Annotated in this window: 48 protein-coding genes and 1 tRNA gene (2 of these 49 cut by a window edge); 20 read left to right on the forward strand and 29 right to left on the reverse strand. The window is 33.5% G+C overall.

Features of this window, described 5'->3' with window-relative positions:
* Positions 1-60, forward strand: partial view of a 1-acyl-sn-glycerol-3-phosphate acyltransferase gene (locus OLM54_RS17815; protein ID WP_264535907.1) — the 3' portion only. It extends 1,077 nt beyond the left edge of the window; the window shows 60 of its 1,137 coding nt (coding positions 1,078-1,137); its start codon lies beyond the left edge, outside the window; it ends in the stop codon at positions 58-60.
* The gene (locus tag OLM54_RS17820; RefSeq protein ID WP_264535908.1) at positions 50-1,081 is read left to right on the forward strand and encodes an asparaginase; all 1,032 of its coding nucleotides are present in this window, start codon (positions 50-52) and stop codon (positions 1,079-1,081) included. Before OLM54_RS17815 ends, OLM54_RS17820 begins: the two co-directional genes overlap by 11 nt.
* Before the next feature lie 171 nt (positions 1,082-1,252).
* On the opposite strand, the gene OLM54_RS17825 is transcribed toward OLM54_RS17820, so the two are convergent.
* Positions 1,253-2,488 carry an MFS transporter gene (locus OLM54_RS17825; protein ID WP_264535909.1) on the reverse strand — a complete coding sequence of 412 codons (1,236 nt, stop codon included), beginning with the start codon at positions 2,486-2,488 and terminating at the stop codon, positions 1,253-1,255.
* Between the two features lie 90 nt (positions 2,489-2,578).
* Here OLM54_RS17825 and OLM54_RS17830 point away from each other — a divergent pair, with 90 nt between their 5' ends.
* Both OLM54_RS17830 and OLM54_RS17835 read left to right on the forward strand, forming a co-directional pair.
* Positions 2,579-3,454 (forward strand): LysR substrate-binding domain-containing protein, encoded by an 876-nt coding sequence (locus OLM54_RS17830; RefSeq protein ID WP_264535910.1) that lies wholly within the window; start codon positions 2,579-2,581, stop codon positions 3,452-3,454.
* A 72-nt stretch (positions 3,455-3,526) separates the two neighbouring features.
* Positions 3,527-3,613 (forward strand) — tRNA-Ser (locus OLM54_RS17835).
* Between the two features lie 59 nt (positions 3,614-3,672).
* Here OLM54_RS17835 and OLM54_RS17840 read toward each other — a convergent pair.
* The 5 genes from OLM54_RS17840 to OLM54_RS17860 all read right to left on the reverse strand — a co-directional run bounded on the left by OLM54_RS17840 (position 3,673) and on the right by OLM54_RS17860 (position 8,390).
* Complete coding sequence (locus OLM54_RS17840) at positions 3,673-4,632, reverse strand: nitrilase family protein (RefSeq protein WP_264535911.1); 960 nt, start codon at positions 4,630-4,632, stop codon at positions 3,673-3,675.
* Positions 4,633-4,702: 70 nt separating this feature from the next.
* Entirely contained in the window at positions 4,703-5,527 is an 825-nt protein-coding gene (locus OLM54_RS17845; protein ID WP_264535912.1) for a helix-turn-helix domain-containing protein, read from the reverse strand.
* Between the two features lie 14 nt (positions 5,528-5,541).
* On the reverse strand, positions 5,542-6,279 hold the full coding sequence (locus tag OLM54_RS17850) for an SGNH/GDSL hydrolase family protein (RefSeq protein ID WP_264535913.1): 738 nt from the start codon (positions 6,277-6,279) through the stop codon (positions 5,542-5,544).
* Between the two features lie 63 nt (positions 6,280-6,342).
* Positions 6,343-7,125, reverse strand: coding sequence for a DUF3050 domain-containing protein (locus OLM54_RS17855; RefSeq protein ID WP_264535914.1), 783 nt, complete (start codon positions 7,123-7,125; stop codon positions 6,343-6,345).
* 86 nt (positions 7,126-7,211) lie between these two features.
* Positions 7,212-8,390 (reverse strand): acyl-CoA dehydrogenase family protein, encoded by a 1,179-nt coding sequence (locus OLM54_RS17860; RefSeq protein WP_115844164.1) that lies wholly within the window; start codon positions 8,388-8,390, stop codon positions 7,212-7,214.
* A 166-nt stretch (positions 8,391-8,556) separates the two neighbouring features.
* On the opposite strand from OLM54_RS17860, the gene OLM54_RS17865 reads away from it, so the two are divergent.
* Positions 8,557-10,308 carry a helix-turn-helix domain-containing protein gene (locus OLM54_RS17865; protein WP_264535915.1) on the forward strand — a complete coding sequence of 584 codons (1,752 nt, stop codon included), beginning with the start codon at positions 8,557-8,559 and terminating at the stop codon, positions 10,306-10,308.
* A gap of 15 nt (positions 10,309-10,323) precedes the next feature.
* Here OLM54_RS17865 and OLM54_RS17870 read toward each other — a convergent pair whose 3' ends face one another.
* Positions 10,324-10,506: an rSAM-modified peptide gene (locus OLM54_RS17870; protein ID WP_264535916.1), complete on the reverse strand. Its 183-nt coding sequence runs from the start codon at positions 10,504-10,506 to the stop codon at positions 10,324-10,326.
* 61 nt (positions 10,507-10,567) lie between these two features.
* On the reverse strand, positions 10,568-10,708 hold the full coding sequence (locus OLM54_RS17875) for an rSAM-modified peptide (RefSeq protein WP_264535917.1): 141 nt from the start codon (positions 10,706-10,708) through the stop codon (positions 10,568-10,570).
* Between the two features lie 260 nt (positions 10,709-10,968).
* Here OLM54_RS17875 and OLM54_RS17880 point away from each other — a divergent pair, with 260 nt between their 5' ends.
* The 5 genes from OLM54_RS17880 (at position 10,969) to OLM54_RS17900 (ending at position 17,346) form a co-directional block, all read left to right on the forward strand.
* Positions 10,969-12,522, forward strand: coding sequence for a vitamin K epoxide reductase family protein (locus OLM54_RS17880; RefSeq protein WP_264535918.1), 1,554 nt, complete (start codon positions 10,969-10,971; stop codon positions 12,520-12,522).
* Positions 12,523-12,823: 301 nt separating this feature from the next.
* Complete coding sequence (locus OLM54_RS17885; protein ID WP_264535919.1) at positions 12,824-13,015, forward strand: hypothetical protein; 192 nt, start codon at positions 12,824-12,826, stop codon at positions 13,013-13,015.
* 378 nt (positions 13,016-13,393) lie between these two features.
* Positions 13,394-13,573, forward strand: coding sequence for a hypothetical protein (locus OLM54_RS17890; RefSeq protein ID WP_264535920.1), 180 nt, complete (start codon positions 13,394-13,396; stop codon positions 13,571-13,573).
* A 288-nt stretch (positions 13,574-13,861) separates the two neighbouring features.
* The gene (locus OLM54_RS17895; RefSeq protein ID WP_264535921.1) at positions 13,862-16,054 is read left to right on the forward strand and encodes a peptidase domain-containing ABC transporter; all 2,193 of its coding nucleotides are present in this window, start codon (positions 13,862-13,864) and stop codon (positions 16,052-16,054) included.
* A gap of 2 nt (positions 16,055-16,056) precedes the next feature.
* Complete coding sequence (locus OLM54_RS17900; RefSeq protein ID WP_264535922.1) at positions 16,057-17,346, forward strand: HlyD family secretion protein; 1,290 nt, start codon at positions 16,057-16,059, stop codon at positions 17,344-17,346.
* 21 nt (positions 17,347-17,367) lie between these two features.
* Here the strand turns inward: OLM54_RS17900 and OLM54_RS17905 are convergent, their stop codons facing one another.
* The 3 genes from OLM54_RS17905 to OLM54_RS17915 all read right to left on the reverse strand — a co-directional run bounded on the left by OLM54_RS17905 (position 17,368) and on the right by OLM54_RS17915 (position 19,291).
* On the reverse strand, positions 17,368-18,075 hold the full coding sequence (locus OLM54_RS17905) for a tRNA1(Val) (adenine(37)-N6)-methyltransferase (protein ID WP_264535923.1): 708 nt from the start codon (positions 18,073-18,075) through the stop codon (positions 17,368-17,370).
* 103 nt (positions 18,076-18,178) lie between these two features.
* A complete protein-coding gene (rimM, locus tag OLM54_RS17910) occupies positions 18,179-18,703 on the reverse strand; it encodes a ribosome maturation factor RimM (RefSeq protein ID WP_264535924.1) in 525 nt (174 codons plus the stop codon).
* 15 nt (positions 18,704-18,718) lie between these two features.
* The gene (locus OLM54_RS17915; RefSeq protein WP_264535925.1) at positions 18,719-19,291 is read right to left on the reverse strand and encodes a 30S ribosomal protein S16; all 573 of its coding nucleotides are present in this window, start codon (positions 19,289-19,291) and stop codon (positions 18,719-18,721) included.
* A 209-nt stretch (positions 19,292-19,500) separates the two neighbouring features.
* Here OLM54_RS17915 and OLM54_RS17920 point away from each other — a divergent pair, with 209 nt between their 5' ends.
* Positions 19,501-19,992 (forward strand): DUF6252 family protein, encoded by a 492-nt coding sequence (locus tag OLM54_RS17920; protein ID WP_264535926.1) that lies wholly within the window; start codon positions 19,501-19,503, stop codon positions 19,990-19,992.
* Positions 19,993-20,124: 132 nt separating this feature from the next.
* Positions 20,125-20,484 (forward strand): RNA recognition motif domain-containing protein, encoded by a 360-nt coding sequence (locus tag OLM54_RS17925; protein WP_026982652.1) that lies wholly within the window; start codon positions 20,125-20,127, stop codon positions 20,482-20,484.
* 152 nt (positions 20,485-20,636) lie between these two features.
* Here the strand turns inward: OLM54_RS17925 and leuB are convergent, their stop codons facing one another.
* The 6 genes from leuB to OLM54_RS17955 form a co-directional block, all read right to left on the reverse strand.
* Positions 20,637-21,698 (reverse strand): 3-isopropylmalate dehydrogenase, encoded by a 1,062-nt coding sequence (gene leuB, locus OLM54_RS17930; RefSeq protein WP_264535927.1) that lies wholly within the window; start codon positions 21,696-21,698, stop codon positions 20,637-20,639.
* Positions 21,699-21,866: 168 nt separating this feature from the next.
* Positions 21,867-23,390 carry an alpha-isopropylmalate synthase regulatory domain-containing protein gene (locus tag OLM54_RS17935; protein WP_264535928.1) on the reverse strand — a complete coding sequence of 508 codons (1,524 nt, stop codon included), beginning with the start codon at positions 23,388-23,390 and terminating at the stop codon, positions 21,867-21,869.
* Between the two features lie 261 nt (positions 23,391-23,651).
* Positions 23,652-24,248, reverse strand: a complete 597-nt coding sequence (gene leuD / locus OLM54_RS17940) for a 3-isopropylmalate dehydratase small subunit (RefSeq protein WP_264535929.1) — start codon at positions 24,246-24,248, stop codon at positions 23,652-23,654.
* A gap of 167 nt (positions 24,249-24,415) precedes the next feature.
* The gene (leuC, locus tag OLM54_RS17945) at positions 24,416-25,810 is read right to left on the reverse strand and encodes a 3-isopropylmalate dehydratase large subunit (protein ID WP_264535930.1); all 1,395 of its coding nucleotides are present in this window, start codon (positions 25,808-25,810) and stop codon (positions 24,416-24,418) included.
* Positions 25,811-26,319: 509 nt separating this feature from the next.
* Entirely contained in the window at positions 26,320-27,240 is a 921-nt protein-coding gene (locus OLM54_RS17950; protein WP_264535931.1) for a helix-turn-helix domain-containing protein, read from the reverse strand.
* Between the two features lie 71 nt (positions 27,241-27,311).
* On the reverse strand, positions 27,312-28,115 hold the full coding sequence (locus OLM54_RS17955) for an SDR family oxidoreductase (protein WP_264535932.1): 804 nt from the start codon (positions 28,113-28,115) through the stop codon (positions 27,312-27,314).
* 473 nt (positions 28,116-28,588) lie between these two features.
* Between OLM54_RS17955 and dnaE the strand changes: the two genes are divergently transcribed.
* Complete coding sequence (gene dnaE / locus OLM54_RS17960; protein ID WP_264535933.1) at positions 28,589-33,133, forward strand: DNA polymerase III subunit alpha; 4,545 nt, start codon at positions 28,589-28,591, stop codon at positions 33,131-33,133.
* Positions 33,134-33,312: 179 nt separating this feature from the next.
* Positions 33,313-34,245 carry a porin family protein gene (locus OLM54_RS17965; RefSeq protein ID WP_264535934.1) on the forward strand — a complete coding sequence of 311 codons (933 nt, stop codon included), beginning with the start codon at positions 33,313-33,315 and terminating at the stop codon, positions 34,243-34,245.
* 338 nt (positions 34,246-34,583) lie between these two features.
* On the opposite strand, the gene OLM54_RS17970 is transcribed toward OLM54_RS17965, so the two are convergent.
* The 4 genes from OLM54_RS17970 to OLM54_RS17985 all read right to left on the reverse strand — a co-directional run bounded on the left by OLM54_RS17970 (position 34,584) and on the right by OLM54_RS17985 (position 40,835).
* The gene (locus OLM54_RS17970) at positions 34,584-35,579 is read right to left on the reverse strand and encodes a Gfo/Idh/MocA family protein (RefSeq protein WP_264535935.1); all 996 of its coding nucleotides are present in this window, start codon (positions 35,577-35,579) and stop codon (positions 34,584-34,586) included.
* 357 nt (positions 35,580-35,936) lie between these two features.
* Complete coding sequence (locus OLM54_RS17975) at positions 35,937-38,042, reverse strand: prolyl oligopeptidase family serine peptidase (protein ID WP_264535936.1); 2,106 nt, start codon at positions 38,040-38,042, stop codon at positions 35,937-35,939.
* 131 nt (positions 38,043-38,173) lie between these two features.
* A complete protein-coding gene (locus OLM54_RS17980) occupies positions 38,174-40,381 on the reverse strand; it encodes a TonB-dependent receptor (RefSeq protein ID WP_264535937.1) in 2,208 nt (735 codons plus the stop codon).
* A gap of 160 nt (positions 40,382-40,541) precedes the next feature.
* Complete coding sequence (locus OLM54_RS17985) at positions 40,542-40,835, reverse strand: hypothetical protein (protein WP_264535938.1); 294 nt, start codon at positions 40,833-40,835, stop codon at positions 40,542-40,544.
* A gap of 251 nt (positions 40,836-41,086) precedes the next feature.
* Between OLM54_RS17985 and OLM54_RS17990 the strand changes: the two genes are divergently transcribed.
* The gene (locus tag OLM54_RS17990) at positions 41,087-41,818 is read left to right on the forward strand and encodes a porin family protein (RefSeq protein WP_319802290.1); all 732 of its coding nucleotides are present in this window, start codon (positions 41,087-41,089) and stop codon (positions 41,816-41,818) included.
* Here OLM54_RS17990 and OLM54_RS17995 read toward each other — a convergent pair.
* Positions 41,813-42,418 carry a hypothetical protein gene (locus tag OLM54_RS17995; protein ID WP_264535939.1) on the reverse strand — a complete coding sequence of 202 codons (606 nt, stop codon included), beginning with the start codon at positions 42,416-42,418 and terminating at the stop codon, positions 41,813-41,815. The two genes, OLM54_RS17990 and OLM54_RS17995, sit on opposite strands and share 6 nt — an antisense overlap.
* A 452-nt stretch (positions 42,419-42,870) precedes the next feature.
* Here OLM54_RS17995 and OLM54_RS18000 point away from each other — a divergent pair, with 452 nt between their 5' ends.
* From OLM54_RS18000 to OLM54_RS18010, 3 genes are all read left to right on the forward strand, one after another.
* Complete coding sequence (locus tag OLM54_RS18000) at positions 42,871-45,339, forward strand: bifunctional UDP-N-acetylmuramoyl-tripeptide:D-alanyl-D-alanine ligase/alanine racemase (RefSeq protein WP_264535940.1); 2,469 nt, start codon at positions 42,871-42,873, stop codon at positions 45,337-45,339.
* 67 nt (positions 45,340-45,406) lie between these two features.
* Positions 45,407-45,784: a large conductance mechanosensitive channel protein MscL gene (mscL, locus tag OLM54_RS18005; RefSeq protein ID WP_264535941.1), complete on the forward strand. Its 378-nt coding sequence runs from the start codon at positions 45,407-45,409 to the stop codon at positions 45,782-45,784.
* Positions 45,785-45,952: 168 nt separating this feature from the next.
* Positions 45,953-46,942 carry an aspartate-semialdehyde dehydrogenase gene (locus OLM54_RS18010; protein WP_264535942.1) on the forward strand — a complete coding sequence of 330 codons (990 nt, stop codon included), beginning with the start codon at positions 45,953-45,955 and terminating at the stop codon, positions 46,940-46,942.
* A gap of 174 nt (positions 46,943-47,116) precedes the next feature.
* Here OLM54_RS18010 and OLM54_RS18015 read toward each other — a convergent pair whose 3' ends face one another.
* The 4 genes from OLM54_RS18015 to OLM54_RS18030 form a co-directional block, all read right to left on the reverse strand.
* Positions 47,117-47,434 carry a 2Fe-2S iron-sulfur cluster-binding protein gene (locus OLM54_RS18015; RefSeq protein WP_095929730.1) on the reverse strand — a complete coding sequence of 106 codons (318 nt, stop codon included), beginning with the start codon at positions 47,432-47,434 and terminating at the stop codon, positions 47,117-47,119.
* A 63-nt stretch (positions 47,435-47,497) separates the two neighbouring features.
* Positions 47,498-47,983: a hypothetical protein gene (locus tag OLM54_RS18020; RefSeq protein WP_264535943.1), complete on the reverse strand. Its 486-nt coding sequence runs from the start codon at positions 47,981-47,983 to the stop codon at positions 47,498-47,500.
* A gap of 215 nt (positions 47,984-48,198) precedes the next feature.
* A complete protein-coding gene (locus tag OLM54_RS18025; protein WP_026982674.1) occupies positions 48,199-48,438 on the reverse strand; it encodes a NifU family protein in 240 nt (79 codons plus the stop codon).
* A gap of 164 nt (positions 48,439-48,602) precedes the next feature.
* Entirely contained in the window at positions 48,603-49,733 is a 1,131-nt protein-coding gene (locus OLM54_RS18030) for an Mrp/NBP35 family ATP-binding protein (protein ID WP_264535944.1), read from the reverse strand.
* A 426-nt stretch (positions 49,734-50,159) separates the two neighbouring features.
* Between OLM54_RS18030 and OLM54_RS18035 the strand changes: the two genes are divergently transcribed.
* Positions 50,160-51,785 (forward strand): L,D-transpeptidase family protein, encoded by a 1,626-nt coding sequence (locus tag OLM54_RS18035; RefSeq protein ID WP_264535945.1) that lies wholly within the window; start codon positions 50,160-50,162, stop codon positions 51,783-51,785.
* An 86-nt stretch (positions 51,786-51,871) separates the two neighbouring features.
* Here OLM54_RS18035 and OLM54_RS18040 read toward each other — a convergent pair whose 3' ends face one another.
* From OLM54_RS18040 to OLM54_RS18050, 3 genes are all read right to left on the reverse strand, one after another.
* The gene (locus OLM54_RS18040; protein ID WP_264535946.1) at positions 51,872-54,301 is read right to left on the reverse strand and encodes an ABC transporter permease; all 2,430 of its coding nucleotides are present in this window, start codon (positions 54,299-54,301) and stop codon (positions 51,872-51,874) included.
* Positions 54,302-54,405: 104 nt separating this feature from the next.
* On the reverse strand, positions 54,406-55,113 hold the full coding sequence (locus OLM54_RS18045; protein ID WP_264535947.1) for an ABC transporter ATP-binding protein: 708 nt from the start codon (positions 55,111-55,113) through the stop codon (positions 54,406-54,408).
* A gap of 149 nt (positions 55,114-55,262) precedes the next feature.
* Complete coding sequence (locus tag OLM54_RS18050; RefSeq protein ID WP_264535948.1) at positions 55,263-56,507, reverse strand: efflux RND transporter periplasmic adaptor subunit; 1,245 nt, start codon at positions 56,505-56,507, stop codon at positions 55,263-55,265.
* Positions 56,508-56,666: 159 nt separating this feature from the next.
* Here OLM54_RS18050 and OLM54_RS18055 point away from each other — a divergent pair, with 159 nt between their 5' ends.
* Positions 56,667-57,671: the 5' portion of a sigma-54-dependent transcriptional regulator gene (locus OLM54_RS18055; protein WP_264535949.1), read on the forward strand. The gene runs 342 nt beyond the window's last position; only the first 1,005 of its 1,347 coding nucleotides appear in the window; the start codon lies at positions 56,667-56,669; its stop codon lies off the right edge, out of view.

The raw sequence follows: 57,671 nt of genomic DNA on the forward strand, positions 1-57,671 counted from the left end.
TTTTTATCAATGTATGCAAATCCTGTAGTCAATAAATTAAAATATCAGGATGTCATCTAAAGCTAAAATACTTTTAGTTTATACCGGAGGAACTATCGGTATGAGCAAAGATTTTGCGACGGGCGCTCTCAAAGCGTTCAACTTTGGAAAACTATTGCAGAATATTCCTGAAATCAAACAATTAGATTGCGAAATCGAAACGGTTTCATTCGAAAATCCAATAGATTCATCCAACATGAATCCTGAAATGTGGACAAAAATTGCTGAAATTATCGAAAAAAATTACCTTGCTTATGACGGTTTTGTGGTATTGCATGGTTCAGATACTATGTCGTATTCAGCATCTGCATTGAGTTTTATGTTAGAGAATTTAGCAAAACCAGTGATATTTACAGGTTCGCAATTGCCAATTGGTGATCTTCGTACCGATGCTAAAGAAAACCTGATAACGGCGATTCAAATTGCTTCTCTACAAGAAAACGGAGCGCCTGTTATTAAAGAAGTTTGTTTGTATTTTGAGTATAAATTGTACCGTGGAAATCGAACTTCAAAAGTAAATGCAGAACACTTTAAAGCTTTTACAGCACCAAATTATCCTGAATTGGTAGAATCAGGAGTTCATCTTAAATTAAACTCACATTTATTTCTTCCTGTAAAGAAAAATGCAAAATTAATTGTCCATAAAAAATTAGACAATCATGTTGCAATTATAAAAATGTTTCCCGGAATGAGCGAAATTGTTTTGTCTTCGATTCTGGAAATTAAGGATTTAAAAGGAATTGTTCTGGAAACCTACGGCTCAGGAAATGCCCCAACCGAAGATTGGTTTTTAAACTTAATTCAAAAAGCCATTCAGTCCGGACTTCATATCGTAAATGTTACACAATGTTCAGGAGGAAGTGTGAATATGGGACAATATGAAACGAGTACAAAACTAAAATCTCTTGGCGTTATTTCCGGAAAAGATATCACTACAGAAGCCGCAATTACAAAATTAATGTATTTGCTGGGTCATAATATTGCAAAAGAAGATTTTAAAGATATTTTTGAAACTGCTTTACGCGGAGAAATTTCGCTTTAAAGCTTTTCATCACAGTTTTGTCATTTCGACGTAAGGAGAAATCACACACGTAATTCGACAAAGATTGGTTGCTTTTAGGAACGGAATTTCTTGTGTGATTTCTCCTCCGTCGAAATGACAAAAAACTTCCCTTTCCAAGATTGGATTTGAAAATTAAAATATTAAAATTTATCAATTTTTGTAACGAACCGGACAAGTTTCCAAATCTTCTTCTTCGGCACTACGGTTTTTATAATACACATATACAATTACCGAAATAATACAGATTATTCCCTGAATGGCAACGGTATTTCGTGTTCCGATTATATGTGAAACGTATCCAATTATCAAACTTCCCACAGGAATCATTCCCTGATATGCCATTAAATAATAACTAATACTTCGTGAACGCATATTGACTGCACTTTGCGTTTGAATGTAAATATTTATCGATGAGGTTTGCGCCATCATTCCTACGCCGCTCAGCGCCATGCAAATAAGCGCCACGGTTAAACTATTTGAGTACGCAAGTATAATAATGCTAAAGCCTAATAATAAGCTTGCAGCGATCATTATTTTGTTCATATTATCAGATTTTTTAAGATTCGCCAGATAAATAGCTGATAAAATAGAACCAATACCCGCTGCGCTTTCAAACCAACTGAAAGTTTGCGCGTTTCCGCTAAAAATATCTTTTGCAAAAACCGGCATCAAAGTGTTAAAAGAAATCACAAACAAACTGCTGCACATTAACATTAAAAGCATTTTTGCCATTTCGGTTTCTTTTTTAACATAATCTAAACCTTCAATAAAATCTTCCAGCATTTTAAATTTATCGGTTGCTTTAATATGTGGCGTTATTTTCATCATTAATAAAGAAACCAAAACCGGAATATAACTCAGGAAATTTCCAATAAAACAAATGTCTTCGCCATATTGATTCAAAATAATTCCGGCTAAAGCAGGACCCGCAATTCGAGCAAAATTATTCAGAGTTGAGTTTAAGGCAACTGCATTTGATAAATCTTCTTTATCATCGACAATATCAATCATCATCGTTTGTCGGCATGTCATATCAAACGAGTTTATAATTCCCTGAAAAAGACTTAAAGCCAGAATAAAATTGATATTGTAAATTTTTAAATAGATAAGCAAAGCCAATGCTCCAGCCTGAAGCATTGCCAGAGACTGTAATAAAATCATGGCTTTGTGCCTGTCGTAACGCCCAATGATGCTTCCGGCCAAAGGGGCTAGAAACAAAGACGGAATCATACTTAAAAAAGTGGCTAACCCTAATAAAAAAACAGATCCGGTAACACTGTAAACCATCCAGCTTACAGCCGTTTTTTGAAGCCACGTTCCAATTACCGAAACAGATTGTCCGTAAAAGAATAACTTGAAGTTTTTTGATTTTAGCGCTTTAAACATGATCCTTATTATTTTTTACAAAGTTCGGGATTATGATTTCATTAGAAAAATTAATAATTTTACTGATAATAAGTAGTTAAACTTATCGATATGGAGATTTATCAATTAGAATATTTTATTAAAACAGCTGAAGTTCTTCATTTTACAAAAGCTGCAGAATTGTGTTTTGTGACGCAATCCGGTTTATCTCAGCAAATAAAAAAACTGGAAGAAGAACTGGGAATGCCTTTGTTTGTGCGAATTGGAAAGAAAGTACAGCTTACAGAAGCAGGTTCTGTTTTCCTGATTCATGCCAAGCAAATTATAGAAAATGTTCAAAGCGGTAAACAGGCAATCGACGATTTAAACCAAATGATTGGCGGCGAATTGCGAATTGGCGTAACCTATATTTTTGGACTTTTGGTTTTACCGGTTGTGAATTTGTTTGCCAAAACGTATCCAAATTTAAAAATTGTCGTAGAATATGGCACGACTGAACCTTTGGAACAAAAACTATTAAACAATGAATTAGATTTGGTTTTGGTGATTTCTTCTAACGAAATTGAACTTCCTTTTCAAAAAGTACCATTGTTTAGGTCAAAGCTGGTTTTGGCGGTTTCAAAAGAGCATCCGTTGGCAGCTTTGGATAAAATTTCTTTTAAAAAAATAGAAAGTCTTCCACTTATTTTACCCGTAAAAGGATTTAATTCAAGAGAGTTTCTGGATGAATTGTTTTTGAAAAATAACATGAAACCAAAAGTTTCAATTGAATTAAACGCGGTTCATGCTTTATTGCGATTAGTTGGCGACAGCGATTATTGGGCTACAATTGTAACAGAGAAGGCTTTACAAGGCTGGAATAATATAAAAGCGATCAACATTACAGGAGTTGTTACCCAAAGAGATTCATTTATGTTAACGATAGATGGTGCGTATCAAAAAAAAGCAGTAAAGCTGTTTATGGAAGAATTTAGAAAAAGCATGTAAAAAAGTCTTCTAAACTAATGTTCATTTTGTTTTTGTAACTCAGTTTTTTTTGTGTTCTTTGCAAACCGAAATAGAGAGGTGTCCGAGTGGTTGAAGGAGCTAGCCTGGAAAGCTAGTATATGGGTAACTGTATCGTGGGTTCGAATCCCATCCTCTCTGCAAAAAAATTAAAAACCCTTGTGAATATGTTTCACAAGGGTTTTCCGTTTGTATTAGTTTTAACTTTTTTCATCAGTATTTAACCAAACCACATTTTGTTCCGGTTCGTGATTTTGCCCAATAATATCGCGATATAATTCTGGTCTTCTTGCTTTTATGTAACGATTTCCTCCAGCCTGAATACATTTTTGGGCAGTAATTATTGCTGTTGCAAAAGAGTTATCAAAAGTTCGGCATTCGGCAAGTATATCTCCAAACGGATCAATAATCATCGAGCAGCCATTTTTTAATTGGTCATCATCCATACCAATCGGGTTTGAAAAAACGGCATAAATAGCATTATCGTAAGCTCTCGCCGGAAGCCACTTCATTAACCAGTCTCTTCCTTTCATTCCGTCAAATTCTAATCGTAAAGAAGTTGGGTCGGCTTCGCGGTTTTCCCAAAGTTGAGGTGCAACAAAACCAGCGCCGGGACGGGTCGAAGGCGTACACATTGTAACGTGCGGCATAAAAATAATATCAGCGCCCAGAAGTTTTGTTGCGCGAACATTTTCGATAATGTTGTTGTCGTAACAAATAAGAATTCCGCATTTCCATCCCTCAATTTCAAAAATACAATATTGATCTCCGGGCGTTAAATATGGATTTATAAACGGATGAAGTTTTCTATATTTTGCAACCAATCCATTTTTGTCAACACAAACATAAGCTTTGAAAAGATTGTCATTTTCATCCTTTTCAAAAAGTCCTGCAAGAATTACAATATCATTCTTTTTGGCAATAGCTATAAGTTTTAAAATACTTTCTCCGCTTGGAATAATTTCTGCAAAATCCAGCATTTGCTCTTTCGATAAATGCCTTGCAAAAGTATATCCGGTGATAGAACATTCATGAAACGAAATCACGTCGCAGCCTTCACTGGCCGCTTTTACAGAGAGTTTTTCAATTACAGATAAATTATAGTTTTTATCGCCGCTTTTATTTTCAAACTGAGCGGTAGCTATTTTTAGATTTTTCATGTTTCAGACTATTAATTTAGAGTCAAAAATAGTTGTCATGAAATTCTATAAATTGTATAAAACCGACATTTTAAGTTGTTGCCGGAATAAGTGTTTTTAGAAGATTATTAGTTAGTTTTCCGGTATTGTACAAATATTCTTTTGGAGAAATTCCCGTATGTTTTCTAAATTCTTTTATAAGATGTGATTGATCTGAAAATCCGGCATCGTAACAAATCGTGGTTAAATTGGTATCAACATCTTTGTCTTTTAATAGTTTTAGAAAATGATGTAGCCTTACAACGTTGGCAAATTTTTTCGGGTTTAACCCAATAGATTCTTTAAATTTTCTTTCAAGATGCCTTTCGGTATAACCGGTATATTTAACCAATTGTGCGACAGAAAAATGTCCTTTATTTGACATTATGAAATCTATCGAACTGTTGATAATCAATTGGTTTGATGGCGTTTTTTCAGCAATTAAATTCCTGAAGAAATGGTTTAAAAGCTCCATCTTCCCCTCATTATTTTGTTCGGACAATTTTTCTTCAAATGCCAAACCATTTTGACCAAATATAGCATCAATAGGAATGATAGAATCCTTAAATTCATTAGCAGGAATTCCTAATAACTGATATATTCCATTCGGATGAAAAACGACAATTATTAAAGAAATTTCACTTTCATAATAAATATCTCTAAAACTATCAAGCTGCCCGTATAAAAAGGAATTGGGAAGATAATTTTTTGCTTTATTGTTATTAATTTCAGCAATAAGTTTACTTTTTAAAGAAAATACAATACCGGTATTACCATCAGAAAACAAGCGAAGTTTTTGAATAGCTGTTTCCTTATTATCCAGAAACAGATAATGTTTGATATAAGGCGATAATTCTTTTGAAGGTGAAACTTGCATGATTTAATGGTTGATTAATCCTGTAAAGCCACTTTTACCTGAGGTAAAATACGTTCGACAAATAAACCATAAGCTTCGTTTGAAGGATGTAAACCATCGCCTGCAACTAAAGACGGAGATTGTATGCCTCTTTTTGTGATGTCTGTTATAGAAACGAAAACTACGCCGTTTGTTTTGCAATAATTTTCGGCAAAAGCATTGTATTGTGCAATTTCAGTCGAAATTTTTGTTGTTCCGCCAAATATAGTTCCAAAAGGAGTAAAAGCATAATCAGGAATTGAAAGTACAATTACATTTTTTTTATCGCCTTTTGCCAAAGCAATTGCCTTAGTAACTAACTCAGGAAATTCTTGTTCATAAATAGAAAAACTTCTGCCTTGATATTGATTATTTACTCCAATTAATAAAGTAACCAAATCATAATCTGAGCTTGGATTTTCGTCATTTATTGCCGAAATCAAATTGGTAGTTGTCCATCCTGTTTTTGCAATTATCTTTAATGAAAAGCTTGTTTGCGGATAAATTGCTCTTAAACTCGAACTAAGCTGTTCCGGAAAACGACAGGTTTCGCAAACGCTTTGACCAATGGTGTAACTATCGCCCAATGCTAAATATTTGATTTTAGGCGCAATAGTTATTGATGTTGGAGGTTGAGAAGGCGCAGAATTATCTGATGTTGTTTCATCAGAACTGCAGCTTAAAAGAAAAATTGAAATTATAACGGTAACTATTTGCTTGAATTGTGGCTTCATAATTTGTATAAATTAGAGGATTCATTCTAAACAAATAGTTACGTTAAATATGTTGTTTTGGTTTTATGCCATTTCTGTTTTCAACAGAATCTGTTCTTCAATAGCATTCCAAAGGCCTATTCGTTTTTCGAGAGCAAGAATCGAAACTTCTTCAACTTCTTTCCATTTTTGAGCGTCTTCTTCACATAAGTCAGAAATCATTCGCATCGCCATTGGTCCGTGTTCATCAGCATCAAGTTCAATATGTCTTTCAAAATAGTAAAGCAATTTGCTTAAATCAGTTTCAGGAAGATTTTTTTGAAAGTTTTTCAGGATTTCGGTAAACATACTCGGAATTAAATCTTCTCTTCCAAAGGTAAAAGCAGCAGCAATTTCATGCGGTTTTCCTTGTTCGATAACTCTAAAAGTAAAATCCAGAAAAGCCTTTACATCAGCATGCAATGGACTTTGTTTAATGGCAACAAAAATATTATGCAGCGAATGTACTTCAGATAAAAAATTATTGATTCCGTTTGTATCAGCACCGCAATCTACCATTGCTTCAAGATACATTTCGTAATGACTTTGTCTTCTTCCGTCGATTGATAAATCAGTTTCTTCGGCAAGAACAATTTCGTTAATTAAATATCTGGTTTCAGGGTTTTTTGTAGCAAACCAAGGCGTTGTTGTACAGGTAAGTTTGGTTTGCAGGGCTTTCAATAGTGACATAAAATCCCAAACGGCAAAAACGTGAGTTTCAAGAAAACTATGCAAATCGTCAATGCTTTGAATCTTATTGTATAAAGAATGTTGTAATAATTGATCTTTTTGAGGTTGAATGCTATTGTGTATAGTTTCAATATTCATTTGTGGAATTTTTTGCAAAGATAAAAAGCTTCTTCGTAAGAAGAAGCTTTTCGCATTGTTTTTGTATATATTTTAATAATTTTATACTATTTAAATGCCGAAATTCCAGTTACATCCATTCCTGTAATCAATAAATGAATGTCGTGAGTTCCTTCATAAGTAATCACACTTTCCAGGTTCATCATATGGCGCATGATCGAATATTCGCCTGTAATCCCCATTCCGCCCAACATTTGTCTGGCTTCACGTGCAATATGAATTGCCATATCGACATTATTACGTTTTGCCATTGAGATTTGAGAAGTGGTTGCTTTTCCTTCGTTTCTTAAAACGCCTAAACGCCAGGTTAATAATTGCGCTTTTGTGATTTCGGTAATCATTTCTGCAAGTTTTTTCTGTTGTAGCTGCGTTCCTCCAATTGGTTTTCCAAACTGAATTCTTTCTTTAGCATAACGTAAAGCTGTATCGTAACAATCCATTGCTGCTCCAATTGCTCCCCAGGCAATTCCGTATCTGGCAGAATCTAAGCAGCCAAGCGGTGCTCCCAATCCTGATTTATTTGGTAAAAGATTTTCTTTTGGAACTTTTACGTTATCAAAAATTAATTCGCCGGTTGATGATGCACGAAGCGACCATTTATTATGAGTTTCAGGAGTTGTAAAACCTTCCATTCCGCGTTCTACAATTAAACCGTGAATTCTTCCTTCTTCATTTTTTGCCCAAACTACAGCAATATCTGCAAATGGCGCATTCGAAATCCACATTTTGGCACCATTTAAAAGGTAATGATCTCCCATATCTTTAAAATTGGTAATCATACTTCCTGGATCTGAGCCATGATCCGGTTCTGTTAAACCAAAGCAGCCCATAAATTCACCGGTTGCCAGTTTTGGTAAATATTTCATTCGCTGTTCTTCGTTTCCATATTTCCAAATTGGATACATAACTAAAGAAGATTGTACAGATGAAGTCGATCTTACGCCAGAATCCCCGCGTTCAATTTCCTGCATAATTAAACCGTATGAAATTTGATCTAAACCGGCACCGCCATATTCTACTGGAATATAAGGGCCGAAACCGCCAATTTCGCCAAGTCCTTTTATAATTTGTTTAGGAAATTCTGCTTTTTGAGCATATTCTTCAATAATAGGAGAAACTTCTCGTTTAACCCACGCACGAGCAGATTCGCGAACTAATTTATGTTCGTCTGTCAATAAATCGTCAAGGTTGTAATAATCTGGAGCTTGAAATAAGTCTGGTTTCATTTTTTGGTAATTTTACAAAAACAAATTTACGCAATAAAAATATAACAAAATGCATTTGTTTTGTTATATTTTTTTACAGCTAAAATAAAATTAATAGGAATTTGGCAAATTAAATGTAGTTATTTGAAAATTTAAGCACTATTTTTGAATTCCAAAAACATAATAAATGAGGCTGATCATCTCTTTTTTACTTTTTCTTGTTCTCAATATTACTTTTGCTCAGCAAAAGAAAGAATTAACAGAACAGGAATACTTAGTCTTGCAGGATAAAATTCGGCTATATACAAACAAAAATGTAGACAGCTCTTTTATGTATGCACATATAATGGAGAAGTCAAATAATAATAAACATATGGCTTTTGCCAATGTTGCACTTTCATATTTATATCAATTAAAAGATAACGTCTCAAAATCTAAAGAAAAATATCTTTTGGCATTTAATTATCTGGACAAAATGCCTGAATCAACAGATAAAATACGTCTTAAATCATATCTATATAATTACGGAGGTTTAATAGAATATAAAAGAGGTAATTACAGTAAAGCACTTGAAAATTATCAGCAGGGAATGAAGCTTTCTTTGCAAATAGATGATATTATTCAGATTGTAAAATTTAAGGGAAACATTGCATTTGTTAACGAAGCAGTGGGCAATTATCAATTGGCAATTAAAAATTTACGACAACTTGATGCCGTAGTAGATCAAAACGAAAACCTTTATACCAAGGAACAGTTTAATACAATAAAAAGTAATAATAACATTACTTTAGGCAGTTCATATGAGAGCAGTTATATGAAAAATCAAGACAAAAAATATTTGCTGGATTCTGCAGCCTATTTTTATAAAAAAACACTTTCATACTCACAAAATATTCCGGTCAATAAAATAGGTGCTAAAACCAGTTTGGGTAATGTTTATTACTTGAAAAAGGACATTAAAAATGCTGAAAAAACGTATTATGATATTATATTTATTGCTAAACAAAATAATATCAAAAAGGCATTTATGGTTGCCAATTATAATTTAGGTAATTTATATTACGAAACAAAAAAATATGATAAGGCACTTGTTTTTTTAAAAAGAGTAGATTCCATTTCTCAAGTCGATAAAAGTAAAGATGAAAGTTTTTTAAAGTCAAATTACTATTTGGCCAAAATTTACAATATAAAGAAAGACCCGGAATTAGCTTATAAATACTCTAAAATTTATTTGGATAATTATGAAAAATCAGAAGCTAAATTAAGCAACGAGGCATTAGAGGTTAATTATAAGCTTGGAACAGGAGATTTAAGTGATGAAATGATTACCATTCAGAAAAAGTTTGAAAACGAAGTATTATTAAACAAGGCATTAAAAGTATTTTATGTTTTATTGGTAATTGGAATCATATTTTTACTGATAAAAAATATAAGAGACAAAAATAAAGCGCATAAAAAAATGAATGCTTTAATTGAGGAGTTTAAAGCAAATTTAGAAAAGAAAAATGAGCCTCAGCCTGAAATTCTTGTACTTGAACTTGAACCGGAAGAAGAAATTCAGCTTAAAAAAGAAAATGTCAATTTAAGTATTGATGAAGCTAAAGAGAATAAAATTGTTGAAAAATTACTGGCTTTAGAAAATAAGTTGGAATACTTAAATGCTGATTTTACATTGCAATATGTTGCCAAAAAAATAAAAACCAATACAACTTATTTATCTTATGTTGTAAATAAACGATTTGGAAAATCGTTTGGAGAATATTCAAACGAGCTTAAAATTAATTATGTTATCAATGAAATGATTACCAATCACATGTATCGTAAATATTCTACTCAGGCTATTGCAGAAAGTGTAGGGTTTAAAAACGCGGTATCTTTTGCTAAATCATTTCGCAAAAGAACTGGAGTATCTCCAGCTCAGTTTGCGAGTAATATTTGATCTTAGTTTAAAGATTTAAGTATTTCCACGAATATCTTTTACTTGATTTGGATCTACGGTTGTCACTTCTCCATTATCTCCTACTTGATTTGGATCTATGGTTGTCACTTCTCCATCGCCTCCTTTGATTGCTTTTTTCTGACCATTAGATATTTTTTCCAGCTCAAAATCTTCGAATTTTAATTTTTTGTTTGCCATTATTTTATGTTTTGTATATTTTATATTTATTTAATCATTTAGATTTATTTCTTGTAATTTTTCATGGAGTTCCACCAGTTACAACTCCTTTAATTGGATCACCAGGACCTTGTGGTTCATCTCCTCCACGAACTGTTTTTTGTTGTTTTTTTGTCAATTTTTCTCCTGCAAAATCTTCTAATTTTAATGTCGTACTTGTCATGTTTTTACGTGTTATGGTTATTGATATTTCAAAACTAGACAAAAAGCAAAACGCTTAATCGAAAATGAGCTTTTGGAGAATTTTAGCAACATAAATTTAGCATAATTATTTGATATACAAGGCATTGAACGATTTATTCAGACTGATATAATTTATAAATTGTATGTAGTATAATTAATAAAATGTGTGCCTTTGATGATTTTTTTCCAATAAAAACATCAATATTTGCATTGTCATTACGATTTAAAAGGCAAAAAAACATGTTAAAATTAGTACAGAAATTTCTTCAAATTAATAAATACTCGGAGGTAAAAAATGAGTTTAAGGATCTGTTTCTTTCTCATCCAAATTATCCAAGTTTATTTGCAATAACAGACTCATTAGATTTGTTGTCTGTGGAGAATGCCGCTGTAAGAGTTTCGAAAGAACAAATTGAAAATTTACCATCTAATTTCCTTGCTTATTTTAAAGATGAACTTACTTTGGTAGAAAGAGCAAAAGATTTTGTTCGAATAGATACTATTAAAAAAGGAATTCAAAAAATATCGTATGATAATTTTCTTTTAGACTGGAATGGGGTAATTGTTGCAATTGAACCAAATAATGTAGTTGGAAGAGAAAATTTTAAAAATGAGTATAAAGACGTAAAATATTATTTGCCCTTATTTGTTTTAGCCGGATTTTCATTTTTCTATAATAGTTATAATGCATTTAGTCTTGTGTTTTTGATTACATCAATATTAGGATTAATTATTAGTGTATTTATTGTTCAGGAAAAATTAGGTTTTAAAACCAATATTATTTCGAAGTTTTGCAATTTAACTGCAAATACTTCTTGTAGTTCGGTTGTTAATTTTGATAGCAATACTAAAAGATGGATTAATTTTTCAGATTTGCCTTTGGTTTTCTTTGGATCATCTTTCCTTGCTATTTTGTTGAGACCTTTAGATTCCGCAATTTTTATAGGATTTTTAAGTTTATTGGCTATTCCTATTATAGTGACATCAATTTGGATACAAAAATTTGAAATTCAAAAATGGTGTGTAATGTGTCTGGCAGTTTCATTTCTGATTTTTACACAAAGTATTGTTTGGTTTGCATCAGATTTGTTTACACTAAGTTTTAGCTTACCAACGATATTGCCATTTTTATTTTCATTGGTTCTTTTAACTTCTACTTGGTTGGTAATAAAACCGGTTGTAAAAAATATATTGAATAGTGATACTAATGTAAAGGAACTTAAAAAATTTAAAAGAAATTATTCACTTTTGAATTTCTTATCAAAAAAAATCCCTCATAATGAAGGACTTGAAGATTTAAGAGGTTTACATTTTGGAAATAGAAATGCTGCAATTAAGTTATCGATAGTTTTGAGTCCGAGTTGTGGACATTGTCATAAAACATTTCAGGAAGCATTTGACTTGGTTTTGAGATTTCCGGACAAAATTTTTCTGAACATATTATTTAATGTTAATCCGGAAAATGTTGAGAATCCATATAAAATTGTTGTCGAAAGACTTTTAAGCATAAACAGAGCTACACCGGGAAAAATTGTAGAAGCGATTTCAGACTGGCATATTAAAAAAATAGGTCTTAAAAAATGGTTGAAAAAATGGCATACTGAACCAGTTAGCATGATGATCAATCAGGAAATACAAAAACAATACGAGTGGTGTTCTAAAAACAATTTTAATTATACACCGGTTAAAATTGTAAATGAAAAATTATTTCCAAACGAATATGAGCTGCATGAATTAAGATACTTCTTGAATGATTTTGTTGAAGAAGTAGAAGTTTTAGAAAAGATAGCTTAAAATTGAAAACAAAAAACAAGTAACTATAAAACCATTATTATGTTAAAAAATATTATAAATCTGGAAGGAGTTCTAAAGTTAAGTAAAAACGAACAAAAGAACATTTTTGGAGGATTACCAGTTCAGCCGGCTAATTGTTCATGTTTTTGCATGAACGGAACCAGAAAAGTCGATGCATATTGTTATGCATTATGTCCAGGCGGGTCGCTTCCTGGAATATCAGAAGGCAGCACTGGAAATTGCAACTATCCTTTTCCCTTTCCTCCAGGACCTGGAATAGAATAATATAAAAAAATAAAATATGTTAAAGAAAATTTTAAACCTAGAAAGCGCTCAAAAAATAACCAAAATGGAGCAAAAAACAATGCAGGGAGGAATTCCAGAATGTTGGGTTTATGCAATCGAAGCGGGATGTGTATTAATATCAATTGGTGAAACGTGTCCTTTCGATACGAAATTTGGTTTTTGCGATACAAACCGGGTTTGCTGCTAATTTTCTTAAACTTAAAAATAAACAAGTAATAACAATACAGCCTTATTAGAATTTAGTCATGTTTTTTTTAATTTGTAGGCGCTCGATCGTGGAACATTGAGCAAATATCCCCACATTGATGATTGGTGTCGGGATTCTCAGGAAAGGTGGTCACTGAGTTGGTTTTAATTGGTTAGGGCTAACCAGTGCCATATCCTAGAGAAATTGTATTACTAAATTTTACACTTTTTTAGATATTAAACAGAGAGAAATTATTCTCTCTGTTTTTTTTAGAACAATATTGACAGTTGTCTGAATTATATTAATAAAAAAGAGGCAGAAACTTCAACTGTCTTAAAATGATTGAAGTGCTAATCAAAAACCATAAAACAATTAAAAATGAAAGACCTGAAAAATTTAAAAGGAATTGATGTTTTAAGTAAAAATGAGCAAAAAAGTATAATAGGAGGAGGTGGTCCCATAGCCTGTTATTGTCCTGATGGAACTTTTGCCGGTATAGCTACTGACGGTGAAGGATGTGGTGGTATTATTGATCACAATTGCCCGTTGGACTCATAAAAGATTTAGGATTTTCTGATTTCTTAGAAAAGTTAAAAATGAAAGCTTTGTTATTTATTTAGCAAAGCTTTCATTCATTATTTGAGTATTGTAAATACAGTTAAAGATTTTTCTTAGGTTTGATTTTTAAAATATATTTAAAAATTTTCTTAAATTTATGATTTACAACGTATTATGTTTAAATATTGGCTTTTATTTAATCAAAATAAGATTTTACATATTTAAACAACTCTTTTCTTTTTTAAGAATTTTTGTATAATATTGCTATTAAATAAACCCAATTAAGAATTGAAAAAATTCACCAATTACAAACAGGCAGATTATAAAGATTGCGGCCCTACGTGTTTAAAAATAATTGCTAAACATTATGGCAAGACAATCCATATTCAAGAGTTGCGGGATAACAGCGAAACAACTCGTGAAGGAAGTAATTTGCTTTTTTTGAGCGATGCCGCAGAGAAAATTGGTTTTAGAACTTTAGGCGTAAAATTAAACGTAAAAAGGTTAGAAGAAGCTCCATTGCCTTGTATTCTGCACTGGAATAAAAATCATTATGTTGTTCTTTATAAAATCAAAAAAGGGAAATATTACATTTCTGATCCGGGTTTTGGTTTGATTGAATATAATGAAGAGGATTTTCTTAAATTCTGGATAGGAAATAATGCCGATGAACTGACTCAGGAAGGAATCGCATTACTGGTTGAAGCAACGCCTAAATTTTTTCAGTCAGAATTTGACAGAGAAGAAAACAAAGGCCTTGGATTTGGATTATTATCACAATACGTTTTGCGATATAAATCATTCCTAATGCAGTTAAGCATCGGTTTATTAGCAAGTAGTTTATTGCAGCTGATTTTTCCGTTTTTAACCCAAAGTATTGTCGATATTGGAATACAAAATCAAAATATCCATTTTATATATTTGATTCTTTTTGCACAATTATTTCTTTTTGCCGGAAGAACAGGTTTAGAATTAATCAGAAGCTGGATATTATTGCATCTTTCAACCCGAATAAATATCTCTTTAATATCAGACTTCTTCATTAAATTGATGAATCTACCAATTTCGTTTTTTGATGTTCGAATGACAGGCGATATCATGCAGCGTATTAATGATCATAGACGAATTGAACGAATTTTAACCACATCATCATTAAATGTATTGTTCTCTGTAATAAATATGTTTGTTATGGGTGGCGTTTTGGCTTATTTTAATCTTCAGATTTTCTTTGTGTTTTTTGCCGGAAGTATTCTTTATTTTGGGTGGATTACTTTATTCTTAAAAAGAAGGGAAATTTTAGATTACAAACGTTTTGCCGAAGTTTCTCAGGAACAAAGTAAAGTGATGGAACTTATAAATGGTATGCAGGAAATCAAACTGCATAATGCCGAAAAACAAAAGCGCTGGGGATGGGAATATGTACAGGCAAGACTTTTCAGGGTTTCAATAAAGGGATTGATTTTAGAACAAACTCAAACCATCGGATCTTCGGTAATTAATGAATTGAAGAATATTTTTATCATATTTTTTTCTGCAAAATTAGTTATAGATGGTTCAATTACCCTTGGTATGATGCTGGCGATAAGTTCTATAGTTGGAAGTTTAAACGGACCAATTACACAACTTATCGAATTTGTGAGAGAACTTCAGGATGCTAAAATTTCATTGGCAAGGTTATCTGAAATTCACGAAAAAGAAGATGAAACCCAACAAGAAGCACACCAAACCAACGAAGTTCCATTTAACGGAGATATCGATATAAAAAGTATTTCGTATCGTTATTTAGGATCAGATATTCCCGTTCTCGAAAATCTGAGTTTAATTATTCCGGCGAATAAAGTGACCGCAATAGTCGGCGTTAGCGGAAGCGGAAAAACAACACTCATGAAATTATTGCTTAAATTTTATGAACCCAATACTGGAGAAATTAATATTGGAAATACACAATTGAAAAATATTTCCCAAAAAGCCTGGCGTTCTTACATTGGAGCCGTTATGCAGGAAGGTTTTATTTTTAGTGATACAATTGCCAATAATATTGCTATTGGAGTTGATAAAGTCGATAAAGACCGTTTGGTTTATGCAGCCGATGTTGCAAATATAAAAGAATACGTAAGCAGTTTGCCGCTTGGCTATAATACAAAAATTGGTTCAGAAGGATTAGGAATGAGCACAGGGCAAAAACAACGATTATTGATTGCCAGAGCAGTTTATAAAAATCCTGAAATCTTGTTTTTTGATGAAGCTACTTCAGCCTTAGATGCAAATAATGAAAGAGAAATCATGAGAAAACTCGATATTTTCTTCAAAGAAAAAACCGTCGTTGTTATCGCACACCGTTTAAGTACGGTAATGAACGCAGATCAGATTGTGGTTTTGGATAAAGGGAAAATTATCGAAATTGGATCTCATTCGGCTTTAGTAGAACAAAAAGGAAATTATTTTGAGTTAGTTCGAAATCAATTACAATTAGGAAATTAATCATGGCAGAAGATACATTTGAATTAAGAAGTGAAGAAGTTCAGGACATTCTCACCAAAGTACCACATTGGATGATACGCTGGGGAACCGTTTTGATATTCGTTATACTTTTCATGCTGTTTTTTGTATCCTGGTTTATTAAATATCCCGATGTTGTAAATACTGAAATTGTAATTACAACCAATATTCCGCCAGAAAAAATAGTATCTAAGACATCAGGACGTATTGAAGCGATTTTGGTTAAGGATAAATCAATAATACAGAAAAATACAACGCTCGCTATTATTGAAAACACAGCTAATTACAAAGATGTTTTTTTATTAAAAAAAATAATTGACGGTTATAACGTAAATGATTCAAAGAAAGATTTCCCGTTTCATTTACTAAAAAACACGCAGCTAGGAGAAATCGAAAGTGCTTATGCCGTTTTTCAAAAAGATTATCAGGCACAGGAATTAAATGAAAATCTGCATCCGTATGAAGTCGAAAACCGAGCGCAGATTTCAGAAAAGATTCAGATAAGAGAAAGATTAGATATACTGCAACAGCAAAAAGTAATAAACGAAAGCGAATTACAGCTTCAAAAAAATGAGATTGCCCGTTTTGAAACCTTATTTAATAAAGGGATTATTTCGGCTCAGGAAATGGAAGCTAAAAAACTAGGATATCTTCAGGCTCAGAAGAGTTATAAAAGCCTTTTGTCGTCTATTTCTCAATTGAGGTCATCTTTAATAGATAATACAAAATCAAGTCAGAATTCTCACATAAACAGCACGAAAGAAGAAGTTAATCTGGAGCGAGGTATGGCGCAATCTTTTTACCAGCTTAAAAAAGTGATAAAAGACTGGGAACTTAATTATACCTTGAAATCATCTGTTAGCGGTGTTGTAACTTTTTTACAGGTTTGGACAGAAAATCAAACCATAACTGCCGGAGATAATGTGTTTTCGATAATTCCTGATACAAAAAATGGTTTTGTTGGCAAAGTAAAAGCGCCTGCATTAAATTCAGGAAAAATAAAAGTAGGTCAAAAGGTAAATATAAGGCTGTCAAATTTTCCGGATAGAGAATTTGGTGTATTATATGGCAGAATTCAGAATATTTCTTTAGTTCCGGATAAGGATGGAAATATATTATTGGATGTTGCTCTTCCAAACGGATTACAAACATCGTATAAAAAACAGATCTTGTTTCAACAGGAAATGAAAGGAAATGCAGAAATTGTAACCGAAGATTTACGTTTATTAGAAAGAATTCTGTATCAGTTTAAGAGTATTTTTGAGCAGGTTTAAGACTCTAATATAATAGATACTTTACATCTTCAAATAAAAATCCTTTGTAAGTTCAATATATTCAGGAGTATAAACATGTCTTTCGATTTCGATAATTAACTCATCGATTTCAATTTCAGGACTTTCATTTCGGCTAAAAGCCAATAAACTGCGCTTGATTTCAGATGTTGGAGTTCCTTTTACACGCGTAATTTTAGTTGGATATAATTCCCATTCTTTTGCTAGAGATATAAATTTCTGTTCTTCTTTATAAGGAAGAATAATGGAAAATATTCCATTTTCCGAAAGCAATAAATCAGCAGCTTCAACTAATTCTTCAAAAGGCATTGCATCCTGAAAGCGTGCTAAATCACGTTGTTCGTTTTCAGTTTTATAATCCTCTGCATAGAACGGTGGATTCGAAACAATCAGGTCATATTCGTCTTCCGGTTCTTCAATAAATTCATCTAAGCCGGCATGAAAACAAAATAATCGATCACCCCAAGGAGAATTCTCGAAATTGTCAACCGCTTGTTCGTACGCATCTTCGTCAATTTCAAGAGCATCAATTTGTTCAGCATGAGTTCGCTGAGCAAGCATCAAAGCAATAATTCCGGTTCCCGCACCAATATCTAAAACACTAAACGGATTATGATGAATTGGAGCCCAAGAACCCAATAAAACACCATCAGTTCCTACTTTCATAGCGGTTTTATCTTGTTGAACAGAAAATTGTTTAAATTGAAACATCAGATTTAAATTATAAGATTAACGAATGCTGATTTTTCTTTGATAACGAAGTGTGAAATTTTTATTTTCGGTTAAACAAATGACCGATTAAACAAATCAACTTTTAAAGATACATTTCAACAAGCCCTTCAGGCAAATTCATGATAACTTTCTTATTCTCACGATCAATTTTTACAAGGAAATGATCGATCATCGGAATTAGCATTTCGACTTCGCCATTTATAACTTCAAAAAGAGGCTGAGCGGTAGTATCGTTAACGGCAACAATTTTTCCAAAAACACCTAAACGCTGGTCTTCAATTTCGAAACCGATAACTTCGTGGAAGTAAAATTTGTTACCGGAAAGTTTTGGCAACATATTTAAAGGAAGATAAATTGCATTACCCATAATGGCGTCTGCTTCTTCTTCTGTGTTCATGTCTTCAAAACGAATTCTAAGAAAATCATTTTTATGCAATGAACTTTTTTCAATAAAAAAAGGAACCAGGTGTTTGTTGCATTCAACAAACACTGATTCCAGGTTTTCGTATAACTCAGGTTCGTCCGTGTCTAAATAAGCCAGAACTTCACCTTTGAAACTAAATTTTTTAGCGATTTTACCTAAATAAAAACATTCTTCTTTACGCATTCTCGCTAGCTAAAATTATGCTTCAGTTGTTTCGTTATTTTCTTCAGCAGCAGGAGCTTCTTCAGTAGCAGCTTCCGCTTCAACTTCAGCAACTTCTTCTTCAACTGCAGGAGTTGCAGCAGCGATAGCATCAGCTTCAGCCTGAGCTGCAGCAGCTAAACGTTTAGCATTAACTTCTTGTTCTGCTTTAAAAGCTTTAGCTTTAGCATCAGCTTGCGCTTTTGTTAAACCGTCTTTTTTAGCATCAACTTTTCCAGCTTTAGCATCTAACCAATCAGCTAATTTTGCATCAGCTTGTTCTTGAGTTAAAGCACCTTTACGAATACCTCCATCAAGGTGGTGTTTCAATAAAGCACCTTTGTAAGAAAGAATTGCTCTTGCAGTATCAGTTGGTTGTGCACCATTGTGTAACCATTTAACTGCACTATCAAGGTTTAAGTCGATAGTTGCCGGGTTAGTGTTTGGATTGTAAGTACCGATTTTTTCTAAGTATTTACCATCTCTTTTTGAGCGTGCATCTGCAGCTACAACCCAGTAAAAAGGTTTTCCTTTTTTACCGTGTCTTTGTAATCTAATTTTTACTGACATAATCGTATGATTAAATTTTGAGGTACTCGACCTCTGTTAATTAAGGGCGCAAAGATATAATTTTTTTCTGAATTGTTTATTTAAATGCTTATTAAATAGTTTGTGTGTCATTTTTTGTTCCTGCAAGTAGTCTTTTTTTTATTTAAAATTCATTTATTTCTTCGAAATGCAATATTTTTGCCTGGAATTCTAGTTCTAAAATACACAATATGAAAAAATGGTTCTCTCTGATAATGATTGTTTTTTTACTTTCGTCTTGCGCCGAAGATATAAAATTCAATAATCCGGCATTTCAAACGTTAAAAGACAATGTTTTTTGGAGAGCTCAAAGTTACAAAGCGAATATTACGACTACAGGCAATTTGGTTATCGAAGGCTCTTTAGGATTCGAAAAAATAGTTTTGCAAACCGCTTATCCATCAAAACAAACCTTTACTCTTGGTCAAAATAATATTTCAAAAGCAACTTATTCTAATTCCTTACCAGCAGAAACAGAAGAATTTACCACCGGCACAAACATTGGTAACGGACAAATTGTGATCACAGATTATAATACTGATACGCATACCGTATCAGGAACATTTAAATTTACAGCAATAAATAGCGACGAAGAAAATACAGAAAAAACACAAATGAAATTTTCTGAAGGAGTATTTTATAAAGTCCCGGTTTCTCCTGCTTCAAATTTTATTACGAATTAACATTTGCCAATAATTGATTCATTTTCCTGAATTCTGCTTTTTTAAATCAAAATAAAAACATAAATAAACTAATATATAGTAGATTAGAGAAAAATAAGAGTACATTTGCTACATTATTATAAATAAGTACATATGAACATTTTTGTTGGAAGCCTTCCATTCAGTATTGAGGAAGCAGATTTAAGAGAGTCTTTCGAGGCTTACGGAGCAGTAGATTCAGTTAAAATTATTACAGATAAATTTACTGGAAGAAGCAAAGGTTTTGGTTTCGTAGAGATGCCAAACGATGCGGAAGCTCAAAAAGCAATTGATGAATTGAACGGAGCTACTGTTCAAGGTCGTGCAATTGTAGTTAATAAATCTGAACCGAAACCTGAAGGTGAAAGAAGAAGCTTCAACAATAACAGCCGTGGTGGAGATTCACGCGGAGGTTATGGTGGAGGAAACAGCCGTGGTGGAAATGACCGTGGTGGTAACAGAGGAGGATATTAATATTTTTTTCTAAATATATAAAAGGGATCAACGAAAGTTGATCCCTTTTTTTATGCAGTAAAATTTGTTTAAAATTTGTTTAAAATTGTTTCAGGTTTCAAGTTTCAGGTTGCGTAACTTGAAACTTGAAACAAATAAAACTTGAAACAATATTATAAGTTTTCTACAAGCCAATCTCCAACTTCGCTGGTTTTGTATGCTTTAGTTCCTTTTGCGGCTAAATCTTCTGTAACAATTCCTTGTTCTAGTGATTTGTTTACAACTGCTCTAATCGCTTCGGCTTCGTCTTTAAGTCCAAAAGCATCTTCGAACATCATGGCTGCAGATAAAATAGTCGCTAACGGATTTGCAATATTTAATCCTGTTGCTTGCGGGTAAGATCCATGAATTGGTTCGTATAATGAAGTATGCTCTCCAACAGAAGCTGATGGCATTAATCCCATAGAACCTGAAATTACAGAAGCTTCATCTGTTAAGATATCTCCAAATAAATTTTCAGTGATTAATACATCGTAAGAGTTTGGCCATTGAACCAAACGCATAGCCACAGCATCAACAAATTCGTATGAAACAGTAACTTCAGGATAATCTTTTTCCATTGCTTGAACTGTTTCTCTCCATAAACGTGAAGTTTCCAAAACGTTTGCTTTATCAACACAACATAATTTTTTGCTTCGTGTCATGGCTAATTCGAAACCTTTTTTAGCCAAACGCTGCACTTCAGCTCTGGTGTAAACACAATTATCAAAAGCAGTTTCTCCGCCGTCTCTTCTTCCTTTTTCTCCAAAGTAGATTCCGCCTGTTAGCTCTCTTAGGAAAACCAAATCAGTTCCTTCGATTCTTTCTCTTTTTAAAGGAGAATTATCAATTAAAGATGGGAAAGTAAAAGTAGGACGAACATTCGCAAATAAACCTAATTTTTTACGCATCAATAATAAACCTTGTTCAGGGCGAACTGGTGCGCTTGGATCGTTATCATATTTTGGGTGACCAATTGCTCCAAATAAAACGGCATCTGCTTTCATACAAACTTCGTGTGTTTCATCAGGATAAGGAACTCCCACAGCATCAATTGCCGCAGCTCCGGTTAAAGCCGGTGTCCATGTTATTTCGTGATTGAATTTTTTTGCAATAGCATCAGATACTTTTACAGCTTCATTAATTACCTCAGGACCAATTCCGTCTCCTGCTAAAAGGGCTATGTTTAATTTCATTTTTTAAAGTTTCTAAGATTCTGAGTTTCTAAGATTCTAAGTTTTTTTCTTAGCTGGTCAGAATTTTAATTTATAATTGTTTTTAGGTTTTTGTGTTCTAAGGTTTTGAAGTTGCTTAGATTCTAAGTTTTTTATCTCAGAACCTTAGAATCTCAGCAACTTAGAGTCTTACGTAATTACATTAAGCATTTTTTGAGTTGCGATAATCGCGGCAACTGTTTGATCAGAGTCCAATCCTCTTGTTTTAAATTCTTTTCCGCTATCATTTACCCAAGTGATAATAGTTTCGCATAAAGCATCTGAACTACTTCCTGGCGGAATTCGAACAGCGTAATCTGTCAACTTTGGCAAAGTCATTTTTTTGCTTTTGTAGATCTTGGTAAGTGCATTCATGAAAGCGTCAAATTGTCCATCGCCTTGAGCATGTTCTTCAATGATTTCTCCGTCAAGGTTTAAACTTAATGTTGTTGATGGACGTGTTCCTTTGGAATGAATTAATATATAGGATTCAATTGTAATTTTATCCTGATAAGTATGACTGTCCAAAACATCGGAAATAATGTATGGAAGATCTTCTTTAGTAACAGTTTCTTTTTTGTCGCCAAGTTCAATAATTCTTTGAGTAACCAATTTCAAATCTTCCTGATTCAATTTTAAACCTAATTCCTGAAGATTTTTTTCGATATTGGCTTTTCCCGACGTTTTTCCTAAAGCATATTTTCGTTTTCTCCCAAAGCGCTCCGGAAGCAAATCATTAAAATATAAATTGTTTTTGTTGTCACCGTCGGCGTGGATTCCGGCAGTTTGAGTAAAAACATTATCGCCAACAATAGGTTTGTTTGCGGGAATTCTGTATCCGGTAAAAGTTTCTACTAATTTACTTACCGTGTATAAAGAAGTTTCTTTTATGTTGATGCTAACTTCCGGCAAATAATCATTTATCACCGCTACAGTGCTTTCAAGGGGAGCATTTCCTGCGCGTTCTCCCATTCCGTTTACGGTAACGTGAAGTCCGTTTATGCCTGCTTTTATAGCTTCCATAACATTGGCAACACTTAAATCGTAATCGTTATGTGCATGAAAATCAAAATGAATTTGAGGATATTTTGCTCTGATTTTTGAAAGAAATTCGAAAGTCAATGATGGAATTAAAACCCCTAAAGTATCCGGTAATAAAATTCTTTTAACTGGTTGCATTGAAAGGAAATCTAAAAACTGAAAAACATATTCAGGAGAATTTCGCATTCCGTTGCTCCAATCTTCTAAGTAAACATTGGTTTCAATATTATTTTCTTTCGCTAAAGCGATGATTTGTGCGATTTCAGAAAAGTGTTGTTCAGGAGTTTTTTTTAATTGATGTGTTAAGTGATTCATTGAGCCTTTGGTCAACAAATTCTGCACTTTTGCTCCGGCTTTTTTCATCCATTCGATGGAAACGCCACCGTCTACAAACGAAAGAACCTCGATTCTGTTAATATATCCTCGCTCTTCTGCCCAGGATGTAATGCCTTTTACGGCTTGAAATTCGCCTTCACTCACACGAGCCGAAGCGATTTCAATTCTATCAATATTTAATTCCTCCAACAATAATTGCGCAATGGTTAGTTTTTCTGCAGCAGAAAATGATACTCCCGAGGTTTGTTCACCATCACGGAGCGTCGTGTCCATTATTTCAATTTTTCTTTTTTCCATATTGATATTCTAATTTCTAATGGGTTGGATATTATTGATCCATATTTTAATTTTGACGCTGATTTTACGGATTCGCTTTGCGAAGACGCTGATAAAAACGGATTCTTTTTAGTATTCAGTAAAATGAAAATCCGCGTTAATCCGTGTTTTTGCGATAGCAAATCTGTTTTATCCCCGTTCTATGTCTGCCTTGATTAAATTTAGAAAAACCCGACACGTTTCAAAAACCTGTCGGGTCTAATAGATTGAACAAGATTTTTCTTAGTAAGGAAGTTTATCGGCAAAAGTCACAATATCTTCTTTAATATTTTGTAGATAATCAATGTCATCAAAGCCATTAATCATATTGTTCTTTTTGTATCCGTTAATAGCAAAAGATTCCTGTTGACCAGTTGCCAACAAAGTAATCGTTTGGTTTGGCAAGTTAATTTCTAATTGCGTATTAGGATCAGCTTCAATTGCTTTAAAAATAATATCAGCAAATTCAGGGCTTACCTGAACTGGTAAAACACCAATATTTAAACAGTTTCCTTTAAAGATATCTGCAAAGAAACTAGAAACTACAGCTCTAAAGCCATAATCGTAAACTGCCCACGCAGCGTGCTCTCTTGAAGATCCTGAACCAAAGTTTTTTCCTCCAACAAGAATTTTTCCGCTATAAGTTGAATCGTTCAAAACGAAATCAGCTTTTGGAGAATCATCTCCGTTATATCTCCAGTCTCTAAAAAGATTGTCTCCAAAACCTTCACGTTTTGTAGCTTTCAGGAAACGAGCCGGAATAATTTGATCTGTATCTACGTTCTCAATTGGCAGCGGCACTGCACTGCTGGTAAGTATATTAAATTTATCGTATGCCATTTTAATTTTAGATTTTTGGATTTTAGATTTTAGATTTTTCTCGCTGAGATGAATTTCTAAACGCTAAAATTTTGTATTAATAATGTAAAAGAATTTTATGAAGGTTTGTATTTTAAAGTGTCATAAGCTATTCGCAAAGTGAAAATCTAAAATATAAACTCTTCAATCTAAAATAACTCCCTCGGATCTGTTAGTTTTCCTGTTACAGCAGCAGCAGCAGCCATAATTGGGCTTGCTAATAATGTTCTTGAACCAGGACCTTGGCGACCTTCAAAGTTTCGGTTTGAAGTACTTACCGCATATTTTCCGGCAGGAACTTTATCATCATTCATTGCTAAACATGCTGAACAACCCGGCTGACGTAATACAAAACCAGCTTCTGTTAGAATATCTAAAATACCTTCTTCTTTAATCTGAGCTTCAACAACGTGAGAACCCGGAACTAACCAAGCGGTAACATTATCTGCTTTTTTTCTTCCTTTTACAATTTCGGCGAAAGCCCTAAAATCTTCAATACGTCCGTTTGTACAACTTCCCAAGAAAACATAATCAATTGGTTTTCCAATCATGACATCATCTTCGTGGAAGCCCATGTAAGCAAGCGATTTTTTATACGTTTCCTCACCACCTTCAACTTGGTTGGCATTCGGAATATGTTTTGTGATACCAATTCCCATTCCCGGGTTTGTACCATAAGTAATCATTGGTTCAATATCTGAAGCTTTGATGTTTAATTCAGCATCAAAAACAGCATCAGCATCAGTTTTTAAAGTTTTCCAGTATTCAACTGCTTTTGTCCATGCTTCTCCTTTTGGAGCAAATAATCTTCCTTCAAGGAAATCAAAAGTAGTCTGGTCAGGAGCGATCATTCCGCCACGAGCACCCATTTCGATACTTAGGTTACAAACAGTCATACGACCTTCCATAGTCATATTTTCGAAAACATCTCCGGCGTATTCAACAAAATAACCTGTTCCTCCAGAAGTAGTCAATTGAGCAATAATATAAAGAGCAACGTCTTTTGGACCAACACCTTTGCTTAATTGACCGTTTACGTTAATACGCATTTTCTTTGGTTTTGGCTGCATAATACATTGTGTAGAAAGCACCATTTCAACCTCAGAAGTTCCGATACCAAAAGCAATAGCTCCAAAAGCACCGTGAGTAGACGTGTGAGAATCTCCACAAACAATAGTGGCACCTGGCAAAGTAATTCCGTTTTCAGGACCAACTACGTGTACAATTCCATTTTTAATGTGACCTAATCCCCAGTGCGAAATTCCGTATTCGGCAGCGTTATCTTCAAGCGCTTTAAGCTGATTGGCAGATAAAGCATCTTCAACTGGTAAATGTTGGTTTATGGTTGGTGTATTGTGATCTGCAGTTGCAAAAGTACGTTCCGGGTATAAAACGGTAACGTTTCTTGCTTTTAATCCTAGAAAAGCAACAGGACTCGTAACTTCATGAATGAAATGGCGGTCAATAAAAAACACATCTGGTCCATCTTCAATTTTACGCACTACATGTGAATCCCATACTTTGTCAAATAATGTCTTACTCATTTTTTATTTTTTTTAATTGTAATTTCTATAATCACAGCAATTACTGATAATAGCAAAACAAAAGTAAAAAAAGATACAAAGTGGTCAATTTCAATATTTCATTATATACGATACCCAAACTAAAATACAAATTGCGATTGGCATTTATACATTCAAATTTTATCCAAAAATGAGAAGAAAATTGATTTTATCTTTATTTTTTTGCTTCAATTATTTTTTGTTAATTTTTATTTTAATAGTTTGCAAAACTATCTCAAAATCACTATAAAATATAGTATTTTGATTAGAAAAATGTAACAAATTAAATAAAAATAGTAATAATTGTCAGTTTTGATTTGGTTTTTGAATCTCTGCTTTTACGAATTTTGATAGCTTTAAAAGCCAATTTAGAAGGATTTTTTAAATTTTAAAATTCACTGAAATACTACGACATCCAAGAAGTATATTTTTATGAAATTTTATGATTTTTAATGTAAAAACAGATTAGCTGATGAGGTTAATTTCAAAGACTAATTGAGTGAATTTTTAAACTCTAAAGGAGTTAAATTGGTTTTCTTTTTGAATAGTTTGCTAAACGACTGAGGATATTCAAAACCCAATTGATACGCTATTTCTGCTACCGAAAGATTGGTGCTAATAAGAAAATCTTTTGATTTTTCGATTAGTTTAGAGTGAATATGCTGTTGAGCATTTTGTCCGGTTAAATTTCTGAGCATGTCGCTCAGGTAATGAGTTGAAACGTTAATTTGCGAAGCAAGAAAATCTACTGTTGGTAATCCTCTTTTTAGCGTTTCGGCATTGTTTAGATAATTGTCAAGTGTTTCTTCGACCTTGAGTAATAAATCGTGGCTGATTGTTTTTCTTGTAATGAATTGGCGTTTGTAAAAACGATTACTGTAATTAAGCAAAACATCGATATAAGAAACAATTACATCCTGGCTCATTTCGTCTATTGCGGTATGAAGCTCATTATCAATACTTGTTAATAATCCTGTAATAGTTGTTTTTTCGCGATCAGAAAGATGCAGAGCTTCATTGGTATCGTAAGAGAAGAAACCGTATTTTTTGATGGTTTTCCCTAACGGATAATTTCTAATAAAGTCAGGATGAAAAAGCAGCGTATAGCCAAAATATTCAACTCCTTCCTGATTATCGGTAAAAATCAATTGATTGGGAGAAGTAAACATTAATCCGCCTTCATTAAAATCATAATAACCCTGACCGTAGCCCATTTTTCCGTTAGTAGAATATTTATAAGATATCTTGTAGAAATCGAGCAGGAAATGGTTATTAGTTAAATCAGCATTGATAACCAATTTGGTATTATCAACCAAAGTTATCATAGGATGAAGCGGTTTTGGCAGCTCAAATAAACTATGAAATTGAGAAATAGAGGAAATTCTTGTCGGATTATTGTTTTTCTTTTCCATAATATAAATGTATAAAAATTTCAAAAACGAATACCGTTCAGATTATCAAATCTGAACGGTATCAGTATTAATTATGCTCCCAAAAATTGTTTGCCAAATGCAACGCGAAAAACTTCGTCTCCTTGTTCCAGTCTTTGTTTGTAAAGTGCTTTTGCATCTTCTCCGGCAACATATCTAAGTTTGGTTTTCCCGTCTGTTGCAGCTTCATAAACTACATCTGCAATTTGTTCAGGAGTTGAGGCCATTTCAAACATAGCATCAGCACTTGCAAACAAGCTTTTTGTCATTGCTTCATATTCAGGTTTAGTTCCTGAATCAAGTGAGCCGTGCATGAATTCTGTTTTGATACCGCCCGGAGAAACCGTTTTAATATTGATTCCAAACGTATTTAACTCATACGCCATGCTTTCACTCCAACCTTCCAAACCCCATTTTGTTGCGTGATACACAGATCCTAACGGAAAAGCAATCAAGCCGCCAATAGAAGTAGTTGAAATGAACAATCCACTTTTTCTTTCTCTGAAATACGGAATAAAAGCATTCGTAACACGAATTACTCCCAATAAATTAGTGTTAAGCTGTTTCGTGATTTGATCATCATTAAAGCTTTCCAAAGGGCCAATCAAACCATAACCGGCATTGTTAAAAACGACATCAATATCGCTTAATTCAAGTGCTTTTTGAACCGTGCTTTGTATTTGGTCATAATTTGTAACGTCTAATGGTAATAGGGTTACATTGTTTAAGTTAGAAAGTTCAGTTTCCTTTTCAGGATTTCTCATTGTTGCGATAACATTCCATCCTTTTTGTTGAAATAATTTTGCTGTAGCTTTTCCCAATCCTGAAGAAGCACCTGTAATAAAAATAGTTTTCATAATAGTTGTTTTAAATTGATAAGGCAAAGTTCAGGATAGAGTCAAGTTTAAAAGTGCTCATTTTGGTGCAATGAGTATCCAAAATGAATAATCGAAGTTTTAGGATCAAAATATGTTGGTTGGAATTATTTTCAACACATAGAAACATAGATTTATTACTTAAAAAAAGGCGTTTCACTTATTTAAAACATCCCTAAGCTTCGGGACTAGGTGTGAAAATCTTGATTTTTTTAAGCCTCTCTTTTTATCAAACTAAAATCTATGTTTCTATGTGGTTATTTTTTTTGCGATCTGCATTCATAGAGTTTTAATTAATGCTTTTGTTAACAACTTTCGCTTCGTTATTTCTCTAAAAAAAGCGTAAATTTGAACTTCTTCCAATATATATATTGAGATTTTTTATACCCCATACAATCAAGTATTTATGAGGTGTAACACTTGGAATTTGGAATTTAATTTTGCTATTTAACTCTATGTATTTAATATTCGATACCGAAACAACCGGATTACCAAAACGCTGGGATGCTCCAATTACCGATTCTGATAACTGGCCTCGCTGTATTCAGATCGCCTGGCAGCTTCATGACGAAATGGGGCAACTGATCGAACATCAGGATTATTTGGTTAAACCTGACGGATTTAATATTCCGTATGATGCAGAACGTATTCACGGAATTTCGACTGAATTGGCTGAAGCCGATGGAATCACGCTGGCTGAAGTTTTGGAGAAATTCAATATTGCTTTAAGTAAAACCAAATTTATTGTAGGTCAGAATTTAGGTTTCGACGTTAATATTATGGGTGCCGAATTCCATAGAATGGGCGTTGATTCTCCAATGAGTTCAATGCCGGTTTTGGATACTTGTACAGAAGTTACTGCTTCATTATTACAACTTCCCGGAGGTCGTGGAGGAAAATTCAAACTTCCAACATTAACAGAATTACACAGTTATCTTTTTGATAAACCTTTTGCAGAAGCCCACAACGCAACTGCCGACGTTGAGGCAACGACGCGTTGTTTTTTAGAGTTAATCAGGAGAGAAATTTTTACCAAAGAAGAACTCGACGTTCCTAAGGATTACTTTAAAGAATTTCAGGAAAGAAATCCACAGGAATTTCCATTAATTGGTCTAAAACACATCAATTTAAAAGCCGCTTCTGATAAAATTAGAGAGCAGCTAAAAGCTTTAGAATCGGTTGGTCAGGAAAATACAGTTTCACATTCTGACAGAGCAGATTTTAAAGCCGCAAAATATGCACATTTACACAATCATACACAATTTTCAGTTCTTCAATCGACTATAGGTATTGCAAATATTGTTGCGGCTACAGCCAAAAACGGAATGCCGGCCGTAGCAATGACAGATACCGGAAACATGATGGGCGCTTTTCACTTTGTGAGCGCCGTTATGAACCACAATAAAGCAGCATCTGCAAAAAATAAAGCTTTGGTTGAAGCTGGTGAAGAACCAACAGAAACCGAAATGAAGCCAATTGTGGGCTGCGAATTTAATGTTTGTGACAATCACCTGGATAAAACTAAAAAAGACAACGGAAATCAGGTTGTGTTATTAGCCAAAAACAAGAATGGGTATCACAATCTGGCAAAAATGTCGTCGATTGCTTTTACAGATGGATTTTATTATGTGCCGAGAATTGACCGTGCAATTGTTGAAAAATACAAAGAAGATATCATGGTTTTGTCCGGAAATTTATACGGAGAAATCCAGAGTAAAATTCTGAACGTTGGTGAAAACCAAGCCGAAGAAGCTTTGATTTGGTGGAAAGAACAATTTGGCGATGACTTTTATTTGGAAGTCATGCGCCACAATCAGGAAGATGAAAATCGCGTAAACAAAACCCTGATTGAGTTTTCTCAAAAACACAATGTTAAATTAATTGCGACCAATAATACCTATTATTTAAATAAAGAAGATGCCAATGCGCACGATATTTTATTGTGTGTAAAAGATGGTGAAAAACAAGCAACGCCAATAGGTCGTGGCCGAGGATATCGTTACGGATTACCCAATCAGGAATACTATTATAAATCATCGGAAGAGATGAAAAAACTCTTCGCCGATTTGCCGGATGCGATTATCAATATTCAGGAAATTGTCGATAAAGTTGAGATTTACTCACTTTATCGTGATGTATTGCTTCCTAAATTTGATATTCCGGAGGAATTTATAGTTCCGGAAGACGAAGCTGATGGCGGAGTTCGGGGTGAAAATAAATATTTACGTCACCTGACAATGGTAGGTGCAAAAAAGAGATATGGCGAAATTACAGAGTCTATTCAGGAACGTTTGGATTTTGAGTTATTGACAATTTCCAATTCAGGATATCCGGGTTACTTTTTGATCGTTCAGGATTTCATCGCCGAAGCCAGAAATATGGACGTTTCGGTTGGTCCGGGTCGTGGATCTGCTGCCGGATCTGCCGTTGCATATTGTTTAGGAATTACCAATATTGACCCGATTAAGTACGATTTGCTTTTTGAGCGTTTCCTGAATCCGGATCGTGTATCCATGCCCGATATTGATATTGATTTTGATGATGAAGGTCGTGGTCGTGTTATGGATTATGTAATTAATAAATACGGAAAAAATCAGGTTGCGCAAATTATTACATATGGTAAAATGGCAACCAAATCCGCGATTCGTGATACAGCGCGTGTATTGGATTTACCGTTGTTTGAAGCCGATAGAATTGCAAAACTGATTCCGGCAATGATGCCGTCAAAATGGAATTTAGCGCGTTTTATTTCTGAAAACGAAGATGAGGTTAAAAAAGCACTTCGTTCTGATGAATTTGATAATGTAAAAGAATTAATCGCCATTGCCAATGAAGATGATTTGGCGGGAGAAACCATTCAACAGGCAAAAATCCTTGAAGGATCGATGCGAAATACCGGAATTCACGCCTGCGGTGTAATTATTACGCCATCGGATATTACGAATTTCGTTCCTGTTACCACAGCAAAAGATTCTGATTTATATGTAACCCAGTTTGATAACTCGGTTGCAGAAAGTGCAGGATTGCTAAAAATGGACTTCTTGGGTCTAAAGACCCTTACGCTGATAAAAGATACTGTAAAACTGGTAAAATACAGAACAAATATTGACTTAGATCCTGATACTTTCCCGATTGATGATATTGAAACGTATGCACTTTTCCAAAGAGGAGAAACGGTTGGAATCTTCCAATACGAGTCACCGGGAATGCAGAAATACATGAAAGATCTGAAACCAACGGTTTTTGGAGATTTAATTGCCATGAACGCCCTTTATCGTCCGGGACCTTTAGAATATATCCCTTCTTTTGTTCGAAGAAAAAACGGCGAAGAAGAAATCAAATACGATTTAGATGCCTGTGAAGAATATTTAGGAGAGACTTACGGAATTACAGTTTATCAGGAGCAGGTGATGCTTTTGTCGCAATCGCTGGCTGACTTTACAAAAGGTGAGGCTGACGTTTTGCGTAAAGCGATGGGTAAAAAACAAAAAGACGTTCTGGATAAAATGAAACCTAAATTTGTGGAACAAGCCGCAAAAAAAGGTCATGATGCCAAAATTCTGGAGAAAATCTGGAAAGACTGGGAAGCATTTGCAAGTTACGCCTTCAACAAATCGCACTCGACTTGTTATGCCTGGATTGCGTACCAAACGGCTTATTTAAAAGCACATTATCCTGCAGAATATATGGCAGCGGTTCTTTCGAATAATATGAATGATATTAAACAAGTATCATTTTTCATGGAAGAATGTAAGCGTATGGGGCTTGAAGTTTTAGGACCGGATGTGAATGAGTCGTACTATAAATTTACGGTAAACGATAATTATGCTGTTCGTTTTGGAATGGGCGCTATTAAAGGTGTAGGTTCCGGAGCTGTAAATACAATTGTAGAATGCAGAAAAGACGGAAGATATAAATCAATTTTTGATTTGGCGAAACGTATTGATTTGCGTGCAGCTAATAAAAAAGCAATCGAAAACCTGGCGCTGGCGGGAGGGTTTGATTCATTTGAAGGAACTACAAGAGCACAATATTTTCATGATGATGGCGACGGAATTACGTTTTATGAAAAAGCAATGCGTTACGGATCGAAGTTTCAGGAAAATGAAAATTCATCGCAGGTAAGTTTGTTTGGAGAAACCAGCGAAGTGCAAATTGCTGAGCCGATTGTGCCTCCGTGCGAAGACTGGAGTACAATGGAAAAGCTTGCCAAAGAGAAGGAAGTAGTTGGAATTTATCTTTCCGGACATCCGCTTGACGATTTTAGGTTTGAGATGAAATACTTCTGCAATGCACGATTGGAAGCGCTAAAAAGCATGAATGAATATGTGGGTAAAAACCTGACTTTTGCCGGAATTATTAATAATGTACAGCATCGTGTTGCCAAAAACGGAAAAGGCTGGGCAGTATTTAATTTAGAAGGATATGATGAAAGTTTCGAATTTAAAATTTTTGGAGAAGAATACTTAAAGTTCCGCCATTTCCTGATTCAGAACAATTTTGCCTTCCTTAAAATCCTTATAAAAGACGGTTGGGTAAATCATGATACAGGTAAAAAATCAGATCCAAGAATGCAGTTTGTTGAGGTAAAACAATTGCAGGACGTTTTAGAAACCTTTGCAAAAAAGTTAATCGTTTTATTAAACATTAAAGATCTCCAAGCAGAGTTTATTCATAAATTAAGTCATTTATTTAATGATAATAGAGGAGATAATTCTGTGACTTTTGAAATCATGGAATTAGAAAAAATAAAACGTTTGGTTGAGGTTGAAACGACCAATGAGTTTGAAGAAACTGAAGATGCTGTTTTTGTTGATGAAGAGGAAAATGACGATAACGAAGCTGCTCTTGGTGAAACTAAAATGCAGGAAGTCAAAGAGATTGAAGAAATAAAGGTGGTAACCAAATTAACGATGCCAAGCAGAAGGTTAAAAGTCAAAATTTCAACTGAGTTATTACAGGAATTAGAAAAAATGCAGGTTAATTTTAAGCTGAACTAAATTTTAACAGTTAAAATTTAAAAGAATGCATTTTTTTTAAGTTAAAAATATGCATGCATAATACTTTTTTAGTAATATTGCTCAAAATTACAACGTTTTCGTACAATATCTAACAAAGCAAACTAGAACAATATGTTAAAATGATCTAAGTTTGTATTAAAACAATTAAAATCAGAATTATGAAAAAGAACCTATTTTTATTAGGATTATTAGTTTGCTCTTTGGTTACAATGGCGCAAACTGAAAAAACAGAAAAACAAGAAAGCTGGTATTTTAAATTAGGGGGGTCATATTTCATCCAAACTGCTGCTGCTGAATTTCCAACTGTATCGGGAGCATTACCAAATACGGATGTTTATGCTGCAGATGGAACTACTTTAATTTCTAGAGAAACTAATCACGGTTCTTTTGGACAAGGATTCCGTTCAGGTTTAACTGCTGGATATCGTTTTACACCACGTTTAGGTGTTGAGTTGGGATTTAATTATTTTAACAGCGCAAATAAAACTATGGTTGAAACAACAAATAGATTAGTAGCAGCCGGACCAACTTTTGCAACTGGTAAAGCAGTAGGAAAACTTGAAGCTTATGATATCGCTCCTGCAATCGTTTTGTTTTTAGGAGAAACTCACGGTTTTGAGCCTTATACTAAAGTTGGAATTATCGTTCCGGTTCATGGAACATTAGAAATTGAAACTAATAGAACATATACAAATCCAGCAGGAAAAACAGAGACTTACTCAAAAGACGTTATTAAACCAAACCCAACAGTTGGATTTACTGCAGCTTTAGGTACATCTTATAAATTAGGAACACATATTTCTCTTTTTGCTGAATTAGAGTATCGTAATTTTACTGTACACGGAAAAACAAAAGAAACAGAAGTATATACTGAAAATGGTGTAGATAAATTAAACACACCTACAGCTTTCCGTCCAGATGCATCATATTCTGCAAGTCATACTAAATACGTAGATCAAATTAATACTACTTCAAATAGTAAAGTAACTAACGCAGCTGGTTTTGATAATACAAGAGCAACTGATGATATTAGTTCTTACGTTGGAATTTCTGGTTTAGGATTGACTTTTGGTCTTAAATACAGCCTATAATTCTAAAGAATTTATAGTTTTAAAAAAAGAGGATATTCGTTAGAATATCCTCTTTTTTTTGTTTTGTGATTTCTCCCTTTGGTCAAATGACAAGATTGTGTAATACTCCATTATATTAACATTATTTCAACGGATTAAAATCCGTTACTACAAAATAATCCGTTCCTCCGGAACTCTAACTAGAGAGCTATCGGCACGATTTATTTTGTAGGGATGGATTTTAATCCATCTAAACGATGCAAATAACAAATAATCATTTGATTTTGTATGATTCGCGAAACCCGACAGGTTTTTAAAACCTGTTGGGTTTACTATGCGTAAAGAAATGTGATATTCAATTATAACTTCGAAGCCCTAAACTCCTTCAAAACTTCGTCAATAACCCAGGTTGTTCTCGCAGCAGAATTTCCTTTTGATGGAGAAAAACCTTCATTGCCTAAAAGCTCTGCAACAACGGTTTCTATAAATGGCTGCTGAATATGAAGCGAATTTTCGATTGTAATACTTTCTTTTTCACCATTTGTATATTGAATATGTATAGGATCATTTCCAAAAGTAGAGAAAGAGATTTTTCCTTTATCGCCTACAATTTCAGTATTATCATAACGTTCAAAGCTGGCGAAATTCCATAAGCCTGTACCATGAATTCCATTTTCGAATAAAAACGACATTGAAACTGAATCTTCTGCAGGATAAGCAAGAAGCTGTGAAGTTGCATGCCCTCGAACGGATTTTATTGGCCCAAATACAAAATCAAGGAAGTCTAAAGTATGACAAGCCAAATCAACAAATATTCCACCACCGGAAATATGCGGTAAAACTGTCCATGGTAAATTAATATCGTCGTCGTAACGTGCTTCAAATGGATGATATAAAACACAATTTACATGTCTTATTTTACCTAATTTATTTTGATCGATTATTTCTTTTATTTTTAAAAATCTTGGTAAACTTCTTCTATAATACGCAACAAATAATGGTACATTATATTCTTTGCAAGCGCTGATCATTTCGTTGCATTCTTCAAAAGTCAAAGCCATTGGTTTTTCTACATAAACCGGTTTTCCTGCTTTGGCACACAAAATAGTATATTCTTTATGAGAGGAAGGAGGCGTAGCAATATAAACCGCATCAACTTCAGGATCATTAATTAAATCAATAGCATTCGAATACCATTTAGGTACATTATGGCGTTTGGCGTAATCCTCTGCAAGTGCAGCATCTCGTCTCATTACGGCAACTAATGCAGAGTTTGGTGCTTTTTGAAAAGCAGGTCCGCTCTTAACCTCAGTTACATTTCCGCAGCCAATAATTCCCCATTTTACAATTTTCATTTTTCTGGTTTTTTAGTTATTTCAAATTTAAAAAAGGTTTGCCACGAATTGCACTAATTTTCTCGAATTATTTTGTTGTTAAAAAAATTCGCCACGAATTCACGAATTTTTTTTTCACGCAGATTTTGCAGATTAAGCAGATTCTGTGTGGAAAAAATCTGCTTAATCTGCAAAATCTGCGTGAAAAAATTAAGTCAGTTAAAAAAAACAATTCGTGCTAATTCGTGAAATTCGTGGCGAATACACACACAGATTATCAAAAATCATTTTAACTATTAAATCTGTGGCAAAAAAAATAACCACGAACTCACAAAAATAATTCGTGAATGCGTGGCTATTAAAAAAACAGACTAAAGTTTACTTTTTAGGTAAAGCAGTAAATCCCATATTGTAAAGCGTGAACGCCTGAATATCTACATTTTCCTGAATCGTTGCAGCAACAGATTTTCCTGCTCCGTGACCCGCTTTTACATCAATACGAATCAAAACCGGATTATTTCCTGTTTGTTTTTCCTGTAATTCGGCAGCAAATTTAAAACTATGAGCAGGAACCACACGATCATCATGATCTCCCGTAGTTACCATAGTTGCAGGATATTGAACACCGCTTTTTACATTTTGAACCGGAGAATATCCTTTTAAATATTCAAACATTTCTTTATTATCCTGTGCAGTTCCGTAATCGTAAGCCCAACCTGCACCGGCAGTAAAAGTATGGTAACGCAACATATCCATAACGCCAACGGCTGGCAAAGCTACTTTCATTAAATCAGGACGTTGTGTCATTGTAGCGCCCACTAATAAACCTCCGTTTGAACCTCCGCGAATTGCCAGAAAATCAGATGAAGTATATTTTTGAGCGATTAAATATTCAGCGGCAGCGATAAAATCATCAAATACATTTTGTTTATGCAGTTTCGTTCCTGCATCGTGCCATTTTTTACCATATTCACCGCCACCTCTTAAATTGGCAACGGCATAAACACCTCCGTTTTCCATCCAAATGGCATTCGAAATACTAAAAGCCGGAGTTAAACTAATATTGAAACCGCCATAGCCATAAAGGATAGTTGGGTTTTTACCGTTTAGTTTTGTTCCTTTTTTATAAGTAATTATCATCGGGATTTTTGTTCCGTCTTTTGAAGTGTAGAAAACCTGTTTCGATTCATAATCGTCACTTTTGAAATCTACCTTTGGTTTTTGATAAGTTTCAGATTTACCGGATTTTGGCTCAAGAGAAAAAATAGTTCCCGGAGTTGTATAATTTGTAAACGTATAATATAATATTTTATCGTGTTTTTTTCCTCCAAACCCACCGGCAGTTCCTATTGCCGGAAGTTTGATTTCACGAACCAATTTTCCGTTATAATCATATTGCTGTACAAACGAAACAGCATCTTTAATATAGTTGGCAAAGAAATATCCGCCTCCGGTTGAAGGAGATAAAATATCTTTGGCTTCAGCAATAAAATCTTTCCAGTTTTCCGGTTTCGGATTGCTAAAATCAACAGAAACAACACGACCGTTAGGCGCATTTAAATCGGTTTCTATAAACAACTTAGTACCTTCGTTTTCAATAATCGTACTGGCATTATTAAAATTGTCTATGATAGTAATAATAGGGCTGTTTGCAACCGTTAAATCTTTAATATACAATTCATTTCCATAGGTAGAATTAGCTGCGGTAATCACTAAATAATGATTGTCTTCTGTAACGTAACCTCCAACATATCGGCGTTTTTGATCTGCTCCAAAAATAACTTGATCTTCTTTTTGAGAAGTTCCAAGTTTGTGGAAATATAGTTTATGCTGATCAGTTTTAGCAGATAATTCGCTTCCTTTTGGTTTGTCATAACTAGAGTAGTAAAAACCTTCATTTCCTAACCAGGAAACGCCGCTAAATTTTACATCTACCAAAGTATCTTCTACAATTTTTTTTGACAAAGCATCAACAATAATCACTTTTCGCCAGTCACTTCCGCCTTCAGATATAGAATAAGCGGCTTTGTTTCCGTCTTTAGAAAAATCTAAACCGCCAAGCGATGTAGTTCCGTCTTTAGAAAATGTATTCGGATCAAGAAAAACTTCTTCTTTCCCTTTTTCGTCTTTTCTATAAATAACCGATTGATTTTGAAGTCCGTTGTTTTTAGAAAAATAAGTAAATTTTCCCTCAATGTACGGAGCACCTATTTTTTCATAATTCCATAGTTTTTCCATTCGTTTTTTTAATTCTTCACGAAACGGAATTTTATCTAAATAACCATAAGTAACTTCATTTTCGGCTTTTACCCAAGCGCCGGTTTCAGCAGATTTGTCGTCTTCAAGCCAACGATACGGATCGCTTACTTTGGTGTCAAAATAAACATCAACAGTTTCCCCTTTTTTAGTTTCGGGATATTTAATATTTTGCCCAAACGAAATCCCTGCAGTTGTAATAGCCATTATAAGAATTGTTTTTTTCATAGTTTTTAGTTTGTCGGTTGTAGCAAAAATAGCACTTTTTGTGTAAAAATGAATTTAAACCATATAAGTTATATAAGTAAATGTGAGCAGATTTACTAAAATGAACTTATATCACTTATATGGTAAAAAAATTATATGTTGAAGTTTACTCCCAAAACAATATTTCGTCCAATATTAGGAACACCGTCTGTTTTTAATCTCGAAAGATGCGCGATATACTTTTTATCGAATAAATTGTTTCCGTTCAGGTTTACATCAAAAGCGGTTTTTCCTAGTTTTACCGTTCCTCCAAAACCTAAATTCACCAAAGTATATCCTTTTGAAGCTGTTTCGAAACCACTTACATTGTCCTGATTAAAAGTCGAAGAAACGTTTAAAGAAGCGTATCCTTCTTCGAACCAATTTTTGATTTTAAATTCAGTTCTTAATGTATTGTTCCAATTGTTTGCCGGAATTAAAGGCAAATAATCATTGTTGTCTTTTTTACCCGTTACCGTTTCAAAACTTGTTTCAAAATGCAACCAGTCTAAAGGATGCGGATGAAAATGCAAACCAACTTCACCACCGTATAATTTTGCATTATCCTGAATGTAAGCAAAAACGTCATTATCTTCTAAAGTTTCTCCCGTTGGCGAAGTATAAATATAATTGTTTACGTGATTGTAAAATCCGTTGATAAAGAATTCAAAATGAGAGTTTTTATATTCTAAATTCAAATCAGTCTGAACATTTTGCTCTGTTTTTAAATCAGCATTTCCAATTTCGTAACGGTTTGTTCCTTCGTGAACACCGTTTGAAGTTAACTCAGCTAAATTTGGCGCTCTAAATCCGGTAGCAACATTCAATCGAAGCGTTAATGGTTCAGCCAACTTTGTTTTATATCCAAGAGAAGCATTAAAACTGTCAAAAGATTTGTCTAAAGGAAGAAAATAACCTTCTTCGCCCTCAATTCCGTGCGCTTCAGATGTTACGTTTCTATTGTCAAAACGTAATCCGGCTTGTAAAACGCTGTTATTCCATTCGTAATTTGCAGTTCCAAAAACTCCAAAATCATTTGTTGTTGCATCCGGAATCAAATATTCTTCACCGGAGTTTTTATTCGTTTGGTGCATTCCCTGAACGCCTAAAATAGTTTCAATTTTCCCTAATTTAGGAAAATGATATTTGGCATTATAATTAAAAGTATTCAGTTTCATATGAAGAGAAGCTTCATTACTGTCTTCAAATTCGCTTCGGTCGTTTGAGATATAACCTAAATCAACATCCAGTTTTGAATTTTCAAAAAAGATAACATTGTTTAAACTCAATAAATGATTAAAAATTCCCTGTCTTGGAAACTGCGTGTCTTTGCTCGAAGATTGTTCTGCAATTCCGTCTTCCGGAATCCCAATATCCAATTTATTGTAATTATATCTCAAAACACTAGAAAAGCTTGAATTGCTGTATCCAATTCCGGTTTTAAAATCAGTTTCGTTATAACGTGAATTTGTTACACGATCGCCATCGGCAATTTTATAATCAGAATGTGTGTTGTAGCTTCCGCGAGCCAAAAATTTCCAGTTATCCGTAGAAGTTTTCAAACCAATAGATGAATTGCTTCCTTGTGTATTTGTAAAATATTTTTGACTGAAATTAGCCTTAAAAGTATTCGCATCGGCAAATTTTTCAGGATTAAAATATAAAACACCGCCCAAAGCATCAGAACCATATAATAAAGATGCCGGACCTTTAATAACTTCGACACTTTCAATTCCGGCATCGTTTAAACCTAAGCCATGTTCGTCTCCAAACTGTTGATTTTCGATACGAACACCTTGAGAATAAACCAAAACTCGATTTCCGCTTAAACCACGAATAACTGGTTTTCCAATAGAAGTTCCTGTAGAAATTTGAGAAACTCCGGGAATCGTTGCCAAACCTTCAATTAAAGTTGAGGTTCCTTTTTGCTGTAATGTTTTGATGCTTTCATGCTCCACTTTCATGACGTTTTGCGACTGCAATTTGTTAAATGGAGTTGAAACTACGACTTCATCCATTTCAAAAACAGATTCAGTTAGTATTACATCTAAAGTGTTATCTTTTAATATTTTATCAATAGTTTTGTTTTGAGTGGTATACCCAACAAAAGCAAAGGCAAGTCGTAAACTTCCGTTTGGAAGATTTTTAAATTCGTATTTTCCGTTCTCGTCCGTTGTTGTTCCTTTATGTAATTCCGGCGCATAAACAGAAACGCCTGGCATTGGCTGGTTTTCAAGATTTGTTACGGTTCCTGAAACAGAATTTTGAGCCGAAAGCAGGCTCGAAACCCCTAAAATAAGGGCTAATATGATTTTTTTCATTTGAAAATGATGCTATAAGTTAATTGATTTTTTTCTTTTAAAATAAAAACTAAAAAGAATAGAAACATCTGCCGATTCTGAAGTTTCAGAATGGGGAAATCGACTAATTTTTTTGAATTAGATTAAAAGATTACTGGTTTTATTTCGAGTATTTCGAAATCTAAGAAACTATAGCAGCAGGAGGTCCGCGCAATAAATAAGCGCTTCCTGAAAACGAAAAAATATTTTCTGAAAAGGCAAAGAAATAAGGAATCTCTTTGTGAAAAGTGCGAAATTGAAATGAAAAATCTTCGGGAAGAATGTAGCTTCCAAAAGCAAAGTGACAAACATAACACAAGTCATAATTATGGTGTTGGTGGGTTATTTCGCCACTTGGATCACTGTAATTATGATGACATTGTTTCTCTGAAAGCTGCTTTACAATATGCTCATAACTGTGTATGGACTGAAACAATATTGAGAACAATACTGTCAGCGCCAGGGAGACACTTAATATGAGCTGCTTTTTTTTCATGCAGGACAAAGGTATAAAAGAGCAACGAAAAATCGGTTTATTTTTTTGATTCTATTGTTGTTTTATTGAAAATTGTGCAGAGAAAGAAATTATTTGCCGTTAAAAATAGAATAATTACGTTCTTTTTATTTCCTGAACAGGCATTATATTATATTTGTAAGTGAAATAAATCAACTCTAAAAAACGTTTACTTGAAAACCTCAAAACCAAAATACGATATGCGATTCCTTTTTAGTTGTTTATTTTTAATGTCGTTTTTTAGTGTTTTTTCGCAAGAAGAAGTAAAACCTAAAATAGAACCCATTGTAAAAATCGATTCGTTGTATCGCGAAGACCAGTTTTATTTTTCGATTACCTATAATCTTCTAACACAGATTCCGCAGGGATTGAAACAAAATAAATTTTCTGCCGGACTTTCTGCGGGATTTTTGCGCGATATGCCTGTTAATGAAAAAAGAACTCTTGCAATTGCTGCAGGTTTAGGATTGAGTTATCAAAATTATTTTCAAAATCTGACCATTTCTAAGGGTCCCGACGGAATATTGGCTTATGAAGTAAGTGATTATAATGATATTAAATCAAATCGATACAGACAATATCTGGTCGATCTTCCAATAGAATTTCGATGGAGAAACTCAACTTATGAAAGTTACAGGTTCTGGAGGATTTATGCAGGATTTAAAATAAGTTATGTTTTCTCTAATAAATCTGTTTTAGATAATGGAGAAGAAAGTTATTCGATTACCAATAATCCCAATATAAATAAAATTCAATACGGTGTTTATCTGGCTGCCGGTTATAATACCTGGAATGTTTATCTCAATTATGGTTTAAATCCTTTGTTTAAAAATGTAATTACGACATCCGGACAAAAAATTGATGTAAGAACCCTAAATGCAGGGTTAATATTTTATATTCTATAACCACAAATACAAGAATAATATTTGCGGAAATACACCAAGCGATAAACCAATAAGGAGTTCTTTGTTTGTGTGCGCTTCCATGGCTAATCTTGACGATGCTACAATTCCTGTAAGCAAAACAAGCAAAGCGGTCCAATAAGGATTTTGCATTTGCAAATGAATATTTAACCCAATAACAAAAATTGTAAATCCACTGATTGCCATCATGTGCAAACTTGCCTTTATTTTGAAAAGCGAGGCAACTAATGCCAGAATTGTGCTGAATAAAGCGCCAAGAAAAAAGAAATGAAGCTCTGGATATCGTGCAATAACAATGCTTCTTTTTACCAATAAAATATAAAGGAAACATTGTAAAATAAGCGGAATTTTTCGCTGTGAAGTTTCATGAACCATTACAGATTTTACATGTCCGGTGGAACGCAACAGCAAAAAAAACAATATGGGAACCAAAATCGTAATGATCAGAATTTGAAATAAAACATAGTATTTCTCATGATTTGTAAAAACATCACCTTTACAAAACAAATAGAATAAAGTAGCATACATCGATATAAAAATCGGATGCAGTATATAGGAGAAAACAGGGAGGATTTTTTTCAAAACTTGGTAATTTGTGGTCTTTACAAATATAAGGAAATAATTTTTTTTGCCACGAATCTCACGAATTTTCACTAATTAAATTCGTAGTAATTTTTTTTATTTTTTGCCACAGATTTAAAGGATTAAAATGATTTTCTAATCTGTGCGAATCTTTTTAATCTGTGGCAAATTTTTTAGCCGCAAAGAATTAGTGAGAATTTGTGAAATTCATGGCAAACCTTTTTAATATGATTATCATTTGTTTCACGCAGATTTTGCAGATCTAAGCCGATTTATTTGATAAGTAAAATTTGTGCGCATCTGCTTAAATCTTTTTTAAATCTGCGTGAAAAAATAATTTTTGGCAAACCTTTTTATTAATCTGTGGCAAACTTTTAATCGCAAAGAATTAGTGAAAATTTGTGAAATTCGTGGCAAACCTTTTTTTAAATTTGACAAAAGAAAATTTCTAAATGAGCATAAATTTAAAAAACCTAATTCCGGTTCTTGACGCCAAATGGATTGGCTCTGACGCTGATGTTTTTATTGATCATATTTCAATAGACAGCCGCTCGCTGCAAAACGGATCGCAAACTTTATTTTTTGCATTATCAGGCGTAAATAATGATGCTCATTTATATATTTCGGAACTTATAGAAAAAGGCGTTCAGAATTTTGCAGTGCAGTATATTCCTGAAAATTGCGAAGGAAAAGCCAATTTCCTGCTTGTAAAAAATACCCTGAAATCATTACAGGATTTTGCAGCTTATTATAGAAATCTTTTCCATTTTCCTGTCATCGGTCTGACCGGAAGCAACGGAAAAACGATTGTAAAAGAATGGCTTAATTTTTTATTGAGTCCGGATTATAATATTATCAGAAGCCCAAAAAGTTATAACTCACAAGTTGGCGTTCCGCTTTCGGTTATTGCCATTAATGAGAAACACAATTTGGGCATTTTCGAAGCCGGAATTTCGACGGTTAATGAAATGGATAAACTCGAAAAAATCATTAAACCCACAATTGGAGTGCTTACTAATATTGGTACGGCACACGATGAAGGCTTTTTGAATTTAGTACAAAAGATTGATGAAAAACTGCTTTTGTTTAAAGATTGTCCGGTAATTATTTATCAAAAAAATGAAATTGTCGATTCGTGCTTGTCTCAATTTGCGGCAGAATATATGCTTCATCCGCGAAAACTTTTTTCATGGAGTTTTACAGATAAATCCGCAGATGTTTTTATTCTGACAAAAGAAAATAAAGGCGATAAAACACGTATTCAATATCAATATAAAAACGAAAAATTTGATTTAGAAATTCCGTTTCAGGATTCTGCATCCATAGAAAATGCTATTTCCTGTTTATTGGTTTTGCTCTATTTTAATTATGATTGCGGAACTATTCAAAATCGTATGAAGATGTTGTATCCGGTTGAAATGCGTTTAGAAGTTAAAAACGGAATCAACAATTGCAGTATTATTGATGACAGTTACAGTTCTGATTTTCAGTCGCTAAAAATTGCGCTGGATTTTCTGGAAAGCCAAAAAAAGAATGCTTCTAAAACGGTTATTTTATCAGATATTTTCCAAAGCGGATTTTCAAATGAAGAATTATATTCGAAAGTTGCCCAGCTTATTTCGGATAATAAAATAAATCGTGTTATTGGCATCGGAACAACGATTTCATCTTTTGCAGCTAAATTTTCGAATTGTATTACTTTTCAAAATACAGCTGAATTTATTGCCAATTTTGAAAACCTAGAATTTTCAAATGAAACCATTTTGATAAAAGGAGCAAGAACGTTTCAGTTTGAAGAAATCGTAACGTTATTGGAGGAGAAAACGCATGAAACCATTCTCGAAATTAACCTTGATTCGATTAGTCATAACCTGAATTTTTTTAAATCTAAACTGGCAAATGATGTAAAAATCATGGTCATGGTTAAGGCTTTCGGATATGGAAACGGTGGTTTGGAAATTGCAAAATTATTAGAACATCATAAAGTTGATTATTTGGGCGTGGCTTTCGCAGATGAAGGAATCTCGCTTAAAAATGGCGGAATTAAATTGCCAATTATGGTTTTAAATCCTGAATCTACCAGTTTTCCGTCTATTATTCAATATCAGTTAGAACCTGAAATTTATAGTGTAAAAGGATTAAATGCTTTTTTGAAAATTGCACGCGAAAAGAATTTAAAAGATTTTCCGATTCATATAAAACTCGATACAGGAATGCATCGTTTGGGTTTTGAAGAAAACACCTTAGACGAATTGATTCAGACTTTAAAAGGAAATTCGACCGTTAAAGTGCAAAGTGTTTTATCGCATTTGGCAACAAGTGACGATATGAATCATTATGATTTTGTGATTTCGCAAATTAATCTGTTCGAAAAATTATCATCAAAATTAATTTCCGAATTAAATATTAATCCAATTCGTCATATTTTAAATACTTCAGGAATTAGCAATTTTCCGGCTGCTCAATATAATATGGTACGACTTGGAATTGGACTTTACGGAGTTTCAAATGATCCGTTAGAACAAAAATATCTGGAAAATGTTGGAACTTTAAAATCAATCATTTCTCAGGTTCGAACCATTCCGGCGGGCGACAGCGTGGGTTACGGACGTCGTTTTATGGCAGAGAAACCAACTAAGATTGCTACGATTCCAATTGGTTATGCAGACGGAATTTCGCGATTATGGGGAAATGAGGTTGGTTATGTTATGATTAAAAACCAAAAAGCATCAATTGTAGGCAGCATTTGCATGGATATGCTTATGGTTAATGTAAGTGAAATTGATTGCAAAGAAGGAGATTCGGTTATTATTTTCGGCGAAAGCCCAACAGTAACAGAAATTGCAGATGCACTGAAAACAATTCCGTATGAAATTTTAACAAGTATTTCGCAACGCGTAAAAAGGGTATTTTTTAGATAGAATTCAGAAATTTTAAAGAAAATTACGTATTTTCGGTCTTTATTAATTACATATAAAACGAACAATTATGGGAATATTTTCTGAATTTAAGGAATTTGCAATGAAAGGCAACGTAGTCGATCTGGCTGTCGGTGTTATTATTGGAGCTGCTTTTGGCAAAATTGTAAGCTCATTAATTGAAAATGTAATTACGCCATTGATATTAAAACCGGCATTAGACGCAGCACATTTATCGACTATCGAAGAGCTGACGGCTTTTGGAGGAGTAAAGTACGGGTTGTTTATCTCAGCAGTAATCAATTTTGTAATTGTTGCTTTTGTTTTATTTCTGATCATTAAAGGAATAAATAATATTAAAAAGAAAGATGTTGCGCCACCGCCACCAGCCGGACCAACACAGGAAGAACTTCTTATTCAAATTAGAGATCTGTTAAAAAATAAATAATATACCGCTACACTAAGTCTAACTTAACCGTTCCTTAATTGGGACGGTTTTTTTATAATTGTTTGTTTTGTAACATTTTGTTATTTTTTGTGAATCAGCTTGTTTTGACTTTTATATTGTATACTTTTGCAGTATAATTTAGATTTAATTCATACTAAAAACATAAAAATGAGAATAGCGGTTGTAGGTGCCACTGGTATGGTTGGCGAAGTAATGCTTAAAGTGTTGGCAGAAAGAAATTTTCCTGTTACAGAATTGATTCCTGTTGCATCTGAAAAATCAATAGGAAAAGAAATTGAATATAAAGGAACTAAATATAAAGTTGTAGGAATGCAAACCGCAGTTGATATGAAAGCTGATATTGCAGTTTTTTCTGCAGGAGGAGATACTTCATTAGAGTGGGCTCCAAAATTTGCAGCTGCCGGGACAACAGTTATTGATAACTCATCGGCATGGAGAATGGATCCGACTAAAAAATTAATCGTTCCTGAAATCAACGCTTCAACATTAACAAAAGAAGATAAAATTATTGCAAACCCAAACTGCTCGACTATTCAAATGGTTTTGGCATTAGCGCCTTTGCATAAAAAATACAACATCAGAAGAATTATTGTTTCTACTTATCAATCGATTACCGGAACCGGCGTAAAAGCGGTAAGACAATTAGAGAATGAGTACGCAGGAATTCAGGGAGAAATGGCATACAAATATCCAATTCACAGAAACGCGATTCCACATTGCGACAGTTTTGAAGACAACGGATATACTAAAGAAGAAATGAAATTAGTTCGCGAAACTCAAAAAATTCTTGGAGACAATACAATCAGAGTTACCGCAACCGCAGTTCGTGTACCAGTTGTGGGCGGACATAGCGAGGCTGTAAATGTTGAGTTTACAAATGATTTTGATGTAAACGAAGTACGCGAAATTTTACATAATACAGATGGAGTAGTGGTGCAGGATAATCTGGACACATTTACATATCCAATGCCTTTGTATGCTGAAGGTAAAAATGATGTTTTTGTAGGTAGAATTCGTCGTGACGAAAGCCAGGAAAACACATTAAACATGTGGATTGTTGCTGATAACCTAAGAAAAGGGGCTGCAACAAACACGATTCAAATCGCTGAATATTTAATTGCGGCAGGTTTGGTATAAACCAGAGATTAAAGAAAATTGTTATAAAGAAAAAACCGTAATTGCAGTAATGTAATTACGGTTTTTTTGATTCTTAATCTCATATAATAAACCCGACAGTCCCGAAGTCTCGGGATAAAACCTGTCGGGTTTAATAAAAAAAGCGAGAACTTTAATTCCCGCTTTTTTTATGATTTAATATTCCGGAGCCAGTTCTAATTCCAGTCCTTCTAATTCTTCAGTAATTGGTATCTGACAACCTAAACGGCTATTTGATTTAACATAAAACGCTTCCGAAAGCATGGCTTCTTCATCATCTCCCATTTCAGGTAATGCAACATCATTTAGAACGTAACACTGGCAAGAAGCACACATGGCCATTCCTCCGCAGGTTCCTTCAACAGGAAGTTCGTATGCCTTGCATAACTCCATTATATTCATTGCCATATCGGTCGGAGCCTGTAACTCGTGTATAACTCCTTCTCGATCTTTAATCTTTATTAATACATCCATTTTTAATGTTGGAATTTTTCTGATTTAGGATTTTATAACGTGAAAAAATCCTTTGTTGTATTTTTAACTAGTTGGTTTTGTACTAAATGCGTACTCTTTTTTGTTTCCTTCTTTCTGACGCATTTTAATGCCAAGGATGTAACCATTTTTTTCTAATAAGGTAACAATAGCAATAACTGAATAATAATCTTTATCAGCCTGAAAAATTAGAGTTCCTTCATAAGTTGAGTTTACAACACCTTGTTTGTCTGTAGTAACAGAAACTTTTCTTGGATGCGAAAATTCGGCAGAGCTATACGTTGCTTTATTGGCAAATTTAGCTTTTCCTTCGCAGAAATCATACAAAAAATCGTAATTACCAATTCTTAAAGTTCCTTCTTCTTGATTTGAATTTGTAGAGAATACAATTTTACCTGAATAAGTAAAATCCGACCATTCTTCTGCTTCGTTCAAATAAGCTTTGTCAACGACAAGAGTAGTTATGTTTTGTTGCGCATAACTTGCTGAAACAAAAAACATTAATAAAACCAGAGCGTAAAAATTCTTCATAAATATCGGATTAAGGGGTTACGTCACAAATTTAAGTTAAAAATGTAACAATACCTTAATCAAAACTCTTAAATCTTTAGATAGTTTTTTGTTAAAATCGCAAAAATGAGCTTTTTTTTGAATGTTTTTTTAATTTTCCCAAATCAAAACCATTAAAGGCAAGTAATTCTTGTTAATTACATATATCATCAAAATGCCAAAAAAAACGCTTTTTGTTACATAATATTTACCACAGTTTCGATTTGGGGAGCATATTTTTTTATAGTGGTTTCAACACCTGCTTTTAGGGTCATTTGGTTTACACTGCAGCTAATGCACGCTCCTTCAAGACGAACTTTAACATGTTTGTCATCGTCTATAGAAATTAGTGTAATGTCTCCTCCATCAGAATTTAAAAAAGGTCTGATTTCATCAAGAGCCAATAATACGTTGCTTGTTAATTCTTCTGTTGTCATAATATTAATGTGTCAATTAGAGAATTAGAAAATGTGTCAATTAGAGAATATGTCAATTAGAAAATGTGTCAATTTAGATAATTCTTAAAACTATCCAATTATTCATTATCTCATTATCAAAATTATCTCATTATCTCATTGTCCAATTATCTAAATTATCTAATTTATTTCTTTACTGCTGAACAACCTGCCATTGTTGTAATTTTAATAGCTTCGGTTGCTGGTAAGCTGTCATTTCTGTTTACTGTTTCCTGTACCACATTTCGCGTGATTTCTTCAAAAACAGCTTCAATTGGCGATGCTGTTTGTAAAGCTGCCGGACGACCGTAATCTCCTGCCTCACGAATTGATTGTACAATTGGCACTTCTCCTAAAAAGGGAACATTTAAATCTTCTGCAAGATTTTTTGCTCCTTCCTGACCAAAGATATAATATTTATTGTCAGGTAATTCTTCCGGTGTAAAGTAAGCCATATTTTCTATGATTCCCAAAACAGGAACATTAATATTATCCTGCATAAACATTGCAACACCTTTTTTAGCATCGGCAAGAGCCACGGCTTGCGGTGTACTTACAACAACTGCTCCGGTAATTGGCAATGACTGCATGATTGAAAGGTGAATATCACCGGTTCCGGGAGGTAAATCGATTAACATAAAATCTAATTCTCCCCAATCTGCATCAAAAATCATTTGGTTTAACGCTTTTGCCGCCATTGGTCCTCTCCAGATTACAGCCTGACTTGGAGCCGTAAAAAATCCGATAGAAAGTATTTTGATTTCGTAGCTTTCAATAGGTTTCATTTTTGATTTTCCATCAACAGTAATCGAAACCGGTTTTTCGTTTTCAACATCAAACATAATAGGCATAGAAGGCCCGTAAATATCTGCATCCAGAACACCAACTGCAAATCCCATTTTTGCTAATGTTACGGCTAAATTTGCTGTAACAGTAGATTTTCCAACGCCGCCTTTACCAGAAGCAACGGCAATTATATTTTTAATTCCAGGAATAGCTTTTCCTTTTATTTCATTAGGATTTTCCTTGGTTTCAACTTTAATGTTTACTTTAACTTTTGCATCTGCAGATACCAATTCGTGAATTGTTTTTTTGATATCGTCTTCGGCTCTTTTTTTAATGTGCATTGCGGGAGTGTGCAATACCAGATCAACTACAACTTCATCGCCAAAAGTTAGTACATTGGCAACAGCTCCACTTTCAACCATATTTTTTCCTTCTCCAGCTACGGTGATTGTTTCCAGAGCTTTAAGAATTTCTTTTCTGTCTAATTTCATTTTATTGTCGTGTTTCTAATGATTGAAATTAATCTAAAAAATTGTTTTTATTTAAACTCATTTCAGACTGCAAAGATAACAGATTATGTTCGGATTTTAACTTTTTTGTATTGGATTTGTTGATATTGGGATTAATCAAACTAATGAGGATTGTTTTTTGTTTTGCAGGTTTTTGTGTCATAAAAAAAGAAGTCGACAGATATTTTAATTTCAGTTGAATTATAAGCGTTAATAAATCTGAATTTTCGTATAATTTTAGGTCTTCCATAAAATAATTTTCATTATTAATTTCTTATCTTTGAATACCCTGAATTTTTGATTTCTACTATTTTTAAAGATAGACGAAAACTTGTTTTTATGGTACCTGACAGCGTTTTTGCTATTTTTTTAAATAAGATCTATTTCTAAAATTTAAAAAAGAAAACCATGCGAAATTCTACTTTTTTATTCCTATTTATTGTGGTAGGTTTTTTAGTGTCTTCTTCTGCTTTTGCCAATACTGAAAAGCTGTTTTTGTCCCATAAATTACCTCTAACGGAGAATATTTTACTTCCAAACAAATCACTTTCAGGGTTTTCTGTTGATAGTGTTTCTATCAATAATTTTTTTGTAAGCTATTCTAAATTAAAGAAATACCAGAAAGATGTTTTAGAACTTTACAAAAAAAGAGGCTACAATACAATTTGGTATGATGATAAAAGAGTTAGTGAATTTGGGCATTTGTTATACGATAAAGTTAATTTGCTAAAAGAGCAGGGAATCGAGAAAAAGATGCCTTATAAAGACGAAATCGACAAGATATTTAATGAAAATGCCACTGATAAACCATCTCAAACAGATACAGAATTATTGCTTACAAGCATGTATGTGTTTTACGCCAGTAATGTCTATTCTGGAGAAGATGCTGCAACATTAAAGAAAATAGGATGGTATTTACCCACCAAAAATATTTCTTATTCACGAATATTAGATTCCCTTATTGTCGATCCGCAACGTCTTAATGAAGATGATCATCTTTTGTTTTCTCAATATTATAAACTTCAGGAAGTATTAAAAAGATACAGAGGTATCGAAAAAAATAATTTGTGGAATAAAATTGATATTGACAGTGCAACTTACAAAGAATTAAAACCAATGGATAGCGCCGCAGTTGTTGGACAAATTAGAGAACGTTTGTTTGTTGTGGGAGATTTAAAACAAAATTCGAAAAGAAATGTTTACGATGAAGAAATGATGGCAGGCGTATTAAACTATAAAAAAAGATATGGTCTTAAATTAAATTATGCTTTAACAAAAGAACATATCGACCAAATGAATGAGCCAATCGCAAACCGCATCAGAAAAATTATGCTCAATATGGAGCGCTGCCGCTGGATACCAACAAAATTAGCCAGAGCAGATGAATATATAATGGTTAATATCCCGTCATTTCGATTGTTTTATGTCAAAAATGGAAAGTATGAACTTGTATCAGATGTTTTTGTGGGAAACAGAATGACGGAGACGGTTATTTTTAGCGGAATGATGGACAAAATTGTATTTAGTCCTTATTGGAATGTTCCGCAAAGTATTATCGATAACGAATTGAAACTCAAAATAGCTGCCGATAAAAACTATCTGGAAGAAAATAATATGGAGTGGAATGGAGGTCGTGTCAGACAAAAACCAGGACCTAAAAATTCGTTGGGATTAGTAAAATTCATGTTCCCAAATCCTAACGATATTTATTTGCATGATACACCAGCCAAGAGTTTGTTTGAATTTGAAAAACGAACATTTAGCCACGGCTGTATAAATGTAAAAGAAGCAAAATCATTGGCATTGGCAATTTTAAAAGATAATCCGGACTGGCCAGTTGAAAAAATAGATAAAGCGATGAGCGGAGAAAAAGAAACGACTTGTGTTCTTAAAAATAAAATTCCAATTTATATTGGATATTTTACGGCTTGGGTAAATGATGAAACCGGCGAAATAAGCTTTTTTGCGGATGTCTATGACAGAGATAAACAACTGGATAAATTACTTTATGCGGATGATGTTGTAATGAAATAAAAAGAAATTTAATTCTGAAAACATTAAAAAATACCCGTTAGATTTATAAAATCTAACGGGTATTTAAAAAAATGGTCTACAAGTTCTTATTCGTATTTTAAGTATTTTAAAATATCTATTTTAGTTACCTGATATGCTTTTGCAGATACAATTAATAGAGTTAAAACCAATAAAGAAATTAACGCAATAGTAAATGGAACTACTGAAATCCCGATTCTGAAAGCAAAATCTTCCAGCCATTTTTGCAGTAAAATATAAGCAGGCACAATTCCGATTGCAAAGCCCAGCAAGCAAAAAACAACATACTGTTTTGATAATTCTTTAAGCAAAACATCGGTTTCTGCGCCAAGGGTTTTTCTGATGGCGATTTCTTTCAAACGTCTTTCCATCGAAAAAGAAGCCAAAGCAAAAAGTCCAAAAACAGCAATAATAATTACAACCAGATTCAGGATAAAAAACAAGTTTTTTTGTTTTACCTGTTCCTCATAAGTTTTGGCAAATCCTTTATTTACAAATTCATAATCAAACGGATAATCCGGATTTATGTTTTTCTCCCAATACGTTTTTAGTTTGGCTAAAGTTTCGGTTAAATTATTAGGAGAAACTTTTACATAAACATTCTGAAAGTTATTCCATTTTAAAGTTCTCAAATTGATAAAAACCATTGGCGAAACTTTATTTTGAAGCCCGGTAAGGTGAAAATCTTTTACAACTCCCACAACTCGAAACTTCATAATTCCATCATCACTTCCCCATCCGGATGTTATTATGGTATTAAGGGGGTGTTTAAGGTTTAATTTTTTAGCCAGAGTTTCATTTATAAGCCAATTATTAATAGTATCCGAAGAAAATTTTGGAGATAAATTTCGACCTTCAACAATTTTAATTTTCATCATTTCCAGAAAACCAAAATCCATTTCAACATTTCTTGGCTGCACAAAAACACCGTTGTGTGTAAAACCAGAACTTGAATTAGTACTGTTTCCGAATGTTCCGGCAAAAGTAGAAACGTCTAACACACCCGGCATTTTACTGATTTCTTGTTTTGTGGTGTAATATGTATTTGCTTTTTTATCTCGATTTGGGTACGTAAACGGAATTCTGATAACCTGATTTCCGCTAAAACCAAGATCTTTATTCATCATATAATCAACCTGAGAATTAACAATCAAAGCCCCGATAATGAAAAAAGCAGCAATACCAAACTGAAAAATAAGCATTGAATTTCGAACCCAAATACCACTTTTACTTCTCGAAAAATTACCTTTTAAAACCTTTAAAGTTTCAAAATTTGAAATATAAATGGCAGGGAATATACCCGCAAGAATAATTACTAATCCAAATATAAAAATAAGCTGCAGGTAAAATTCACCGCCATTCATAGTAAGGTTTTTTGCCAAAAAAGTATTGTAATAAGGTAATGAAAGCTCTACGATCGCTAACGCAAAAAGAATAGACAATGTAACAATAACGGCAGTTTCAAATATAAACTGAGCAATAATTTGCTTTTTACTTGCGCCTACAATTTTACGAACCCCAACTTCCTTAGCGCGTTTTATGGCAGATGCTGTTGCTAAATTGATGTAGTTTACCAATGATAAAACCAAAATCAAAATAGACAAGCCAACCATAATATACAGCAGCTGTAAATTCCCTTTTCCTTCAGGAAAATTTTGCCCGCCGGTAGATTTTGTTCCGTGTAAACGTGCTGTTGCCAATTGATCCAGAATAACTTTAATTTCACCGTTCTCTTTCACATATTGTTCGATAGTCTGTCCGCTTTCTTTTGCATCTTTCAAAGTTCGATTCACGAAATTTACATGCTGCATTTTCTTTAAAACTACCGCAGGATCAGCATTTTTTTTAATTTTAATTAATAACCCGTAATTAAAATTTCCCCAATTATCAAGATCGCTTTCCCTTACAATACCGCCAAAAACATAATTAGGCTCTATAGAACTTGGCTGTACAATATGATATACAGATTTTACAATATAAGACTGATCCTGATAAGTAATAGATTTGCCGATAGGATCATCATTTTTAAAAAGTAATTTTGCCTGATCCTCAGAAATTGCAACACTATTTTTTTCTTTCAGAATATTCTTTTTTGCGCCTTTTACTATCGGAAAAGGAAAAATGTCAAAGAAGTTATTATCTGATACAATTATTTTTTTATCGATTATTTTTTTATCCTGATATTTTATAACAACTTGATTATACCAAAGATTAAAAAAACAAACATTTTCAATTTCAGGAATTGTTGCTTTACAAGTTAGTCCAAAAGGCACCGGATTAGTTGTCCATACATCTCCGGTCATACCTATATCGTTCATAACCTGAAAAGAGTTTTCTTTTTCAGGATTCCATTGATCGTATGCATTTTCATTATTCCAATATAAAATCGCAAAAATTACACCCGCAATTCCAATGCTTAATCCTAAAACATTTAAAAACGAAAACAATTTGTTTTGCCTTAAATGATATATAAATATTTTAAACCAGTTAAAAATCATAGTTTATTTTTTAAAAAACGGTTAGTTAAATAATAGCTAGTATTTTACAAACAAATCCCACCAGGATCATGATTGCGGTAACAATAAATTGAATCATTTTATATTTATTTAGCGTCCATAAAAACATCTACATTTCTCTGATTTAGTTTTTCAGAGAATATCACACCGTCTTTCATATGAATCGTTTTTTGCGAAAACGAAGCATCATAATCAGAGTGGGTTACCATCAAAATTGTGGCACCTTTAGCGTGTAAATCCGTTAAAAGTTCCATTACTTCATTACCATTTTTACTATCCAGATTTCCCGTTGGTTCGTCGGCAAGAATAATTTTTGGATCGTTTACCAAAGCTCTTGCAACCGCAACCCTTTGTTGTTGTCCGCCTGAAAGCTGCTGCGGAAAATGTTTTAATCTGTGCGAAATATTCAATTTCTCAGCGATAGCTTCAATTTTTTGTTTTCTGTCTGAAGATTTTACATTGTTGTAAAGCAAAGGCAATTCGATATTATCATAAACAGAAAGTTCATCGATCAAATTAAAATTCTGAAAAATAAACCCGATGTTTTCTTTACGAACATTCGCTCTTCCTTTTTCCTTTAAACCAACCATTTCCTGATCTAATAATTTATAACTTCCATCGGTAGCGCTGTCTAAAAGCCCGATGATATTTAATAAAGTCGATTTTCCACAACCCGAAGGCCCCATGATTGTTAAAAAATCTCCTTTTTTAATTTCTAAAGAAATTCCGCTTAAAGCAGATGTTTCTACTTCTTCGGTTCTAAAAACTTTGGTTAAATTTTGAATGGTTATCATATTCTTTTAAGGTTTTTAAATGTTATTATTATTTTTTGATTGATGATTGAAACTTTTCTAATTGTGAATTGTTAGTTGTGAACTGTGACTTTGACTGCGACTGATTACTGCGACTAATACTGTGACTGAAAACTGCGACTGAAAACTGACTACTGCGAGCTAATCGACAACTCCTCAATATCTTTATAATCAGAATATGATGAAGTAATCACAGATTCGCCTTCTTTTAAACCTTCAAGAACTTCATAATACGAAGGATTTTCTCTGCCTAATTTTATATTTCTTCTTTCCGCTTTATTTCCTTTTACGACAAAAATCCATTTGCCGGCAGTTTCCTGATTAAAACTTCCTTTTGATACCACTAAAGTTTTGTTTTTTTCTGATAAAATCAGTTTTACACCAAAGCTAAGACCGTCTTGTAAAGTGATATTTTCTTTAGAAACAAAAGCCAATTCTACCGTAAAATGTCCGCTTTTTACTTCCGGAATTACTTTGGTAACCAAAACTTCAAGCGTTTTTCCTTTAAATTCTACCTGACCTTTTAAGCCTTCTCGAATTTTTTCCAGATAAAATTCATCCACTTCCGCGATCAGTTTATAACCTTGTTTAGAATCTATTTTTCCGATGCTTTCACCCGCCTGAAACGTTTTTCCCAAAACAGGTTCAAATGATGTTAATCGACCGGATTCAGGAGCTGTAATCAGGAAATTCTTTTTGTTATTTCTCAAAATATCAAGACTCATTTCCATAGTTTGAATCGAACGGTTAATTTGCGAAATCTGAACCTGATTGCTTTGTTTTTCTTTTTGAATACTTTGCTGAATCGTTTTTTTGCGTTCTTCCTGAAAACGTAAACTTTCCTTAAACGTATTCCAGTCATTTTTCGAAATCACATCTTTAGCAAACAATTTCGAGTTCATGTCGTACAATCTTTTGGCATCATTATAATCGTGTTCGATCAAAACCAAATCTTTATTCAAATTCAATTCCTGATTTCTAATGTTCAGTTTTCCCGTATTCAAATTGTTGATTTGCTCAATAATTGCCGTTTCCTGAGTTAGATAATTCAGTTCCGTATTTGGGTTATACAAACGTGCGAGAGATTGTCCTTTTGTAACCATTGCACCATTTTCGACAAAAATTTCTTTTACAGATCCGCCTTCTGTTACATTCACAAGCATTACATTTAACGGTTCTACTTTTGCCTGAAAAACAACAAAATCTTCAAAAAAGGCTTTTTCAACTTTTTGAATTGTCAGTTCTTCGGTTTTTACATTTAAACTTCTTTTAGTGTTGAAAGAAAAAATAACGACCACAACCAAAGCTAAAAAAATTGCAATTGCTATTGTGAAATACCTAAATTTTCTATTTTTACGAGGAATTACCTTGTCCATGTTTTTGAATAATTTACTGATAATCAATAGGTAAATACTGTGCCATAAAATTTATTATTTGTAAAGTATTGATTTTAAAGAAGCTTTAAAAACCAATCTTAAAAAGGAGTGTTCGATAATGAACAGTTGACCGTTCAAAATCGGACAAAAAATAATACCATGCGAAAAAAACAAGCCCAAATATTAGTCGTTGACGATCAGGAAGAAATTCTTTTTTCGGCAAAAATGATTCTGAAAAAACATTTTGAAACAATTTTTACAGCGAATAGTCCAAAAAAAATCATTTCGATTTTAACCGAAAATGATATAAATGTGGTTTTGTTAGACATGAATTACCGAATTGGTTTTGAAGACGGGCGCGAAGGAATTCATTGGCTAAAAGAAATAAAAACACTTTCGCCGCAAACCGTTGTCATTTTAATGACTGCTTTTGGAAAAATTGATACCGCAGTTGAAGGCATAAAAATTGGCGCTTTTGATTATGTTTTAAAACCGTGGCATAACGAAAAACTACTTGAAACAATTGATAAGGCTGTCGCCGAAAGCAGAAAAAACACGAAAAAAGTTGTCGTTGAAAAAGCCGATAAACGTTATTTTGCTGGCACTTCTGCCAAGATAAAACAAGCGTATTCTATGGCAGAGAAAGTTGCCAGAACAGATGCCAATGTTTTAATTTTAGGTGAAAACGGAACCGGAAAATATGTTTTTGCCGAGTTTATTCATCAAAATTCAGAACGAAAAAATCAGCCTTTTGTACATGTAGATTTAGGTTCTTTGAGTGATAATTTATTCGAAAGTGAACTTTTTGGTTACACCAAAGGAGCTTTTACCGATGCAAAAATTGATACGGCCGGAAGATTTGAAACGGCACAAAACGGAACTATTTTTTTGGATGAAATAGGAAATATTCCGTTGCATTTGCAATCAAAATTATTGCATGTTTTACAAACCAAAACCGTAACACGTTTGGGCGAAAGCAAAGCCAGGCCTTTAAATGTTCGCATAATTGCTGCAACAAACAGCGATATTAAAGCAGAGGTAAAAAACAAAACATTCCGCGAAGATTTGCTGTATCGCATCAACACAATGGAAATAAATTTGCCGTCATTAAGAGAGCGAAAAGATGATATTGTTCCGATGGCGCATTTTATTTTAGAACAAATT

Source organism: Flavobacterium sp. N1736, from assembly GCF_025947065.1.
Taxonomy (GTDB): Bacteria; Bacteroidota; Bacteroidia; order Flavobacteriales; family Flavobacteriaceae; genus Flavobacterium.

Bases quoted from the DNA above. Each gene is read 5' to 3' on its own strand.
- OLM54_RS17880 (WP_264535918.1), top strand. From the start codon at position 10,969: ATGTTAAAATTAGTACAGAAATTTCTTCAAATTAATAAATACTCGGAG.
- OLM54_RS17865 (WP_264535915.1), top strand. From the start codon at position 8,557: ATGAGGCTGATCATCTCTTTTTTACTTTTTCTTGTTCTCAATATTACT.
- dnaE (WP_264535933.1), top strand. From the start codon at position 28,589: ATGTATTTAATATTCGATACCGAAACAACCGGATTACCAAAACGCTGG.
- OLM54_RS18045 (WP_264535947.1), bottom strand. From the start codon at position 55,113: ATGATAACCATTCAAAATTTAACCAAAGTTTTTAGAACCGAAGAAGTA.
- rimM (WP_264535924.1), bottom strand. From the start codon at position 18,703: ATGCGTAAAGAAGAATGTTTTTATTTAGGTAAAATCGCTAAAAAATTT.
- OLM54_RS17820 (WP_264535908.1), top strand. From the start codon at position 50: ATGTCATCTAAAGCTAAAATACTTTTAGTTTATACCGGAGGAACTATC.
- OLM54_RS17925 (WP_026982652.1), top strand. From the start codon at position 20,125: ATGAACATTTTTGTTGGAAGCCTTCCATTCAGTATTGAGGAAGCAGAT.
- OLM54_RS17975 (WP_264535936.1), bottom strand. From the start codon at position 38,042: ATGAAAAAAACAATTCTTATAATGGCTATTACAACTGCAGGGATTTCG.
- OLM54_RS18000 (WP_264535940.1), top strand. From the start codon at position 42,871: ATGAGCATAAATTTAAAAAACCTAATTCCGGTTCTTGACGCCAAATGG.
- OLM54_RS17965 (WP_264535934.1), top strand. From the start codon at position 33,313: ATGAAAAAGAACCTATTTTTATTAGGATTATTAGTTTGCTCTTTGGTT.
- OLM54_RS18050 (WP_264535948.1), bottom strand. From the start codon at position 56,507: ATGGACAAGGTAATTCCTCGTAAAAATAGAAAATTTAGGTATTTCACA.
- OLM54_RS17870 (WP_264535916.1), bottom strand. From the start codon at position 10,506: ATGGCAAACAAAAAATTAAAATTCGAAGATTTTGAGCTGGAAAAAATA.
- OLM54_RS17890 (WP_264535920.1), top strand. From the start codon at position 13,394: ATGAAAGACCTGAAAAATTTAAAAGGAATTGATGTTTTAAGTAAAAAT.
- OLM54_RS18035 (WP_264535945.1), top strand. From the start codon at position 50,160: ATGCGAAATTCTACTTTTTTATTCCTATTTATTGTGGTAGGTTTTTTA.
- OLM54_RS17875 (WP_264535917.1), bottom strand. From the start codon at position 10,708: ATGACAAGTACGACATTAAAATTAGAAGATTTTGCAGGAGAAAAATTG.
- OLM54_RS17885 (WP_264535919.1), top strand. From the start codon at position 12,824: ATGTTAAAGAAAATTTTAAACCTAGAAAGCGCTCAAAAAATAACCAAA.
- OLM54_RS17905 (WP_264535923.1), bottom strand. From the start codon at position 18,075: ATGTTTCAATTTAAACAATTTTCTGTTCAACAAGATAAAACCGCTATG.
- OLM54_RS18040 (WP_264535946.1), bottom strand. From the start codon at position 54,301: ATGATTTTTAACTGGTTTAAAATATTTATATATCATTTAAGGCAAAAC.
- OLM54_RS17950 (WP_264535931.1), bottom strand. From the start codon at position 27,240: ATGGAAAAGAAAAACAATAATCCGACAAGAATTTCCTCTATTTCTCAA.
- OLM54_RS17920 (WP_264535926.1), top strand. From the start codon at position 19,501: ATGAAAAAATGGTTCTCTCTGATAATGATTGTTTTTTTACTTTCGTCT.
- OLM54_RS17850 (WP_264535913.1), bottom strand. From the start codon at position 6,279: ATGAAGCCACAATTCAAGCAAATAGTTACCGTTATAATTTCAATTTTT.
- leuD (WP_264535929.1), bottom strand. From the start codon at position 24,248: ATGGCATACGATAAATTTAATATACTTACCAGCAGTGCAGTGCCGCTG.
- mscL (WP_264535941.1), top strand. From the start codon at position 45,407: ATGGGAATATTTTCTGAATTTAAGGAATTTGCAATGAAAGGCAACGTA.
- OLM54_RS17840 (WP_264535911.1), bottom strand. From the start codon at position 4,632: ATGAAAAATCTAAAAATAGCTACCGCTCAGTTTGAAAATAAAAGCGGC.
- OLM54_RS17830 (WP_264535910.1), top strand. From the start codon at position 2,579: ATGGAGATTTATCAATTAGAATATTTTATTAAAACAGCTGAAGTTCTT.
- OLM54_RS18030 (WP_264535944.1), bottom strand. From the start codon at position 49,733: ATGAAATTAGACAGAAAAGAAATTCTTAAAGCTCTGGAAACAATCACC.
- OLM54_RS17980 (WP_264535937.1), bottom strand. From the start codon at position 40,381: ATGAAAAAAATCATATTAGCCCTTATTTTAGGGGTTTCGAGCCTGCTT.
- OLM54_RS17970 (WP_264535935.1), bottom strand. From the start codon at position 35,579: ATGAAAATTGTAAAATGGGGAATTATTGGCTGCGGAAATGTAACTGAG.
- OLM54_RS17845 (WP_264535912.1), bottom strand. From the start codon at position 5,527: ATGCAAGTTTCACCTTCAAAAGAATTATCGCCTTATATCAAACATTAT.
- OLM54_RS18015 (WP_095929730.1), bottom strand. From the start codon at position 47,434: ATGGATGTATTAATAAAGATTAAAGATCGAGAAGGAGTTATACACGAG.
- OLM54_RS17955 (WP_264535932.1), bottom strand. From the start codon at position 28,115: ATGAAAACTATTTTTATTACAGGTGCTTCTTCAGGATTGGGAAAAGCT.
- OLM54_RS17855 (WP_264535914.1), bottom strand. From the start codon at position 7,125: ATGAATATTGAAACTATACACAATAGCATTCAACCTCAAAAAGATCAA.
- leuC (WP_264535930.1), bottom strand. From the start codon at position 25,810: ATGAGTAAGACATTATTTGACAAAGTATGGGATTCACATGTAGTGCGT.
- OLM54_RS18020 (WP_264535943.1), bottom strand. From the start codon at position 47,983: ATGAAGAATTTTTACGCTCTGGTTTTATTAATGTTTTTTGTTTCAGCA.
- OLM54_RS17825 (WP_264535909.1), bottom strand. From the start codon at position 2,488: ATGTTTAAAGCGCTAAAATCAAAAAACTTCAAGTTATTCTTTTACGGA.
- OLM54_RS17860 (WP_115844164.1), bottom strand. From the start codon at position 8,390: ATGAAACCAGACTTATTTCAAGCTCCAGATTATTACAACCTTGACGAT.
- OLM54_RS17935 (WP_264535928.1), bottom strand. From the start codon at position 23,390: ATGGAAAAAAGAAAAATTGAAATAATGGACACGACGCTCCGTGATGGT.
- OLM54_RS17900 (WP_264535922.1), top strand. From the start codon at position 16,057: ATGGCAGAAGATACATTTGAATTAAGAAGTGAAGAAGTTCAGGACATT.
- OLM54_RS17915 (WP_264535925.1), bottom strand. From the start codon at position 19,291: ATGTCAGTAAAAATTAGATTACAAAGACACGGTAAAAAAGGAAAACCT.
- OLM54_RS18010 (WP_264535942.1), top strand. From the start codon at position 45,953: ATGAGAATAGCGGTTGTAGGTGCCACTGGTATGGTTGGCGAAGTAATG.
- leuB (WP_264535927.1), bottom strand. From the start codon at position 21,698: ATGAAATTAAACATAGCCCTTTTAGCAGGAGACGGAATTGGTCCTGAG.
- OLM54_RS18025 (WP_026982674.1), bottom strand. From the start codon at position 48,438: ATGACAACAGAAGAATTAACAAGCAACGTATTATTGGCTCTTGATGAA.